Here is a 55,631-nt window from a genome sequence, read left to right as displayed (position 1 = left end):
GCGCTTCAGCATAGTGCTTGAACTCCATCGAGTAAGTCGCGCGCCCCTGCGAGAGCGAACGCAGCGTGGTCGAGTAGCCGAACATTTCCGACAGCGGGACTTCAGCACGCACCAGCTTGCCGCCGCCCACCATGTCTTCCATGCCCTGCACCATCCCGCGCCGTGAGGACAGGTCGCCCATCACGTTGCCCATGAATTCCTCGGGCGTTTCCACCTCGACCTGCATCATCGGCTCCAGCAGCATTGGACCCGCACGCTTCATCGCTTCCTTGAAGGCCATGGAGCCGGCCATGCGGAAGGCGTTCTCGTTGGAGTCCACATCGTGGTACGAACCGAAGGTCAGCGTGGCCTTTACGTCCACCACCGGATAACCCGCCAGCACGCCCGCCTTCAGCGACTCCTGGATGCCCTTGTCGACGGCCGGAATGAATTCGCGCGGGACCACGCCACCCTTGATGGCATCGACGAATTCATAGCCCTTGCCGGCCGGCTGAGGCTCCAGCTTGATGACCACATGGCCATACTGCCCGCGTCCGCCGGACTGCTTGACGAACTTGCCTTCCACATCTTCCACGCCCTTGCGGATCGCTTCGCGGTAAGCCACCTGCGGCTTGCCGACCGTGGCCTCGACGTTGAACTCGCGCTTCATCCGGTCCACCAGGATTTCCAGGTGCAGCTCGCCCATGCCCGACATGATGGTCTGGCCCGATTCCTCATCGGTATGCACGCGGAAGGACGGGTCCTCCTGCGCCAGGCGGTTCAGGGCGATGCCCATCTTTTCCTGGTCGGCCTTGGTCTTCGGTTCCACCGCCTGCGAGATCACCGGCTCAGGGAAGATCATGCGTTCCAGGATGATGGGATGTTCCGGATCCGACAGCGTGTCACCGGTGGTCACATCCTTCAGGCCCACGGCGGCTGCGATGTCGCCCGCAAACACTTCCTTGATTTCCTTGCGCTCGTTGGCGTGCATCTGCAGGATGCGGCCCAGGCGTTCCTTCTTGCCCTTGACCGGGTTGTAGACCGTGTCGCCCGAATTGACGATGCCGGAATACACGCGGAAGAAGGTCAGCTGCCCCACGAAGGGATCGGTCATGATCTTGAAGGCCAGCGCCGAGAACGGTTCCTCGTCCGAAGGATGGCGCTCGATCTCGCTGTCGTCCTCGGCGTGGCCCGCAATGGCGGGCACATCGATGGGCGAGGGCAGGTAATCGATCACCGCATCCAGCATGGCCTGCACGCCCTTGTTCTTGAAGGCGCTGCCGGCCAGCATCGGTACGATCTCGTTGGCCACCGTGCGCAGGCGCAGGCCGCGCTTGATGTCGTCCTCAGTCAGGGGATTGCCGGAGAGATACTTCTCCAGCAGTTCCTCATTGGCCTCGGCCGCCTGCTCGACCATCAGGTCACGCCAGTGGCGTGCGGTGTCCTCCAGCTCCAGCGGGATGTCTTCATACTTGAACAGCACGCCCTGGCTGGCTTCGTCCCAGATGATGGCCTTCATCTTGACCAGGTCGATCACGCCCGAGAAATGGTCTTCCGCGCCCACCGGAATCTGGATGGGAACGGCTTTGCCCTTCAGGCGCTCTTCGATCTGCTTCTGCACGCGGAAGAAATCCGCACCGATGCGATCCATCTTGTTGACGAAGGCAATGCGCGGCACCTTGTACTTGTTGGCCTGGCGCCAGACAGTCTCGGACTGCGGCTGCACGCCGCCCACCGAGTCGTACACCATCACCGCGCCATCGAGCACGCGCATGGAACGCTCCACCTCGATGGTGAAGTCCACGTGGCCCGGGGTATCGATGATGTTGATGCGATGCTCGGGATAATTGCCGGCCATGCCCTTCCAGAAAGCCGTGGTGGCTGCCGAGGTAATGGTGATGCCGCGTTCCTGCTCCTGCTCCATCCAGTCCATGGTGGCCGCACCGTTATGCACTTCACCGATCTTGTGGTTCACACCCGTATAAAAAAGAATGCGCTCGGTGGTCGTGGTCTTGCCCGCGTCGATATGCGCGCTGATACCGATGTTGCGGTAGTTTTCTATTCGGGTCTTGCGGCTCATGGCATGTCCTTTCGATGGGTGCCGTCAAATGCTTGCTTCAGTATGGGTTCAAGCGTTGAATGTAGATGGATCGGATGACAGGTATTGCTCGCTACGCACTTATTTATGTAACGAGCATTAGATAATAGGAATGTCCTGGTCAAACTTCAAGGGCTGGTGAATTATTTTTGTAACCCTGATTAAAATAAACTACACTGCCTGGCAACACCATTACCGCCAGGGGTAATACCCCGCAAAGGATACCGATGATAAAGACCCGAGGCCGCCCGCGCAGCTTCGACCGCGACCAGGCGCTGCAGCAGGCCATGCAGGTGTTCTGGAGCAAGGGCTACGAAGGCACCACCATGGCCGACCTGACCGAGGCCATCGGGGTGAAGGCGCCCAGCCTCTATGCGGCCTTCGGCGACAAGGATGCGCTCTTTCGCCAGGCCGTGGAGGTTTATTCGCGCACCGTCAGTGCCGAGCCGCTGCGCCTGTTGCAGGCCGGCAAGGGCATTCGTGCTGACCTGCAAGCCATGCTGCGCGCCAGCGTGCGCATGTATTCGGGCAAGACGACGGTACCGGGCTTGCCGGCGGGAAAGGGGTGTATGGTCGTGATTTCAGCCATCAACTGTGCGCCCGAGAACAGCCAGCACAGTGATGCGCTCTCGCAACGCCGCCACAAGCGCCGCAACGAAATCCGCGCGCGCCTGCTGCAGGCCCAGCGCGAAGGCGAGATCCGGGCCGATGCCGATGTCACCGCGCTCGGGGATTTCTACACCAGCTTCCTCAATGGCCTGGCCTTGGGTGCGCGCGATGGGGTTTCCACGGCACGGCTGGCGGCCACGCTGGCGCCTGCAATGTTGCCCCTGGAGCAGGTGCTGGTCTCGCGCGGTACGCTGGACTGAGGCACATCAGCACATCAGCACATCAGCGCATCAGCACATCAGCGCGCCAGCGGCAACAGCAGGTCGGCCGAGAAATCGGCGCAGCGCGCCACCAGGGCATGCATCTGCTCGATCAGGGGGCGCGAATCGCCGCGCCGCCAATGGAAGGAATACGTCATCGCGCCCAGCGGGACATCCCCGCGCAGCAGGGCCAGCTTCTTCTGCCGCACCAGCTTCTGCGCCCAGCTCTGCGGCAGCATGCCCACGCCTACTCCCGCCATCAGCAGACCGGTCACCGCACCCCAGTTGTTGCAGCTCAGCCGCTCCACCCCGGCGATATCCTGCGCCAGCAGCCAGTCATCGATGAGCCGCGTGGTGCCGGCCGAGGCCGGCAGGGCGATGATGGGGCAGCCCTGTTGCAGCAAAGTGGCCAAGCCGGTACGCGGCTTGCGCACGGCCGGGGCGCAGGCCCACACGAAGGGCACCTGCGAGACTGCCTGCGCCAGCAGCATCTGGCGCGAGGAGCGTCCCGCCACGATGGCGAAATCCAGTTCGCCGTTTTCCACCTTTTCCTGCAGGACGCTGCCCACATCCACATAGGGTTCCAGGACCAGTTGCGGATGCAGGCGGCGCGCCTGCGCCACGAAACCGGCCAGCCAGGTCAGGGCACTGAGTTCGCCCACGCCGAAGCGGCAATGCCCGGCCAGTCCATGCGGGGCGCTACCGGCTGAAAAGGAACTGCGGATGGCGGCGGCCTCGTCCAGCAGCGCCAGCGCCTGCGGCATGAGCTGGCGTCCTGCATCGGTGAGCAGGGCGCGATGGCCGCTGCGGTCGAACAGCACCACCCCCAGCGACTGTTCCAGTTCGTGCAGGCGCTTGGAGAGCGAAGAGATGGAGACATTGATGCGCTGCGCGGCAATGGCGAAATTGGCGCAGGTCGCGGCCCAGTAGAAGGCTTCCAGTTGTTTCAGGGTCATGGCGGGCAGGCATCCTGTTCGCTTTATGGAAACATCATTCTATCGATAATTTCGCTTTTCATTGAAGAGATCCTCCCCAAGAATCTCGCCACGGCGATTGCTTTTTCGTCCGCATCAGATCAACCGACAACGACAACATGAAGAGACCCCAGCGTTACGCCATCATCGGCGGCGGCATCAATGGCCTGGCCGTCGCACGCCAGCTGCTGCTGGACCGCCCGGATATCCACGTCACCGTCTTCGAGAAGGAGGCGGCCGTTGCCCGGCACCAGTCCAGCCACAATTCCGGCGTGGTGCATGCCGGCCTCTACTACGAACCGGGCGGGCTCAAGGCCACCCTGTGCCGGCGTGGCGTGGCCCTGCTCAAGGACTATTGCCAGCAGAATGCCTTGCCCTATGACGAATGCGGCAAGGTGGTGGTGGCGCTCACCCCGGATGAACTGCCGCGCCTGGACGCCATCCACCGCAAGGCCGTGGCCAATGGGGTACCGGATGTGGAGATGATCGATGCCGGCCGCCTGCGCGAGATCGAGCCCAACTGTGTCGGCCTGCGGGCGCTGTATTCGCCGCGCACGGCCATCGTCAGCTATGGCCAGATTGCAGAGCGCATGGCGCAGGAGATCGAGCAACGCGGCGGCACCATTGTGCTCAATGCCGCGGTGTGCCGCATTGCCGAGCGGGGCGAGCAGGTGCAGGTCGAACTGCAGGACGGGCAGGTGCATCCCGAACTGTTCGATGCGGCCATCGCCTGCAGCGGCCTGCAGTCGGATCGCCTGGCACAGCAGTCGGGCGATGCGGCCACGCCGCGTATCGTGCCTTTCTTCGGGCAGTACTATGTCATCGACGAGCGTTACAAGTCGCACGTCAAGGGCCTGATTTATCCGGTGCCCGATCCGCGCTTTCCCTTTTTGGGGGTGCATTTCACCAAACGCATCGACGGCCAGATGACCATCGGGCCCAATGCTTTCCTCTCGCTGGGCCGCGAGAATTACAGCGGAACTGAGGCCAGCCTGCGCGACATTGCCAATGCACTGGCCTATCCAGGCCTGTGGAAATTTGGTGCCCGCAACATACCGGCCATGCTGCGCGAACTCAAGACCGTGCTGAGCGAAAAGGTCTTCGTGCGCGAAGCCGCCCGCTACGTGCCCTCGCTGGCCGATGTGGCGGTCACGCCGGCGGTGCGCGGTATCCGCGCGCAGGCGATGGAGCGTGATGGCCGCCTGGTCGATGACTTCGTGATCCGCCAGAGCCGCCGCGTCACGCACATCCGCAACGCACCTTCGCCGGGCGCGACGTCGTCGCTGGCTATTGGCGAGCACATCGTTCGCAATCTGATTCATCCGTAATACCCCGGCGCTGGCCTTGCCCCGGCAAGCAGATCCATGGCGGCAAGCCAGGCGCTCCCGCATCCGAAGAAAAAACACAAGGAAGAGACGCAATGAAAGCACCGCAAGCAGAAACACCCCAGCAAGAACGCACCCGGCTGCGCAAGGTCGCCGCCGCGACTATCGTGGGATCGATGCTGGAATGGTATGACTTCTATCTCTACGCGACGATGGCCTCGATCGTCTTCAGCAAGATCTTCTTCGACCACAGCGATCCGGCCACGGCGTCGCTGCAGGCGTTCGCCACCTTTGCCATCGGCTTCGTGGCGCGTCCCATCGGCGGCATCTTCTTCGGCTACCTGGGCGACCGCATCGGCCGCAAGCGCATGCTCTTCATCACCTTCTGCCTGATGGGGCTATGTACTACGGCCATCGGCCTCATTCCCGGTTACGCCACCATTGGCGTGTGGGCAGCGCTGCTGCTGGTGGCCATCCGCATCGTGCAGGGCCTGGGTGCGGGAGCGGAGCTGGCCGGTGCCGCCGTGACCTCCTACGAGCATGCCGCCGCCGACCGCAAGGGCCGCCAGGGCGCCTGGCCGGCACTGGGTTTGAACCTGGGACTGCTGCTGTCGTCGCTGACGGTGTACCTGCTCACGCTGGGCGGCGATGCTTTCCTGTTGGCCGGTGGCTGGCGCATTCCCTTCATCCTCAGTTTCCTGCTGGTACTGGTGGGTCTGTGGGTGCGCCGCAGCCTGCCGGAGACGCCCGAATACAGCCATGCCCAGGACAGCCCGGCGCAGCCGCGCCAGCCCATCCGCGAAGTCTTCACTACCCAGATCAGGGGGCTGGCTGTGGTGTTTTTCCTGGCGGTCGGCTACAACGCGCTGAGCTACATCTTCAAGACGTTCTCGCTGGCCTACCTGACCCAGTTCAAGGGCGTCTCGGCGCATGTCACCTCGCTCTCGGTGACGCTGGCCAGCCTGGTGGCGATCGTGGCCGTGCCGCTGTTCGGCTGGCTGTGCGACCGTTACAGCAGCCAGCGCGTGCTCATGACCGGCGGCCTGCTCTCGGCACTGTTCGCCTACCCCTTCATGGCCTTGCTGGCCACGGGGCAGAGCATGGCCATCTACTGCGCCGTCATCATCGCTACCGGCCTGCTGGCGCCGATGATGTTCGCCCCGCAGGGCTCCTTCCTGAGCCGCCAGTTTCCGGTGCAGAGCCGCTCCACCGGCGTGGGTACCGGCCGCGAGATCGGTACGGCCCTTGCCGGTGGCCTGGCGCCGCTGTGGGCACTGGCGATGGTGGCCCAGTCGGCCACCCATTCCACGCTGGGCGTGACGCTGATCCTGGCCTGCTCGGGCGTGCTGGTGGCGGTGGCGACCCTGTTCGACCAGGGCTATCGCTTCAGTGGTCACAAGAATTGAGGCGGGCATGAAAAAAACGCCGCGACGGTCAGCCCGTCACGGCGTTTTCATTCGTACTGGCGCGGTGCAGGTCGCCGCTCAGGCCGCACGGGCCAGGGTTCCGTCGTTTTCCTTCAGTTGGCCGCCCAGCGCCTCGACCAGGGCGGCCAGCAGCTTGGCCAATTCTCCGGTCATCAGCATGAAGTCGCCATCGAAGCGTTCATCGTCGTTCTTCCCGGCGATCTCGCTGTCTTCCTTGAGCACGTCCAGCGGCGCAATGCGCTTGACCGACAGGTTCTCGGTCAGCACGAAGGACACCTTGTCGGCCCAGGTCAGCGCCAGGCGCGTGCACTGCTTGCCGGCTTCGATGTGGCGACGGATGTCGTCGGCTTCCAGCGTGTGGCGCACGTAGCGCACCGTGGCCTTGCTTTCGGCGGTGGAGCGCAGCTCGGTATCCTGGTCCACGGTGAAACCGTTGGGCGCTTCGTCGCTGGCCAGCCAGTCGGTCATGGCCGCTGCCGGCGACATGACGGTACGCAGCGTTTCCAGCGGGAACTTGGGGATGGCCTTGAACAGCAGCTTCAGGACTTCCTCGGCCTTGGAGGGCGAGCCGGCATCGACCAGCAGCCAGCCATTGACCGGATCGATCCAGACCCAGGTGCTGCGCACCACCGAGAAGGCGCGCGGCAGCAGTTCGTCGGTGACCTGTTCCTTCAATTCCTTGGTCTGCTTGCGGCCCGGCGGGAAACCCTGCTGCTCTTCCAGCTCGGCGGCACGGGCCTTGGTGACCTGGTTGATGACGGTCGAGGGCAGCAGTTTCTTCTCGGTATCGAGTTTCAAGAGCAGCTGGCGGTTGACCACATGCACCAGTTTTTCATTGTTGCGCGGCGGCACCCAGCCCTGGCTCTGCATGTCCAGGCTGGAGCAGGCGGTGAAGGCCTGCGGCGCGAGATGGGATTCGAGTTCGTCGGCATTGATCGCCCACGGTGCGGGCAAACGGTAGATCTGGAGATTCTTGAACCACATAGGTTTCCGGAGCAGGGCAAAGAGGGAAAGGGGGAGATTTTACACGCCCGTCCCGCCGCAAGCGATGTCGGATTGTCCACGCTTGCAGTTAAATTTTCCATGGCCGGGCTTGCCGCAGAGTACGTCAGAAAAACGCACAAATAGTTCGCCGGAAAAGTGATCAGCCGCCGAACGGCAACTCCGCCTGCAGCGCCTGCGCCGCTGAGGCCAGCTCATCCTTGCGCGAGAGCGCACCCACGCGTACACCGAGCAGACGCAGCTTCTTTTCCAGCGGCACGCGCTTCAGACATTCGCCCGCCGCCTGGCGGATGGTAGCGGCGTCCCCGGTAGGTGCGGGCAGCGTGACATCGCGCGTCACCCCCTGGAAATCGGCATATTTCAACTTGATGCCGATGGTGCGGCCGACATAGCCCTTGCGCTCCAGGTCCCCGGCCAGCTTCACGCACAGGGCGGTGAAGATTTCCGAAAGTTGCGCGCGGTCGGCACGCGCATGCAGGTCGCGTTCGAAGGTGGTTTCCCGGCTGATGGATTTGGGTTCGGAATACGTCTGTACCGGGCGATCATCAACGCCCTGCGCCACGCGTCCCAGCCACTCCGAATAACTGCGTCCGAAATGCGCCCGCAGCATTTCAGGCGAGGCGCGTGCCAGGTCGGCCACGGTGTCGATACCCAAGGCTGCCAGCTTCTCGGCGGCCTTCGGCCCGATGCCGTTGATCTTGCGCGCCGGCAGCGGCCAGATGCGGCGCTCGATGTCCTCGGGCGTGAGGATGGTGAGCCCGTCGGGTTTGTCCAGTTCGGAAGAGATCTTGGCCAGCATCTTGTTGGGCGCCACACCGACGGAGCAGGTCAGCGCCGTAGCGGCATGCACCGCATCCTTGATCTGGCGCGCAATCTCATGCGCGGTATCGGGCCACGCAGAAAGATCGATATAGATTTCATCGATGCCGCGATCCTCGACCAGCGGCGCGATGCTGCGCACCGCTTCCTTGAACAGGCGCGAATACTTGCGATAGGCCTCGAAGTCGGTCGGCAGCAGGATGGCCTCCGGTGCCAGCTGCGCTGCCTTCATGATGCCCATGGCCGAGAACACGCCCAGCGCACGTGCCTCGTAGGTGGAGGTGGTGACCACGCCGCGCCCGGCGTAATCGCGCATGCGGAAATACTGGCGCGTGCCGTCGGGCAGTTCCACCGGCCGCGTGGCCGAACCGCCGCCGATGACCACCGCCTGGCCGCGCAGGTCGGGATAGCGCAGCAATTCCACCGAGGCATAGAAAGCATCCATGTCGAGGTGGGCGATGCGGCGTTCGTTGGCCATGGTGGTGCGGGCAGCGAAGAAAAAGCGGAAGCGGAAGTGGAAGCGGCGCGATCAGTAATGCGGCGGCTTCTCGTTGGCGGCGGCGCGGTCCTGGCTGGTGTCGGACAGTTCCTTGAAGCGCTTGGCCAGGGCATGCAGCAGCATGTCCAGTTCCTCGATCTTCTTTTCCTGGCGATAGACGGTCTGGTTCAGTTCGTCCAGCAGGTGTTCCTGATGGGCGAGCTTCATTTCCAGGTCGATGAGGCGGTCGTCTTGGGTCACTTGTGTTGTTCCTTGGAAGAGTTGCCGAGGCTGGTGGCACGGTCATCGCTGATGAGCCAATGCAGGGCGCCAGCCGCAGCGGCGTGGCCGGTGGCAAAGCAGGCGGTGAGCAGATAGCCGCCGGTGGGCGCTTCCCAGTCCAGCATCTCGCCGGCGCAGAACACGCCCGGCAGGGCACGCAGCATCAGCGCATCATCGAGCGCCTCGAAGCTGACGCCACCGGCGCTGCTGATGGCTTCGGCGATGGGGCGCGTGCGCAGCACCGTCAGCGGCAGGGCCTTGATGGCGCGCGCCAGCTTGCCCATGTCGGCGAAGTCGTCCTTGCTCACCAGCTCGCGCAGCAGTCCTGCCTTCACGCCCTTGAGATGCAGGCGGCTTTGCAGGTGGCTGGAGAGCGAACGCGCACCACGCGGATGGGCCAGTTCGGCTTCCACTTTTTCCAGCGGCCAGTCGGGCAGCAGGTCCAGGTAGAGGCGCGCCGAGCCTTCTGCGGCGATGGTGTCGCGCAAGGCCGAGGACATGGCATAGACCAGGCTGCCTTCAATACCCTCGGCGGTGATGATGAATTCGCCCCGGCGATTTTGCACGCCGCCGCTGGGCAGTGCCGTGCTGGCCACCACCGGCTTGACCGGTTCGCCCGCGAAGCGACTGCGGAAATGTTCGCTCCAGTCCAGCTCGAAGCCGCAGTTGGAAGGCAGCAGCGGTGCGACCTCCACCTGGCGGTCTTGCAGCAGCGGCACCCAGCTGCCATCCGAACCCAGGCGCGGCCAGCTGGCCCCGCCCAGGGCCAGCACCACGACATCGGCTTGGACATCGGTGTGGCCGTCAGGATGGGCAAAGCGCAGCGCCCCGTCCTCTTGCCAGCCCAGCCAGCGATGGCGCATGTGGAAGCGCACGCCGGCTTCGCGCAGGCGGTGCAGCCAGGCGCGCAAGAGCGGCGCGGCCTTCATCTCTCGCGGGAAGACGCGGCCCGAGCTGCCCACGAAGGTCTCGATGCCCAGGCCGTGTATCCATGCGCGCAACTGGTCGGCGTCGAAGCGGCGCACGAAGGGCGCGACCTGTTCACGGCGATGGCCATAGCGCGGCAGGAAGTCGGGTTGCGGTTCGGAGTGCGTGATGTTCATGCCGCCGCGTCCGGCCAGCAGGAATTTGCGGCCGGCCGAGGGCATAGCGTCGTAGACGTCCACGGTGGCGCCTTGTGCGGCCAGGACTTCAGCGGCCATCAGGCCGGCCGGACCGGCGCCGATCACGGCCACGCGGCGGCTGCCGGGAGCGAGTTGGGGAAGAGTGTGCATCGATGTCATGCGCGGCATGATACCGCCCGCTTGCGAGCAGCGCACGCGCTTCCCGCTGATCGCTGCGGATCAGCGGGAAAAAAGACGCTCAGCGGCGATGCGGTGCGCTGTACTTGTTTTCCAGACGGGCCACCACCAGCGCCAGGCAGATGGTCATGGAGAAATACAGGATGGAGATGGTGATATACGGCTCCCAATAGCGGGCATAGGTGCCCGCCACGGTACGCGCGGCATAGGCCAGTTCGGCCAGGCCGATGGCCGAGACCAGCGAGGAATCCTTCAACAGCGTGATGGCTTCGTTGCCCAGCGGCGGCAGCATGCGGCGAAACGCCTGCGGCAGCACCACGTAGCGCATCGTGAGCCCGTAGTTCATGCCCAGGCTGGCGGCGGCATAGGATTGGCCGCGTTCGATGGATTGGATGCCGGCGCGGAAGATTTCCGAGATGTAGGCCCCCGCATTGAGCGAGAGCGCGACCGTGCCGGAGAGGAAGGCGCCGTAGTCCTGCTTGATGGTGCGCGCCAGTTCGCCGGTGATGAAGAGGCCATGTTCCTGTTGCACCAGGAGCGGCATCACCGCGAAGTGGATCAGCATGATCTGCACGAACAGCGGCGTGCCACGGAAGAAGGCGACGTAGAAGCTGGCCAGCCAGCGCAGCAGCTTCAGCGGCCACTTCCAGGGGCCGTGCTGGACGTCGGCCAGGCGCAGCAGGCCCACCAGCAAGCCGATGACGGTACCGATCATGATACTGATCAGCGACACCTGCAAGGTCATGAGGACGCCCTTGGCGAACAGCGGCGCGTAGCCTTGGATTATGCTCCAGCGGAAATCCATGTCGGACTCGATTGGTGGTTGAAATCGGGAAAGGAACAAAACGGGGACGGCGGCCCGGGCCGCCGTCTTGTTGCCGGATCAGGCAGTCATGCAGTCATGCAGTCATGCACTTGTGCACTCATGCAGTCCTCTGCTCCTGCAGAGGTCGGCAGGAGCAGCGGGACAGCCTGCGGGCTTACTTGCCGAAGTATTGTGCGCTGATGGCGGCGAAGCTGCCATCGGCCTTCATTTCGGCCAGGCCCTTGTTGATCTTGGCCAGCAGTTCCGGATCATCCTTGCGCACGGCGATGCCGTAGTCTTCCTTGGGGAAGTCCGGATCGGTGACGGTACGCAGCTTGCTGTTGGGGTTGTTGGCGATATAGTTCTTGACCACCGGTTCATCGGCCACGACGGCGTCGACGCCACCGCTTTCCAGTTCCTTCAGGGCCAGCGGGGTGGAGTCGAAGCGCTTGATCTTGGCGCTGTTCTTGCCCAGCACCTGCTGCACCAGTTCGTCGCCGGAGGTGGCGCTCTGGGTACCGACGGTCAGGGGCTTCAAGTCATCCATCTTGCTGACCTTGGTATTGGCGGCTGGCAGGGCGATGGTCTGGGTGGCCACGAAGTAGGGCTCGGAGAAGGCCACCGACTTCTTGCGTTCATCGGTGATGGTGATGGCCGAGATCAGCAGGTCGCGGTCGCCTTGTGCCAGGAAGTTGAAGAAGCCTTCGAAGGGCGTGGGCACGAACTTGACTTCGATGCCGATCTTCTTGGCCAGGGCCTTCATGACGTCGATGTCGAAACCGACCACGTTCTTCTGTTCGTTTTCCGAGGAGAAGGGGGCGTAGGCCGATTCCACGCCGACCACGTAGACGCGCGCGGCTGCGGCTTGCGGCGCGGGGGCGGCGGCGCTCTTGTCTTCTTGCTTGCCGCAGGCGGCCAGGCCCAGCATGCCGACGAAGCCGGCGGTCAGCGCCAGCGTACGGGCGTGGCGGGAGAACATCTTGATCATTGCTTGATTTCCTTGTCTGGAATGGTTTGGGGCAACAGGGGCAGACGAGCGGGTAGCGCGGCGGGCAGTGTTGCCTGGGTGAAACTCGGGGATTTTTTTGCAGGCGGCATTGTAAACCGCGATGCGGCCAGGCGCTCATTTCGAGATCAAATCGCACAATGGATGTGCGTGATATCGACATTTTCGCCACGCTTCAGGCGTGAATGCCTCGTGCGACTCAACTTCCTTCCGGCGTCGCACGCGGCTTCTGCAACAGCGCCTTCAAATTGGCCAGCCGCGCCTGCGGCGTGATCTTCTCGCTCTCCTGCGGCACCGCCTCGCCTTCATCCAGGCGCATCTCCTTGACGAAGCGCGAGATCTGGCATTCGATCACTTCCTTGGCGCGCTTGCGGCGCTTGCACCAGGACAGGTGCAGCGAACGCTGCGCCCGGGTGATGCCCACATACATCAGGCGGCGCTCCTCTTCCACGCGCGCAGCAGCAGCCTCGGGCGGGGTGTCGGGGTCGCCCTTGTGCGGCAGGATGCCTTCCTCCACGCCCACCAGGAACACGTGCGGAAACTCCAGTCCCTTGGACGCATGCAAGGTCGACATGCGCACCGCATCCTGCTCTTCGTCGCGCCCTTCGAGCATGCTCATGAGCGCCACCATTTGCGTGATCTCCAGCAGGTTCTTCTCTTCACCCTCGCCGTCGCGCCCGCCACAGGCACGCTCCTTCAACCAGTTGATGAAGTCCACCACGTTCTGCCAGCGTGCCTGCGCCGCGCGTTCCTCGAAGCTGTCGTAGAGGTAGAACTCGTAGTTGATCGCCTCCATCATGTCGTCCAGCACCTTGCCCGCCTCTTCGCCGCTGCCGGACGGACCCGGCCGCGTGGCGCGCGATTCCAGCGCATTGATGAAGTCGCAGAACTTGCGCAGCGGCAGCAGCTGGCGGTCGGTCAGCTTGTCTTCCAGCCCGCCCTTGTAGACCGCCTCGAACAGCGAACACTGCCACTGCCCGGCCAGCGTGCCCAGCACTTCCAGGGTCGCCTGGCCCACGCCACGGCGCGGCGTGGTAACGGCGCGGATGAAGGCCGGGTCATCGTCCTGGTTGGCGATCAGGCGCAGGTAGGCAATGATGTCCTTGATCTCGGCACGGTCGAAGTAACTCTGCCCGCCCGACATCACGTAGGGGATGCGTTCGCGCCGCAAGGATTTTTCCAGGATGCGCGCCTGGTGGTTGCCCCGATACAGGATGGCGTAATCGGCAAACTTGGCGCGCCGCTCGAAGCGGTGCGCCGAGAGCGTGATGGCGATCTGGTCGGCTTCGGCTTCTTCATCATCCATCGCCATGACCGTGATCGGATCGCCCAGCCCGTGCTCGGACCACAAGGTCTTGTCGAACAGCTTGGGATTGTTGGAAATGACCGCGTTGGCCGCCTGCAGGATGCGCGTGCTGGAACGATAGTTCTGCTCCAGCTTGATGAGGTGCAGGTTGGGAAAATCCACGCCCAGGAGTTTCAGGTTCTCGATGGTCGCGCCGCGCCAGGCATAGATGGCCTGGTCGTCGTCGCCCACGGCGGTAAACATCGGCTTCTTGCCCACGCCGGTCACCAGCAGCTTGACCAGTTCGTACTGGCAGGTGTTGGTGTCCTGGTATTCGTCGATCAACAGGTAGCGCAGCTTGCGCTGCCAGCGGTCGCGCACTTCCTCGTTGCTGCGGAACAGCTCCACCGGCAGGCGGATCAGGTCATCGAAATCGACGGCTTGGTAAGCCTTGAGGGTGGCCACATAGCTGCGGTAGATGCGCGCGGCCTGGGCTTCGTCTTCGGTGCGGGCATTCTTCTCGGCCAGCTCGGGATCGACCAGGCCATTCTTCCACAAGGAAATGCAATTCTGGATGCCGCGGATGATGGCCTTGTCGGTGGTGACCGCCAGTTCTTGCACGAGGGAAAAACAATCGTCGCTGTCCATGATTGAAAAGCGGTCCTTCAACCCCAGATGTTTGGACTCCTGCCGCAGGATCTTCACGCCCAGCGAATGGAAGGTCGAGACCGTGAGGTGCTTGGCCTGCTTGGGGTCCTTGAGCAGCTTGGCGATGCGCTCCTGCATTTCCAGCGCAGCCTTGTTGGTGAAGGTGAGCGCGGCGATGTTGCGCGATTCGTAGCCGCAATTCTCGATCAGGTGCGCGATCTTCTGCGTGATCACGCGGGTCTTGCCCGAACCGGCACCGGCCAGCACCAGGCAGGGCCCGGCCATGTAGTGGACGGCTTCGCTTTGCGGCTTGTTCAGGCCGAAGGAGGGTGCGGACATACGGAGGCGATCGGCGTGGGCAGGAGAAGAAACGAGGCGCCATTGTAGCAGCCCGCCCGACCGGCCCGGCTGCGCCTGTGGGACAATGCCCGCATTGCCGGCGGCAACAACAACACGAGAGCAACCATGAAATTCAACCATCTCATCCAGATCAACGATCCGACGAATCCGCTGATCGATTCCCTGACCCGCGAGCAGCTCTGGCGCGGCCTGGTCCTGCGTGCGGAGTCGCCGCGCCTGTTCATGCCGCACCTGGACGACTGCCGCCTCTCCGACAAGAGCCTCGACAGCGTGCGCCGCGAGTTGCGCTATGGCGAGCTGGTCATCATCGACAAGGTCACTTACCTGCCGCAGATCCAGGTGCTCTATGACGTGCCCGCGCAGGGCGAGATCCCGGCCTCGCGCATGAGCATGACCATCGAGGAGCCGCAGGCCGATGTGCTCTTCGTGCGTTTCGAGTATGACGATGGCAAGCCCGAGGATGTCACCGGCGAAGAAGCCTTCTATGACAACTTCCGCCGCTCGGCCTACCAGGAAGCCGATATCGATACGGTGCGCATCATCCGCGAACTGACCCAGCGCGGGGAGCTGCATTGAGGAAACTGAATCAGCTTGCCCGTTGAGTCAGTTTTCCTGATGTAACAAAAAAGGCGCGCTCCCTGTGGAGCGCGCCTTTTTGCTTGATGAGGTGCAGTCCGACTCAGGCCAGCAAGCGTCCCAATGCACCGTTGACCAGGGCACCGCCAATCACCAGCCACGCAAACAGCACCGCACCGAGGATCATGGGCTTGATGCCCGCACTGCGCAGCGCCGAGAGGTGGGTGGACAAGCCCAGGGCCGCCATGGCCATGGCCAGCATCAGCGTATCGGCCTGCAGCACCAGCTGGTTGATGGCGGCCGGCAGCGGGAAGAAGGAGTTGAACACCACCACACCGATGAAGGCGAAGGCGAACCAGGGAATGGACAGCTTGCGGTGCTGGTGCTGGTGTCCAGTGACGGAGGGCGCCGCCTTCATCGACAGCATCAGCAGGAAGGGCGCCAGCATCATCACGCGGACCATCTTGGTGATCACCGCCACATCGGCCGTGTGCTGGTCGATGGAGCGTGCAGCGGCCAGCACCTGCGCCACTTCATGGACGGTGGAACCGATGTAGACGCCGAAGTCCGGCAGGCGCAGGCCCCATACCGGTTCGGCTTGCAGCGTGTAGAGCAGCGGATAGAGGAAGATCGCCAGCGACCCGAAGATGACCACGGTCGAGACCGCCACGGTGACCTGCTCGCTGCGGGCGCGCAGCACCGGTTCAGTGGCCATCACGGCCGCCGCACCGCAGATCGAACTGCCGGCACCGATCAGGAGCGCGGCGTCGCGATCCAGCTTCAGCAACTTGGTGCCGACCAGCCAGGCCAGGCCGAAGGTGGAGAGCAGCATGGCCGCATCGATCACCACACCGGCCACGCCGACGTGGGCGATGTCCTGGAAGGTCAGGCGGAATCCGTAGAGGATGATGCCGGCACGCAGCAGCGTCTGCTTGGAAAAGCGCACGCCCTCGCCGCAATACGCGCCCAGGCGCGGATAGACGGTATTGCCGATCACGATGCCCAGCACGATGGCGACAGTCAGGGCCGAGAAGCCGTGATTCTGCAGCCAGCCGATATTGCCCAGGCTCATGGCCGCCCAGGCGACGGCGCCGGAAAGCGCCAGTCCGGCGGCGGCCGGCGGCAGGGAGGAGGTCTGGATGGCGGTACGCATGGGGCTCTCCACGAAAGGTGTGCTGTCGATGGAGTGCACTTTACGCGCCGCGCTTATAAAAGAAAAACGCGTTATTTTGCTAATATCTACCTGTTGAACAGGTAGATGGGCGGTGACGTTTTCTGCGCACCCCCATGTCGGAAATGCATAACGGAGGAACGATGAGGATCACGCTGCGGCAATTGCAGATTTTCCTGGCGGTGGCCCAATCGGGTTCGACCACGGCGGCGGCCGGCCTGGTGGCGCTGTCGCAGTCGGCGGCCAGCGCTGCATTGAATGAACTGGAGAGCCTGCTGGGCGTGCAATTGTTCGACCGTGTCGGCAAGCGGCTGGTGTTGAACGACAGCGGCCGCCAGTTGCTGCCGCAGGCGCGCCACATGCTGGATGCGGCCCAGACCATCGAGCGCCAGTTCAGCGATCCGGCTGCCGGCAGCGACCTGCACCTGGGCGCCTCCACCACCATCGGCAGCTATCTGCTGCCGGCCATGATCGCGGCTTATCGGCGCAGCCATGCCGGAGCGCGGGTGCGCGCACTGGTGGCCAATACGGCCGATATCGTGGAGGCGGTGGTCAATTTTGAAGTGGATGCGGGGCTCATCGAAGGGCCCTGCCATGCCGATGATGTGCAGGTGGAGCCGTGGATGACCGATGAACTGATCGTGGTGGCCGCGCCCAAACACCCCATCGTCCGCGCGCGCCGCAAGATCACCCTGAAGATGCTGCGCGAAGCTGACTGGCTGCTGCGCGAGGCCGGGTCCGGCACGCGCGAGGCGGTCGAGCATGCGCTCATTCCCTACCTGCATCATTTGCCGTCCTCCTTCGAGTTCGGCAATTCGGAAGCCATCAAGCGCGCCACCGCCGAAGGCCTGGGCATCAGCTGCCTGTCACGTTCGGTGGTGGAAGATCTGATCGAATCGAAGAAGCTGGTCGAACTGGACACGCCCCTGCCGACCTTGCGCCGGCATTTTTACATGGTGGTCAGCCGCCACCGCGCGCCTTCGCCCAGCCTCGCGGCGCTGCTGTCGTTCTGCCGCGACTGGGCGCAGCGGCAGGCACCGCACTGAAGGACGGGGCCTGCCAGGGGCTGGGGTCAGATCGGTTCGAAGACGCCCGCGCTGCGGTTCTTGGCCACCTTGTTCCAGGCGAAGATGCGGCCGTTCATGGCCACATACACGCCCGGCGGCAGCACCTGGGCCACGCCGCAGGCAAAGCCGAAGTTGAAGAAGGCGTCGGAGTTGGCGATCTCGTAGGGGATCATGGCGCCGGTCAGCACCACGGTCTTGTCGGTGAGCGCCTGGCCGAGCACCTGGGCGGTCTGCTGCATGGTGTCGGTGCCGTGGATGATGACGATGGCCTGCTGCGCCGAGGCCTGGCAAGCTTCCAGCACGCGCTGGCGGTCGCCGTCCTGCATCTCCAGCGAATCGAGCAGGCGCAGGGTTTCGAGGGAAACTTCGGTGGTGATGCGGGCGCGGGCGATGACGTCCGGCAGGTGGCTCTCGCCAAAGCCAAGCTGGCCCGCGATTTCGTCGTAATGCTTGTCGAAGGTGCCACCGGTGGCGATGATGCGCAGGCTCATGGGTTTCCTATCTTCCAACTGGTCAAAATGTTCACATCGCGGGATAAGCAAGATGCGGTCCCGGACGCCGCGTGCCAGCCGCTTCCCCCCGGATAGCCGCCGCTATGGCTGCTGGCAGGCGCTATCTTACACGCAGGAAGCTTCATTTTCGTGGGAAGACGGGTGGGGCCGGAGCGATTTTCCAAGGCCATTTATAATGGACCGCATATGAAACCTCTGGCACCCGGCACCGTCATCTTCCACCGCCATCGCGGCTATGGCGTGATCGTGCTCGTCAACCTGATGACGGGCTGGATTTCTGCGCGCTTCGGCAGCGAGGTGCGCACCCTGGACCTGAACCTGTCGTCGGACGAAGTGCAGCATGCTGATGGCACGCCCATCCTGTTCCGCCGTGCCCCGCCGGACCGCATGCCGCATGCGCGCCTGATGGCCATGGTGCGCGAGCTGCATCGCGCCGGCTACCAGCGGCTCTACCTCTATAGCTGGCCCAAGCCGTCCGGGCTGCACTGGCGCTGGCATCTCTTCAGCGGCCCGCGCAACTGGATCGAGCGGCCCTGGCGCGAGGGCTGGTATGGCTCGGGCGCGGATTACAACTTCAATCCGGTGATGGGCTGGGGCGACGGACCGTCTTCGTCCCCCGAAGAACTGGCGCGCCTGCTGGCCCAGTTCGACCCGCAGGGACTGGCCCAGGCGCTGGGCGAAGACGAAGCCCATGCCAGCTGGTTCGAGCTGGTCTGCGCCACGCTCTTGCCGGATTACGCCTTCAGCCTCGGCTGGCACAGCAACGGCAACATCCCGGAACACCTGCCGGTGATCCCGATCCGGCGCAACGTCCCCGAATACGCCGGCCCGCCGCTACCGTGGCCGCCGGGTTGGCGACACCTGTGGAAGCGCGCCGGGGCCATGCCCCAGCTGACCTATGACCCGCCGGTCAGAACCATTCACCGCATCACCCCAGAGCCTCAGGATTGAGCACGTTCTTGGGCGACCCGGCGGCGTAGTCGACGATGTTCTGGAAGGCCGCGCGGAAGTAAAGTTCATATCCGTCTTTTTCCACATAGCCCAGGTGGGGGGCGGCCACCACGTTGTCCATCTTCAGCAGCGGTGAGTCCACCGGCAGCGGCTCGCGCTCGAAGACGTCCAGCGCGGCCATTCCGGGGCGGCCGGCGTGCAGGGCGGCTTCCAGCGCATCGGCCTCGACCAGTTCGGCGCGGCTGGTGTTGACGAAGCAGGCGCTCGGTTTCATGCGGGCCAGGTCGCTGGCCTTGACGATGCCGCGCGTGGCGTCGTTCAAGCGCAGGTGCAGGGTCAGTACATCGGCCTGGGTGAAGAAATCTTCCTTGCTGGCAGCGGCCTGCAGGCCATCCTTGACGGCTTGCTCGCGGCTGGCCTCGCGTCCCCACACCACCACCTGCATGCCGAAGGCGCGGCCATAACCGGCCACCAGCTTGCCAATCTTGCCGTAGCCCCAGATGCCCAGGGTGCGCCCCTTCAGGGCGGTGCCGATCAGGTTCAGATGCGGCGTGGGCGAGACCTGCTGCCAGGCCCCCGCGCGCAGGGCGCTGCAGTATTGCGGCACGCGGCGCATGGCGGCCATGATGAGGGCCCAGGTCAGCTCGGCCGGTGCGGTCGGGTCGCCCACGCCTTCGACGATGGCAATGCCGCGCGCGGTGGCGGCGGCCACGTCGACATGGCCGCTGACCTTGCCGGTCTGGGAAATCAGTTTCAGCAGGGGGAGTTTTTCCAGCAGGGGCTGGGTGAGGGCGGACCGTTCTCGGATCAGCACCACGGCGTCGAAGGGCGCCAGCCGGGCGGCCAGCTGGCCGACGCCGCGCACGGTGTTGGTGAAGACCTTGACGTCGTGGCCGTCGAGCAGACGAAAGCAGTCGAGGTGGCGCACGGCATCCTGGTAGTCGTCGAGGATGGCGATTTTCATGGGAAGTCTCCTGGCACTCTTGAGGGGCGGTCACCGGCCACCTGCGTGGCCGGCGTGGGCGTCCATCATAAAGCGATTGCCGGGATTCGGCACGGGGGGTGCTGCCCTGGCCGCTTCCCCGCTACTCAAATGCCGATGTCGATGACCAGCTTGCCGCGCGCCTGGCCCTCGGCCACCAGGGCGTGGGCCTGGTTGACCTGCTCCAGGGTGAATCGGCGTTCGTCCATCAATATCCGCAATGTCCCGGCGTCGGCCAGGCCTGCAGCTTCGCGCATGATCTGGCCATGGCGCGCGCGGTCTTCGCCGGTCAGCAGCGGCAGCAGGGTGAACACGCCCGAATAGGTCGCGCCCCGGAAGGACAGCGGCGCCAGCTTGTGCGCGCCCCAGCCGAGGCAGCTGACGACATGCCCGACATAGCGGCGGGCCGCGGCGAAGGAGGCGTCCAGCGTAGCGCCGCCGACGGTGTCGTAGATGACGTCAAAGCCTTTGCCGTCGGTGTATTGCTGCACGTAGTCCTCCACCTGCTGGCTGCGGTAGTCGATGGCGGTGGCGCCCAGGCTCTCGATGGGGCCCTTCTGGTCGGCGCTGCCGGTGGCGTAGACCTCGGCACCCAGTGCAAGGGCGATCTGCACCGCGATGTGTCCGACCCCGCCGGCACCGCCATGCACCAGCACTTTCTGGCCGGGCTGCACGCGGGCGCGCTCGACCAGGCCTTCCCAGGCGGTGATGAAGATCAGGGGCAGGGCGGCGGCCTGGCGCATGTCCAGGCTGCGTGGCTTGTGGGCCAGCAGGTCGGCATCCACGGCGGCAAACTGGGCCAGCGAACCCGGCACGCCGCCGATGCCGCCGGTCATGCCATAGACCTCGTCACCGGCAGCGAAGCGCGTTTCGCCAGGCGTGACCGCCTCGACCACACCGGCCAGGTCGATGCCCAGGATGGCCGGCAGGCGGGCCTGGGCATGGGCGGCGTTGCCGGCCTGGATCTTGGTATCGAGCGGATTGACGCCGCTGGCGGCGATGCGCACCAGCACCTGGCCGGGGCGCAGCGTTGGTGTTTCGATGGGGGCAAGCGACAGCGGGGTGCCGAACTGGGTCAGCAGGGCGGCTTGCATGAGGGAAGGGGCGTTGGACATGATGACTCCTGAATGTGGTATGGGTGAAGGAAGCATCGCCTCACCGCAGGGCGGCTGGTCGATGCACGCAGTCTCCCGGTTTGCCTTGCGCCGAAAAAGCGGGCAACGCCAAAGTCAGAATTGCGCATCGGCGAATAATCGGCCGCGCGCCATGGCCTAGAATCAGGGCACCAACAACGACAGCACAGGGAGAACACCATGGACCGACTGGACATGCTCAAGGTCTTTTGCGCCGTGGTCGAGGCGGGCGCATTCAGCCGGGCGGCTGAAAAGTTGTCCATGTCCACCTCCTCCGTGACCACCCACGTGGCCGCACTGGAGGCGCACTTCAAGGTGCGCCTGCTCAATCGCACCACGCGCAGCATGTCGCTCACCGAAGAGGGACGGCACTGCCACCAGCAGGCGCTGCGGCTGCTGGCCGACATGGGCGAGCTGGAGGCGGGTTTGCGGGCCTCCGATACGCGCCCGGTAGGGCTGCTCCGGGTTGACTTGCCCAGCGTCATCAGCCGGCGTTACGTGGCGCCGGCGCTGCCGGGCTTCCTGCGCCAGTATCCCGAGCTGGAACTGCGCGTGACCGTCAGCGACCGCATGGTCGACATGGTCGAAGAAGGGCTGGACGTGGTGGTACGCATCGGCACCCTGGCCGACTCCGGCATGGTGGCGCGCAAGCTGGCCGGTACCCGCTACCTGTGCTGCGCGGCACCGTCCTACCTGCAGCAGCACGGCTGGCCGCAGACGCCCGAGGCGCTGGACCAGTTCGCCTGCCTGGGTTTCCTGAATCCGCGCACGCGCATGGTCAAGCCCTGGCGTTTCAGCCGTGACGGCGTGGAAAGCTCGCATATTCCCAAGGGCCTGCTGGCCATGGATCATGTGGAATCCATGGTGGCCGCCGCGCAGGCCGGCGGCGGCATCATCCAGCAGATGTCGGTGACCCTCGATCCGCCCTTGCAGGAGGGTAGCCTGGTACCGGTGCTGCCGGAATGGCAGGTGGCCGGTCCGGACATCGTGGCGCTTTACCAACCAACACGCCGGGAGACGGCCAAGGTTAAAGTTTTCGTCGCGTTTCTGCAGGAGATATTCACAGCATGAATGGCATATCGCCCGCAATGCCCCGCAAATCCAGTGTTCATGCGGTTTATCAAGGAATGGCTGTTATATGCCACGGTAATGAAAAAACAGATTTTTTTTGATTTGTAATTACCTACTACGTAAGTCGGGTATTTATCGCTACAAATTTGCGTAAATTCCGTTTTATCGGGGTACAATCGCTGCCACTTTCCTGCACTCTCGACTGTCGAAGAGTGAGCAAAACCCGCCGCCAGCAAGGAGGCGGGCCGGGTGGCCGGGTTCCTAGAGACGGCCGCCCTCGACAAGACCGCCGTACTGCAGACTGGCGTGCGTATCCCGCCAGGCCCGTGCAACGACGATCCTGCCGTGCCAACCGAATTCATCAACTTGTGGCATTGGAGGTAGCATATGAACCAACCCCTCATGGCAGGCATTCCCGCAGTCAATGCGCCCGCCTACGTCAAACACCAGAAACTGATCAACTGGGTCGCCGAAATCGCTGCGCTGACCAAGCCGGCTCGCATTTACTGGTGCGATGGTTCGCAGGAAGAATACGATCGCCTGTGCGCTGAAATGGTCGCCGCCGGCACCATGAAGAAGCTCAACGAAGCCAAGCGTCCCAACAGCTACCTGGCCTGCTCCGATCCGTCGGACGTGGCCCGTGTGGAGGACCGCACCTTCATCTGCTCGCAGAACAAGGAAGACGCCGGCCCGACCAACAACTGGACCGATCCGGCCGAGATGCGCCAGACCCTCAACGGCCTCTTCGACGGCTGCATGGCCGGCCGTACCTTGTACGTGGTGCCGTTCTCGATGGGTCCGCTGGGTTCGCCCATCGCCCACATTGGCGTGGAATTGTCCGACTCTCCCTATGTGGCCGTGAACATGCGCATCATGACGCGCATGGGCCGTGCCGTGTATGACGTGCTGGGCAGCGATGGCGAGTTCGTGCCTTGCGTGCACACCGTGGGCGCACCGCTGGCCGCCGGCCAGAAGGACGTGGCCTGGCCGTGCAATGCCACCAAGTACATCGTCCACTATCCGGAAACCCGCGAGATCTGGTCCTACGGTTCGGGCTATGGCGGCAATGCGCTCCTGGGCAAGAAGTGCTTCGCCCTGCGCATCGCCTCCACCATGGGCCGCGCCCAGGGCTGGCTGGCCGAGCACATGCTGATCCTGGGTGTCGAATCCCCGGAAGGCAAGAAGCACTACGTGGCCGCCGCTTTCCCCTCGGCCTGCGGCAAGACCAACTTCGCCATGCTGATCCCGCCCAAGGCCTTCGGCGGCTGGAAGGTCACCACCATCGGTGACGACATCGCCTGGATCAAGCCGGGTGCCGATGGCCGCCTGTACGCCATCAACCCGGAAGCCGGCTATTTCGGCGTGGCCCCGGGCACCAACGAAAAGAGCAACTACAACTGCATGGCGTCGGTGTCGGCCAACACCATCTTCACCAACGTGGCGCTCACCGATGATGGCGACGTCTGGTGGGAAGGCATGACCAAGGAAGCCCCGGCGCACCTGATCGACTGGCAGGGCAAGGACTGGACCCCGGAAATCGGCAAGGAAACCGGCCGCAAGGCAGCGCACCCGAACGCCCGCTTCACCGTGGCCGCGACCCAGAACCCGGTGATCGATCCGGCCTGGGATGATCCGGCCGGCGTGCCGATCTCGGCCTTCATCTTCGGTGGCCGCCGTTCCACCACCGTGCCGCTGGTGACCGAAGCCCGCAACTGGGTGGAAGGCGTCTACATGGCCGCCACCATGGGTTCGGAAACCACCGCTGCGGCCGTCGGCCAGCAGGGCGTGGTGCGCCGCGATCCGTTCGCCATGCTGCCCTTTGCCGGCTACAACATGAGCGAATACTTCCAGCACTGGCTGGACATCGGCAAGAAGATCGCCGCCTCGCCCGCCGAGCTGCCCAAGATCTACTGCGTGAACTGGTTCCGTACCGATGCCGACGGCAAGTTCGTCTGGCCCGGCTTCGGCGACAACATGCGCGTGCTGAAGTGGATGCTGGACCGCATCGAGGATCCGCAGGGCGTCAAGACCGGCGGCGTCGAGCATCTGTTCGGCGTCACCCCGCGCTTCGATGACCTGCAGTGGGAAGGCCTGGACTTCAGCGCCGAACAATTCGCCACCATCACCTCCATCGACAAGGCCGCCTGGGTCAAGGAACTGGAGCTGCATGCCGAACTGTTCGACAAGCTCAAGCACAAGCTGCCGGCCGAACTGCAAGGTGTGAAGGATAAGCTGGAGAAAAAGCTGGCAGCCTAAGCTGACCGGTTCGGAGAAGACAGGAAGCGCCTGCCGCAGCGATGCGGCGGGCGTTTTCTTTTTGTGTAGCCTATCTAGCGGGAGTGCTTTTCAGCCCGGCATCAGCAAGGTCAGCGGCATCAGCGCCGCCCGCAATGCCTCGGGCAAGGCCACCGGCCTGCGGCTGGCGCGATCCACGTACACATGCACGAAGTGGCCTTGCGCAGCGGCAGTCTCTTCCCCCGCCTTGAAGATGCCCAGCTCGTAACGCACGCTGCTGCGGCCCAGATGCGCCACGCGTACGCCCACTTCGATCAGGTCCGGAAAGGCGACGGACGCAAAATAATTGCACTGCGTTTCGATGACCAGCCCGATCACTTCCCCGCGTTCGATATCCAGCACGCCCCGCTCTACCAGGTAATGATTCACCGCGGTATCGAACCAGCTGTAGTAGACGACATTGTTGACGTGACCATAGACATCGTTGTCCATCCAGCGCGTAGCAATGGGGTGAAAGTGCAGGAAATCGGCGCGGCGGCCGGGTTGGGGACGGTGCTCGCTCATCGGTTCATCGGGGTCAGGATTGGTCAGCTTGTGCGCCTGCACAAGATCGGCGTGCTTGCAGTAACATTGCTCCCACTTCCGCTCGCACCCGCTCTTGGCGCGGCCGGAAGTGTTCCATCTTAAGCGATCACGGCCGGAGATTGGCCAGTGTCGTGCTTGCCTCTGCGCAGGCCGGCGCCATGTACTTCCGGTGACCGCCCCCCGTTTTGCGGCCGCCGGCACTGCCAATAGCCTGATCCTCAAGACTGATAGTTAAATCCAATCAAAAGTATTGATTAAATAAAATTGATCTATTTTGTTTGGCGTTCTACTATTCAACCCATCGCTTCACTCAACCCCCTTTAAAAGGAAATCGACAATGTCCCTGATCAACACCACTATCAAGCCGTTCAAGGCAACCGCTTACCACGATGGCAAGTTCGTCGACATCACCGAAGCCACCCTGAAGGGCAAGTGGTCCGTGTTCGTGTTCTACCCGGCCGACTTCACTTTCGTGTGCCCGACCGAGCTGGAAGATCTGGCCGACAACTACGCTGAATTCAAGAAGCTGGGCGTTGAGATCTACGGTATCTCCACCGACACCCACTTCGCTCACAAGGCATGGCACGACACCTCGGAAGCCATCAAGAAGGTCCAGTACCCGCTGGTGGGCGACCCGACCGCAACCCTGGCACGCAACTTCGAAGTGCTGATCGAAGAAGAAGGCCTGGCACTGCGCGGCACCTTCGTGATCAATCCGGAAGGCGAAATCAAGGTCATGGAAGTGCATGACAACGGCATCGGCCGTGACGCTTCGGAACTGCTGCGCAAGGTCAAGGCAGCCCAGTACGTGGCATCGCACCCGGGTGAAGTCTGCCCCGCCAAGTGGGAAGAAGGCGCTGCCACCCTGAAGCCGTCCCTGGACCTGGTCGGCAAGATCTAAGCAACACCCCGCCGTATCGCGCCAGCCAAGCGCTGTTCTGCGGCTGGCGCTGCACTGAATATCCCGCAGTATCCGTCCTGACCCGCTCCCCCCGGGCAAGCGGCTGACCCCCACAAGGGCGAGGCCGTGGTCAGGACGACCCTTGAATCTCTCAACGAGGAAGTAATCATCATGCTTGATGCCAATCTCAAGACCCAATTGAAGGCCTATCTGGAAAAGGTCAGCCACCCGATCGAGATCGTCGCGTCGCTCGATGATGGCGCCAAGTCCCGTGAGATGCAGGAACTCCTGCAAGACATCGTGCTGCTGTCGGACCGCATCAAGCTGGTCGAGCAACGCGGTGCCGATGCCCAGGGACGTACCCCGTCCTTCAAACTGAACCGCCCCGGGACCGATATCAGCGTCGAATTCGCCGCGATCCCGATGGGCCACGAATTTACCTCGCTGGTGCTGGCGCTGCTGCAAGTGGGCGGCCATCCGATCAAGCTCGATGACAAGGTCATCGAGCAGATCAAGAACCTGGACGGCGATTACAGTTTCGAGACCTATGTCTCGCTGACCTGCCAGAACTGCCCGGAAGTCGTGCAGGCCCTGAACGTGATGTCGATCATCAATCCGCGCATCCAGTCGGTGACCATCGACGGCGGCCTGTTCCAGGGTGAAGTCGAGCAACGCCAGATCATGGCCGTGCCGACCATCTACATGAATGGCGAGGTTTTCGGCCAGGGCCGTACCGGCGTGGAAGAGATCCTCGCCAAGCTCGACACCGGTGCTGCTGCCCGCAAGGGTGAAGAACTGAGCGCCAAGGAGCCGTATGACGTGCTCATCGTCGGCGGCGGCCCCGCCGGTGCAGCCGCTGCCATCTATGCAGCGCGCAAGGGCATCCGTACCGGCGTGGTGGCTGAACGTTTCGGCGGCCAGGTGCTCGATACCCTGGCCATCGAGAACTTCATCTCGGTGAAGGAAACCGAAGGCCCGCAATTCGCCACCGCGCTGGAACAGCACGTGAAGGCCTATGACGTCGACATCATGAACGTGCAGCGCGCTGAAGCGCTGGTGCCGGGCGACAAGCTGATCGAAGTGAAGCTGGCCAATGGCGGCGTATTGAAGGGCAAGACCGTGATCCTGTCCACCGGTGCCCGCTGGCGCAACGTCAACGTGCCGGGCGAGCAGGAATACAAGAACAAGGGCGTGGCTTATTGCCCGCACTGCGATGGTCCGCTGTTCAAGGGCAAGCGCGTGTCGGTGATCGGCGGCGGCAACTCGGGCGTGGAAGCGGCCATCGACCTGGCCGGTATTGTCGCCCACGTGACCCTGATCGAATTCGCAGCCGAGCTGAAGGCCGATGCAGTGCTGGTGCGCAAGCTCAAGAGCCTGTCCAATGTCACCATCGTGACCTCGGCGCAGACGACCGAGATCACCGGCGACGGCCAGCGCGTCAACGGCATCAGCTACAAGGAACGTGACACCGGCGAGGTCAAGCACGTGGAACTGGAAGGCGTGTTCGTCCAGATCGGCCTGGTGCCCAACACCGAATGGCTCAAGGGAACCCTGGCCTTGTCCAAGCACGGCGAGATCGAGATCGACGCCAAGGGCCAGACCTCGATTCCGGGCGTCTTCGCGGCCGGTGACGTCACCACGGTGCCGTACAAGCAGATCGTCATCGCCGTGGGTGCAGGTGCTACGGCAGGCCTGTCGGCCTTCGATCACCTGATCCGTTCGTCGGCGGATGAGGTGGCACCGGCGGTCGCCAAGGAAGCGGTTGCGGCCTGATTGAATCCAGCCAGCCAGTAAAGCATTGCAAGAAAACGCCACCGGTTCGCCGGTGGCGTTTTTGTTTCCGGCTTGCAGCATGCGGTCCGGTGCATCCAAGGGTTTGCGCAGACGTATCCCTACGCAATGCATGGCCTTTGCAGCGCCCACAAAAAAAACGCCATCGGTCACCCGATGGCGTTTTGACTGGCGCATCTGCAGCCTTGGCTGCAGCATTACCTGAGGATTACTTGAACATCAAGCGCAGCGAGTCCCAGGCGCGGCCGATGAAGCCAGCCGGGCCCACCGATTCCAGTGCGATCACCGGCAGTTCGGCCACGGTCTTGTCATCGATGGTCACCTTCAGGGTGCCGACCTTGGCGTTTTCCGAGATCGGGGCGATCAGCGGATCATTGCGTTCCAGCTTGGTCTTGACCTTGTCAGCCGTGCCCTTGGGGATGGTGATGTAGACGTCGTTCTTGAAGCCGACCTTGATCTTGCTCTGCGAACCCTTCCACACGTCCGGCGTATCCACCGCCTGGCCCTTGGCATACAGCTTCACGGCGTCGAAGTTCTGGAAGCCCCAGTTCAGCAGCTTCTGGCTTTCCTGGGTGCGGACCTGGTCGGAAACGGTACCGATCACCACCGAGATCAGGCGACGCTCGCCATTGGGCACCGGGCGATGGGCCGAGGTGATCAGCGAATAGCCGGCGCTGGAGGTGTGGCCGGTCTTCATGCCATCGACCGTCGGATCCAGCCACAGCAGGCGATTGCGGTTGGGTTGGGTGATGTTGTTGTAGGTGAACTTCTTGACCGAGTAATAGCGCTTGTAATAGTCGGGGAAGTCGTTGATCAGGTTGCGGCACAGGATCGCCAGGTCGCGTGCGGTGGTGTACGTGTCGGCGCTGGGCAGACCGTGCGGGTTGCTGAAGTGGCTGTTGGTCAGGCCCTGGCGCTGGGCTTCACGGTTCATCAGCTGCACGAAGGCGTCTTCCGTGCCGGAGACCGCTTCGGCCACGGCCACGGCGGCGTCATTGCCCGACACCGAGATCAGGCCATACAGCAGGTTGTCGATCGAGACCGGCTTGTTGGGCTCGATGAACATCTTGGAGCTGCTCGGATCGACCTTCCAGGCGTTGACAGAAACGTTCACTTCCTGTTCCAGGCTCAGGCGCTTGTCGCGCAGGGCGGCGAAGGCCAGGTAGGCGGTCATGAGCTTGGTCAGCGAGGCCGGCTCGACGCGGGTATCGGGATCGCTGGAGGCGATGACCTGGTTGGCCGAGGCATCGAGCAGCAGCCAGCTCTTGGCTGCCACGGTCGGCGGCGGCAGGCTTTGGGCGGAGGCGGTCAGGGCGGAAAGGGAAAGGACGGTTGCGGCGAATGCCGCGAGAAGCTTTTTCATCGGTGCCTAAGAAAAATTGCCTGCACGGGGGAACATCGTAGCTGTTGGTTTGAAAAGAGGGTGAGGCAGGACGGATCAGTCTGGTTCAATCGATGCGAACAACCGCAATGGCGCGCGTTGCGCCGGTCTGGCTGGTCGCACTGAATTATAAAACGTCATGTGGCATCGTTCCCAATTGAATGGATCTTCATCCCCGAAAATCCCCTCACGATACCGGCATGCACCCTGGCCCTGGCCTCGCACAGCGCCGCCATGCTTGCGGATGAACGCCGGTCGTGCCGGAAACCTTCAGGCCGGAAGCTGCGCCGGGCGGCGATGCCAGCTTTCGACCACGACGTTCTTGATATGTTGCAGCTTGCGGTGAAAAAAGTGATCCGAGCCCGGAATCACCACCACCGGCAGCTCCTGCGGGCGCGCCCAGTCCAGGACGGCGGACAGGGGAATGGTCTCGTCCTGCTCGCCGTGGATCAGGATGGTATTGGCCGGAGCCGGCGGCATGGGCCACTTGCCGGCGGCCGTGCCGACCAGCACCAGGCGCTCGGCGGCGCTGGCCGCATCCTGTTGCAGCAGGCGCTGCTGCAATTGCGCCTGGACGAAGGTACCGAAGGAGAAACCGCCCAAGGCCAGCGGCAGGTCCGGATACTGCGCGCGCATGTGCTGCAGCAGCAGGGCCATGTCGTCGGTCTCGCCGGCACCGTGGTCGTGTACGCCTTCGGACTTGCCCACGCCCCGGAAATTCATGCGCACCGCCACGTAGCCCAGCGCCAGGAAGGTGCGGGCCAGGGTTTGTGCGACCTTGTTGTCCATCGTGCCGCCATACAGCGGATGCGGATGGGCCACCAGGGCCAGGCCGAGGGGAGCGGCGAATTGCTCGGGATCCGGCAGGTCGAGCGCGCATTCAAGTTGGCCGACGGCACCGGCGATCTGGAAGTGTTGGGTGTGTACGTTCATGGCGTGCGGGGAAACGGATGAGGGGAGGCTTGCTGCGCCCGGCATTGCGGGCGGCTGCTTGATCAAACTTTCATATCTTCAGATTTTGAGGCGATCCACGACCTTGCCGCCGACGATATGGCTGTCGATGATCTCGTCGATGTCTTCATTGTCGACGTAGGTGTACCAGGTGCCCTGCGGGTAGATCACCACCACCGGGCCTTCTTCGCAGCGCTCCAGGCAACCGGCCTTGTTGATGCGGACCTTGCCGGGCGCGGACAGGCCCAGTTGCTTGATGCGCTTCTTGGCGTGCTCCTGCGCGGCTTGCGCGCCCTTGTCGGCACAGCAGGTACGCTCGCCCGGCTTGCGCTGGTTCAGGCAGAAGAAGACGTGATGTTCGTAATAGGGTTGCTCTTGCGGTTGCTCTTGATCGCTCATGGAATGCCCTGTGGAGAGTGACGGCAGTGCCGGCGCGGGCCGGCAAAGCGTCAATGATACACCCCGCTCAGCCCGGCCTGCGGTGCACCGGGTGCAACAGGAACCAGATCGCCAGGAAGGGCCACAGCACCGACAGGAACTGCGCGGCCCCGTCGAAGTTGAGGAATTTGCCCTGGACCCAGGTCTCCAGCGTGGAGAGGTAGTAGGGGTTGGCCGGCACGGCGTTGGTCACCACCAGGCTCAGGATCAGGGCCAGTGCCGCCACCCGCCGCTGTGCCGTGGGCGGGGCCCAGGCCAGGCCGACAATCATCAGCGTCCCCAGCATGATCCCGCCCACGGCGCTGGGCGAGATCCAGACAAAGGCATTTTGCGGCGCGAAGAACAGCGCGCAGGCCAGCGACTTGGCCGCGATGCAGGCCAGCAGGTAGAGCGTCACCAGCCGACGGCGCGGGGCTTGGCGGCGCATCAGCAGCAGCACCAGCAGGGCCGCCCCGGTCAGGCCGCAAGCGGTGACGATCACGTCGGCCAGCCAGTATTGCTCGGCGCTCGGTTGCGCGCTGTTGAGCCAGGTGGTGGCCAGGTCGATCGGGGTATCGAACAGGTCGGAGAAGAACGCCGACAGCGGCGGCACCAGATGGCCCAGGCCGAACAGGTGGTTCTGTGGATAGATCAGCGCTAGTGGCCACAGCCACGCCACCACCAGCCCGCGGCTGGCCGAGCCCGAGAACCAGCGCCGGCGCAATATCAGGAAACGGCTCTCGTGCAGGAAGTACCGACTGCAGGCTGCGCCCAGCACGGCCCCCAGCGCCACGCCCAGCGAATTGGTCAGCAGGTCGAGATTGGAAGGCACGCGCGTGGGCAGGTAGGTCTGCACCGCCTCCATGCAGCCCGACAGCAGCACGCCGGCCAGTGTGGCCGGCCCTATTGCCCACCAGGGACGCAGGTGCGGATGCAGGGCCAGCACCAGCAGCAGGCCCAGCGGCACGTAACCGGCGACGTTGGTCCAGACGTCGAACACGGTCCAATAGTAGGGCAGGCGCGTGCCCAGGTAATCGAAGGGTTTGATCCCCATGTCGCGCCAGCCGGAGAACGGATACCAACTGGCATAGACGATCAGCAGGGTATAGACCAGCAGGCTCACGCGCGCAAACGACGAGGCTGCCGGTGCACTGGCCGGGGTAGCGGGAGGCTCGGGGCGGGAATCGGGTGGAACGGGCATGGGCCAGAGGGTAACCGATTTCGGGCCAGGCGGTGCCGGCCGGCTGCCGTCTTTACCATGGCCGCGCGCCCGGCTCCCCGCGCAGGCGCGCTCTGCCGTTACAATGCGCGCATGACACTGACTTTTCCCATGCCCGCCGAGTCTGAATCGGCGCCGCTGGTGCGTCCCGAGCGCATCGGCATGCTCCTGGCCGGATCCGATCCCACTGGCCAGCAACGCATCGATGTCCAAGCCGTGGCCGAGACCGGCTCCACCAATGTCGACCTGATGCAGCGCCTGTCGTCCCTGCAGCGGCCGCTGCTGCTGGTGGCCGACCGCCAGACCGCCGGCCGTGGCCGCGCCGGCCGTCCCTGGCGCGCCGCCCCGGAAGATTCCCTGACCTTTTCGCTGGCCTGGCGCCTGCAGCGTCCCATGCATGCGCTGCTGGGCTTGCCGCTGGCCGTGGGCGTGGCGCTGGCCGAGGCGCTGGAAGTGTTCGGCATCCGGCCGCAACTGAAGTGGCCCAATGACGTCTTGCGCGACGGCGCCAAGCTGGCCGGTATCCTGATCGAGACCGCCGCCGATGGCCGCCAGGGCGATGCCACCTGGGCCGTGATCGGCATCGGCCTGAACCTGGCGGTACCGCCAGGCCTGGAAGAGGAACTGCAACGCGCCGTCGGCGCAGCGCCGGAACTGCAGAAGCCGCCGCGCGAAACCGTGCTGGCCATCATCGCCAGCGCGCTGGCGGGTGTATTGGAGGAATTCGAGGCGCGCGGCTTCGGGGCCTTCGTCAAGCGCTGGGAAGCCTTCCACGCCTATGCCGGGCAGGCCGTCAAGATCGTCGAGAATGGCCGCGTGCTGCAGGAAGGCACGGCCTTGGGCGTGGACATGATGGGCCGCTTCCTCATGGACACCGAGGCCGGACAGGTCGAGATCCTGGCCGGCGACGTCTCATTGCGGTTGCAAGACGCATGAGGCTGCTGGTCGACGCCGGTAACACCCGCATCAAGTGGGCGGTCGTGGCCGATGCGGATCAGAGCACGTCCCCACGCTGGCAACAGCAAGGCGCGGTGGAACGGGCCCAAGCGGAAACGCTGGCACAGGACTGGGCTGCACTGGCCAGCCAAGCCGCTCCTGATGAGCTATTGCAGATCTGTGTGTCCAACGTCGCTGGCCCGGCCCTGCGCGAGAGCCTGCAAGCCATCCTGCACGGTGCCTTCGGAGCGCGCATGATCGTCGAATGGTTCGCTTCCACAGCCGAGCGGGCCGGCGTGCGCAATGGCTATCGCCATCCCGGCCAACTGGGCTGCGACCGCTTTGCGGCGGCCATTGGCGCGCGGGCGCTGTTTCCGGACCAGGAGTTGCTGGTGGCGACCTGCGGCACGGCCACCACCATCGACGTGGTCAGCGCCGATGGATGCTTCGAGGGCGGCATGATCCTGCCGGGCTTCGGCACCATGGCTACCTCGCTGGCCTTGAATACTGCCCAGCTGCCCCGCATCGATGGCGCCGCGCCGCCGGAGCGCCTGTTTGCGGACAATACCGTCGACGCCATCGTCGCGGGCTGCATCGCGGCCCAGGTCGGGGCCATCGAACATGCGCTGGCCGAACGGCGGCGCCTGCGTCCGGAGGTTCCGCTGCGCTGCCTGCTGGCCGGGGGCGCCGGCGCCTTGTTGGCGCCGTATCTCGCATCGGGCGATACGCCACTGGAAAAAGTGGATAATCTGGTGCTCATAGGCCTTCATATGGCCACCATGCGGGTATGAACCATGGACGCTGGGCGCTTGTCCATGCAGACAGGCAAATCAATCAGGGCAAGGAAGACTGGGCGCGGATGAAGCTGAAACTGCTTTTTTGGCTGTTGCTGGTAGGTAACGTGGTCCTGTTCGGGATGTCGCGCGGCTATTTCGGTGCCACCGCGTCCGAACGGCGCGAGCCGCAGCGCCTGGCTGAGCAATTGCGCCCGGAGCTGCTCAGCGTGTTGCCCGCCAATAGCGACAAACTCGCGTCGCAACTGCGCGCGCAGCCGGCGACCACGCAGTCGGCCGCTGCCGACGCTGGTACGGCGGCCGCAGCGCCTGCCGCCGAGGCTCCTGCGGCAACCCCTGCCACGGCAGCCCCGGCCCAGCCAACGGTCCCGCAGGTCGCCACGGTCACGCCTTCCTGTACCGAAGTCGGCAACTTTACCGCAGCCGACGCCCGCCGCTTCTCGGACCAGCTGGCCAGTCTCAAGCTGGGCGACAAGGTGGTCCAGAAGCTGACCCAGGACGTGACCAGCCACATGGTCTACATCCCGCCCCAGGATGGCCGCGAAGGGGCCGATCGTCGCATCGCCGAGCTGCGACGGCTGGGTATCGGCGATTTCTACGTCATTCCTGACAGCTTCCCCAATCCGGCGCTGCGTTCGGGCGTCTCGCTGGGCATTTTCCGTACCGAGGAGGCGGCCAAGGCCTATGTGGGCCAGCTGATCTCGCGCGGGGTGCGCAGCGCCCGCATCATTGCGCGCCGCTCGGGGGCCGGCAAGCAGGTGTTCCAGCTGCGCGACCTGAGCCCGGAATCCCGCACCGCACTGGAGAACATCAAGAGCGCCTTCCCGGATCAGGAAATCCGCGCCTGCAGCGCCTGAGGGCGGCGACGTTGTCTGGATCGGACACGCCGCATGTTGCAGTGCGAAGGCAGGCGGCTTTCCATGTAAAATCGCGTCCCTAACCGCATCACCCCATCACTTTTTCCTCATCGCATCGACAGGACATTGCCATGACCACCGACCTCACCCACGTAGCCCCCCAGATCAAAGCCGAAATCCTGGCCGAGGCGCTGCCGTATATCCGCAAATTCCACGGCAAGACCATCGTGGTCAAGTACGGCGGCAATGCGATGACCGAAGAGAGCTTGAAGCACGGCTTCGCCCGCGACGTGATCCTGTTGAAGCTGGTCGGCATGAACCCGGTGGTGGTTCACGGCGGCGGCCCGCAGATCGATGCGGCGCTCAAGAAGATCGGCAAGCAGGGGACCTTCGTGCAGGGCATGCGCATTACCGATGAAGAAACCATGGAAGTGGTGGAATGGGTGCTGGGCGGTGAAGTGCAGCAGGACATCGTGATGCTGATCAATCACTACGGTGGCCAAGCGGTGGGCCTGACCGGCAAGGACGGCGGCCTGATCCGCGCGCGCAAGATGCAGATGCCGGACAAGGAGCATCCGGGTGAATTCCTCGACATCGGCTACGTGGGCGAGATTGACGCGATCAACCCGGCAGTGGTCAAGGCGCTGCAGGACGATGCCTTCATCCCCATCATCTCGCCGATCGGTTTCGGTGACGATGGCCAGGCCTACAACATCAATGCCGACGTGGTGGCCGGCAAGATCGCCGAGATCCTGCACGCCGAAAAGCTGATCATGATGACCAACATCGCAGGGGTCCAGGACAAGGCCGGCAACCTGCTGACCGACCTGTCGGCTCGCGAGATCGACGAGATGTTCGCCGACGGCACCATCTCCGGCGGCATGCTGCCCAAGATTTCCTCGGCGCTGGATGCGGCCAAGTCGGGCGTGAACACGGTGCACATCATCGATGGCCGCATTGAACACTCGCTGCTGCTGGAAGTGCTGACCGAGCAAGCCTTCGGGACCATGATCCGTTCGCACTGATCGCTGCGCGGTTCGGTTGTAAAAAAGGGATGAGCTTGCTCATCCCTTTTTTGTTCACAGCGTTTTGCAGCGCTGTAGCGGCCGCGGTCAGTAAAGTTGCCTGACCTGCAAGCCCTGCTTTTCCAGCAGCACCGGCACGCTGTCCGGCCCGACCAGATGCAGGATGCCGATAGCCGCCACGGCCTTGTCCTGTTGGCGCAGCAGGCCGGCAATACCCGCCGCCAGGCCAGGATTGCGCTCCCGCAGCAGGGTTTGCACCGCAAAGCGGCTGGCAAAGCTGTCATCCTGCTGCATCTCCTGCAAGGCGGCACCGAAGTCGGCACTGTCGGCGTGGCGCCAGGCGGCGACCAGGCGGTCCAGCTTGCGGGTGAGGTCGGCATCGTCCAGCTCCTGCAGGGTGTCGGACAGGAATTGCGCCTGCTGCGCCGGCGTGAGCTTGCTGAACAGGCCCATCTGGCGGTCAGCGCTTTCCAGTTCGATCACCTTGCCGCCATGTGCGCGCACCGTCGCAGCCAGATGGCTGTCCACGGCCAGGTCGGTGCGATAGCCGTGGCGCACGTATTCCTGCACGGTCAGGGCCATGGCCAGCATCCAGGGGCGAAGTTGCTGCACGTTGTCCGGCGTCATGCCGAAACGTTGCAGCGTGGTCCGGGTCCGTTCGCGCAGTGCCGGGTCGAGTTGGTCCAGCAGCTGTTGCCCGGCGGGATAGACCGCGTAGCGCTGCACGGCGCTCTGCATGGCGGCGGCGTTCTGCGGGTCCAGTTCCAGCGCCAGCGTGGGCGCTGCGGCCAGCGCTTGCTGCAGCTTGGGTTCCAGCGGATAGAAATCGGGTGCGCCGACGTGGATGGTGCCAAACAGCAGCAATGTATGCCGGCCATCGGAGACCTGGTAGAGCGCCCCGCGCGGCGCAGCGGGCGGGACTGCATCCGTCGGCGTGGCGGCGCGGGCCGGGGAAAGCAAGTTCAGGCAGGACAGCCAGGTCAAAGTCACTATAATCAAGCGTTGCATCAATCCGGTCACTGCTGGCCTTTCTTTCCTAGCTTGCTGAAGGTGCGCCTCGCTGACGGCGGCGCGCCGGTCTTTTTATGGCGTCCAATACTACACCGCTCTGGCTGTTCGATCTCGACAATACCCTGCACAACGCCTCGCACGCGATCTTCCCGGCCATCAATACCAACATGAACCGCATCATCAAGCGCGTGCTGGACAACGATGGCCAGCCCAGCGACGAAGCGGCGGTCAATTACCTGCGGCGGCATTACTGGAAGCTCTACGGCGCCACCCTGCTGGGGCTGGTGCGGCATCATGGGCTGGGGGTGGATGAATTCCTGCATGAAGCGCATCTGTTCGACGACCTTCCAGGCATGGTGCGCGCTGAGCGCGGCATCGGCCGCTGGCTCTCGCAGTTGCCGGGGCAGAAGATCCTGCTCACCAATGCGCCGCGCCGCTATTCGCGCGAGCTGGTGCGGCACTTGGGGCTGCACCGCCATTTCTCGCATCACATTTCCATCGAGTCCATGCACGTGCATCGCCAGCTGCGCCCCAAGCCTTCGCGCATCATGCTGCGCAAGCTGCTGGCGCGTCACAAGGTGGCGCCAAGGCGCTGCATCCTGGTCGAGGATACGGTGGATAACCTCAAGAGCGCCCGCGAGCTGGGCGTGCGCACGGCCTGGGTGACACAATACCTGCGCGGCAGCCAGGCGCTCTTGGGGCACATGGGCGGGCAACGCGCACTGAGCCGCTTGCCGGGTTTTGTCGATGTGAAAGTTCGTTCAGTACGGCAGTTGCCGCGGCGGCTTGCGGCGCTCGGGGCCACGCGCTGAGCTGAAGGGACCTGCCAAAAATCAGTCGGCGCAGTCGGCGCACCAGCCCTTGATGGTCAGTTCCACTTCGTGACTCTGGAAGCCTTTGCCCAGGGTCTTGCGCAAGGCCGATTGCAATTGCGCAGCGGTGGAGCGGTGGCGGTCGGCATCGGGCAGGACGGTGGCCAGGAAGTCGGTGCCATCGCTGGCATCCAGGCAGAACACGCGGTTGCAGCGAGTGCACTTGAAGTGGCCGTGCTGGTGTTGCTTGCCCTGGGCATGGTCGTGCAGCCCGTGTTCGGCGTGATCGGCACCGGCGCTGTAGCGGAAGATGCGGTCGTCGCTGGAGATCTTGTGCGCCAGGCCGGCTTCGGTCAGGCAATCCAGGGCACGGTAGAGCGTGACCCGGTCCATGTCGGCAAAGCGATCCTGGATATCCTGGTGGGACGCCGCGCTGCGCGTTTCCAGCAGCGCGCCCAGGACGTTGACCCGGGCTTGCGTCACGCGTACGCCGGCTTCGCGCAGTTGCGCCTCGGCCAGCGCGCTCACCGTCGCAGCCTGGGCGGCGGTGCTGGCGGGAGAGGATTCGGCGGCTTTGGCTTTCATGGTCGGCATGGGCGAGGGTGCTGGGCCAGCGGGACTGGCCAAAGAATTCGGTAGCACATGGCGTGCGGAAGCCTCCATTTTATCCGATCACGGCCCGGCGCTCGCGAAGGCGCGGCTGGCGGCCGGCCGGCGCTTATTTGCCGCCGCCCTTGCGGGCCCGGGGATGGGCCTGGTCATAGACCTGGGCCAGGCGCTGGAAGTCCAGCGCGGTGTAGACCTGGGTAGCGGTGATGGAGGCGTGGCCCAGCATTTCCTGCACTGCCCGCAGGTCGCCGGAACTCTGCAGCACGTGTGAGGCGAAAGAGTGGCGCAGCATGTGGGGATGCACGTCAGCCGGCATTTCCACCCCCTTGCCATGGGCCTTGAGCCGCAGCTGCGTCACCCGGGGCGACATGCGCGCCCCGCGTTCATTGAGAAACAGCGCATGCGCATCCGTCCCCCGGTCGGCCTTGACCAGCCCGGCGCGCAGGGGCAGCCAGTCGCGGATGGCCTGCAAGGCCGCCTGGCCCACCGGGACCTTGCGCTTCTTGCCGCCTTTGCCGGTGACGGTGACCTCGGTCTCGTCCAGATCGATCCAGCCGGCCGATTCGTAGTGGCCTTCCCGTACGTCTGTCACATCGATGCCCACCAGTTCCGAAACCCGCAGTCCGCTCGAATACAGCAGCTCGAACATGGCCCGGTTGCAGGCCGCCAGCGTGGAATCGGGGTCGCGCGCCGGGTCAAGCTGGGAGACCAGGCGGATGGCCTCATCGGCCGGCAAGGCCTTGGGCAGGGGTTTGCTTTTCTTGGGCGGCTTGACGCCATCGACCGGATTGGCCGGCATCGCCTGTTCGACGGCCAGCCAGGCAAACAGGCCGCGCCAGGCTGACAGCTTGCGCGAGATGGAGCGCGCATTGAGCCCGCGCGCATGCAGGCGGGCAGCACATTTGCGGATCTGGGCCTGGGTCACGTGCTGCAGCGCGGGTTCGCTGGCCTCACCCCCATGGGCGGACGGTGCCAGCAGGGCGCGCAGCTCTTGCAGGTCGCGCGCATAGCTGTCCAGCGTATGCGGCGAGAGCTTGCGCTGGCTGCGCAGGAAGGAAAGATATTGTCCGATCAGGGACGAAGCCGGCGCTGCGATGTCATCCATGCGCTGACTCCTCGGCGTCGGCCGCCGCGCTCAGCGCAGCAGGCAGGCCAGGGCGGCGCTGCCGGTTTCGCCGATGCGGGTCAGGAAGTCGGTGGCCATGTCGGCCGTGAAGCGGCTGGGATCGGGCGACCCCAGCACCAGCAGGCCGAAGGCTTCAGGCGCAGCACCCACGCGCAGCGGCAGCATGGCCACTGACTTCACGGAGGCGGCATCGTCGAGCCAGCCGGCAGCTTCGAATTCCTTGTTGGGGCCGCAGAAGGGCGCTGACAAGCCATTGGCGAAGATGCGTGCATCGTCCGAGACTTCCTGCGTGGCCCAATTGCCGGCGTGCGCGGGACCCAGGTTCCACAGGCGCACCGTCACTTGGGGTACGTGGAAGATTTCCTGCAAGCGGTCCACCAGCACGCGCGGCAGGTCCTCGGCATCGCGGGTCAGGAGCAGGGCGCGGCTCCATGCCTGGAATTTGCTGGTGATCTCGTCGTTTTCCTGGGCGATGCGCATGAGGTCGGCCATGCGCAGTTCCTGCACGCGGATCTTCTCGCGCAGGATTTCCATCTGGCGTTCCTGCAGCGAGACGGCGCGGCCCATCACGGGGCTGGTGAGCTTGACCGTCGAAAGCAGTTCGGCGTGCTCCTCGAAGAAATGAGGGTGGTCGAGCAGGTAGTCGGCAATCAGGCTGGAATCCAGTTCGGTGGTCATCGTCGCGGGGTCTGTGTTGGAGTGCCGGTGGCGCGCGGGGAGGAGCGCACCGGAAATATCGCGAGATTATCCTCGCTATCGGACACACTGACAATCATCGGCGCCGCCGGGACGGGCTTGTCCGGGCCAGCAGAGCGGGTGAGGGCAAAAAGAAAGAGGCCTGCATGATTGCTCATGCAGGCCTCTTTCGGTACGGCTCAGGTTCAGCTCAGGTTGAAACCGGTGCATTCGCATCGGTTTCAGATCCATGAATTAGAACTTGTGACGAACGCCAACGACAACAGCGGTTTGGCTGGAATCGTTGCCGGTGGTGTCGGAGAACACGCCCGGGTTCTTCATGTCCTTGGCACGCAGGTTGGACACGAAGGCGTACAGGTCGGTACGCTTGGACAGCCAGTAGTCAGCACCCAGGCTGTACTGGGTCAGCTTGCCCTTGCCGCTCAGACCGTCGAAGTCTGCACGGGTGTAGTCAACTGCAGCCAGCAGCTTCAGCGACGGGGACAGCGAGTAGGCGGTACCGATTTCGTACATGTCAGCCTTCTTCGACAGACCCAGGGTACCGGTGGTCACGCGGTTGGCGGCGGTCAGGCCGGTCACAGTACCGGTGTTCAGGTCTTGCTTGACGCGCGAGTAGTTGGCGTACACGCGAGCCGGGCCGAACTGGTAGGAAGCCACAACGTTCAGGGACTTCAGTGCGCTTTGACCAGCGTTGGCAGCGCCAGTGGCGGTGCTCAGAGCAGCAGCGGTCGAGATCAGCGAAGTGTCAGCAGGAGTCGGGCCTTGCTTGGACTGGTAGTAGTTGATACCCAGACCCAGAGGACCATTGTCGTACTTGCCGCCGATGCCGAAAGCTTGACCAGCGGAGGTCTTGCCAGCGGTTTCGCCGAAGCCGTACATCAGGTTACCAGTGAAGCCGCTCAGGCTGTTGGTGGTGTAGTTGACCGAGTTGTTGGTACGGGTACCTTGCAGACGGTTCAGGCTCGAACCCGAGTTCGAGGTCACGCCGCCGAAGTCGTTCACGGCGGTGTAAGCCGAGATGGTGTCAGCGAAGTCAGTTTGACGGCCGACCAGCACGGTGCCGAAGCCACCAGCCAGACCAACGACCGACTTGCGACGGAACAGGTTGGTGGTACCAGCGGTGCCATCTTGACCGTTCAGAGCGCCGTTGTCGTTGTTGAAGCCGGTTTCCAGTTGGAACACAGCCGACAGGCCGCCGCCCAGATCTTCAACGCCCTTGAAGCCGATACGCGAACCTTGGATCACGCCCGAGTTCACGGCGAACTTGCTGCCGGTGTTGATGCCGGTTTGGCCAGGAACGTTGGTGGTTTGTGCCTTGGAGGTGTAAGCGATACCGGTATCAACGATACCGTAGATAGTAACGGAGCTTTGTGCTTGAGCAGCACCTGCGAACGCGCCGAGGACGGCCAGTGCCAGCAGAGATTTTTTCATTTGACATCCTTCTATAAAAATAGTCTTGAGGATCCGTACTTCTGGTCGGATGGTGAGACATTAAGGGTTCTCATTTGGCGTGGCCGCAGATTGGTCACGTGGAAGGCGGAATTTTGGTTGAAAGCGTCAAACCACCGGCGTAGTGTTGTTTTTTTCAAACGCTTTCCTGCCCGTCAATGCCTGACAGACAAATTTTGGCTTGCAGCCTGTCACTCATTAACGGCACGGCACCCCAAAACTTGATCCGCCCCGTCTCGCCGAGAGCTTTGTTGTTAAAAAGATGCGTTTCGATTGTTTTCGATGGTTTTTTAAAAAAATGTCGATTGTGGGGCATAATTTTGGCTTTCTGACCTGATGTGGAGGCTGGATGGCCAATCGCGAGGATCTTGCAATCATCCGCGCAGCACGTGCCGGAGATGCCCAGGCGCAACTGAACCTGGGCCAGCGCTACCTGTTTGGGGGCAATGGACTGCCGCAAAGTCCGGGCACTGCATTCCACTGGCTGGAGCGGGCGGCGCGCCAAGGGCAGGCCGATGCTTGGAAGCTCATGGCGCAGCATATTCCGTATGAAGTCGTGAGCCAGCTGGCCCGGCCACATGAGGCGGCCCAGTGGTATGAGCGGGCATTTGAGGATGGCGCCATTGGTGCAGGCCTCACGTTGGCCCGCCTGGTACTGGAGCATCCGGCAGGCGCGGCGGCGGCCAGTGCTGACCAGAAGAGCCGCGCCCTGCGCGCGCTGGAGGCCGTGGCGGCCGAGGGCGATGCGGATGCGCAGTGGCTGCTGGCACGCCAGGGCGAGCGCATGATCGCGCCGGCAGCCGGAGCGCCGCGGGCCGACGCTGAGCCGCAGGCGGCAGCGCCGGTCAAGCCCGAGCAATTGCAGCACTGGACCCGCAAAGCCGCCGATGCCGGCATCGAGCAGGCCCAGCATGCGCTGGCCGACAGCGCCTGGCGCCAGTCGGACTTCGCGGCGTTCCGCCAGCGCGCCCAGCCCCTGGCCGACGCCATGCTGCGCCAGCATGAACAGCTCCTGGCGCAGCTCAATGCGCCCTCTGAGGCCTTGGCCTCTGCCCTGGGAGCGCAGAACATCCAATTGCTGCGCCGCTTGGGCGAGGTGCATCTGGCCGACAAGCGTCCTGACCTGCTGCAGGCCCAGCAATTGCTGGAATTGGCCGCGCTGGCCTGCGACCGTGATGCGCAACTGGCCCTGGGCCTGTTGTACGGGCGGGTCGATGCCTCGGGTGAGCGGTGTTTTGCCGGGCAAGGTTCGGCCAATTACAAGAAGGCCATCCGTTGGCTGACCCTGGCGGGAGAGCAGGGGATGGCTGCGGCCTGGTATGTCCTCTCGCGTATCTATCTGAAGCCAGAGTTTTCACAGCGCAATCTTGCCGATGTGCAGCATTATCTCGAGCGTGCCGCCGAGATGGGGCATGTGGAAGCGCAGGTCGAATGCGGTGTAGGCGCATGGCGCAACCGGCGCGACGACCCCGCCAACGACGTACGCGCGCTGTACTGGCTGCAAAAGGCCGCGACCCAAGGTGCGCAGCAGGCCCAAGCCTTGCTCGACAAGGTGGCCGACCGCCCGCAAGCTGCGGCCTGGGCCGTGCAGGCGCGCGCGCAGATGAGCCGTGAGCAGGTCAATGCCCATCCTTTCCTGGCTGCTCGCATCGAATTGGCCATGCTGTTTGGCCTGACCCGGCCGGAAGCCCTGTTGATCGACCTGAAACAGGCCGATTGCGGGCATTGTCTGATGGTAGATATCCGCAGCCAGTACGCGCGCAGCAAGCGGCGGCTCATCATGGTGGAGACCGGGGAGCAGCGTGGTGCGCTCAATCGTATCGGACGGCTCTTCGAAGACATGGACTGCGGACCCAGCGGCCCGGAAGGCAACTACCGCCAGCGCCTGTACCGGTTGAAGACCGTCCTGCCGCAGTCGCAGGATGACGAGGAAGCCGAAGCGCAAGACCTGGCGGCCTGAACCGGCAATCCTGCGCGAGGCGGTGCCAATGAGAAGCGGCTTGCTGATGATGCATCAGCAAGCCGCTTTTTCGTTGCCGGTAGGTAATGAGGTCAAAGCGCGTCAGGCACGTCAATCTCACCTTCAAAGACGGTCACGGCGGGCCCGGTCATCATCACGGCTTCGCCCGGACCGGCCCAGGCGATGTTGAGCACGCCGCCGTGGGTCTGGACCGCTACCGGCGAATCCAGCAGGCCGCGACGGATGCCAGCGACCACGGCCGCACAGGCACCGGTGCCGCAGGCCAGGGTTTCGCCGGCGCCGCGTTCATAGACGCGCAGATTGATGTGATGACGGTCCACCACCTGCATGAAACCGGCATTGACGCGCTTGGGGAAGCGTTCATGGCGCTCGATGAGCGGCCCGTCCACCAGCACCGGAGCAGCTTCACTGTCCTCCACCACCTGTACTGCATGCGGATTGCCCATCGATACCACCGAGATCCAGCTGGTCTTGCCGGCCACCTCCAATGGCCAGAGCGTGTCTTCAGCCTGGCTGCGATGCTGCAGGTTGCGGCTGTCGAAGGGAACGTCGGCGGGCGTGAGAATGGGCGCGCCCATGTCCACGGTGATCTGGCCATCGTCTTCCAGGCGCGGCTCGATCACGCCGGACATGGTTTCCACGCGGATCGCGCGCTTCTCAGTGAGGCCCTTTTCGGTCACGAAGCGCACGAAGGCGCGGGCGCCATTGCCGCATTGTTCGACCTCGCCGCCATCGGCGTTGTAGATGCGATAACGGAAATCGACCCCGGCGCCTTGCGCCTTCTCCACCACCAGCATCTGGTCGGCGCCGATGCCGAAGCGGCGATCCGCGATGAACTTCCACTGGCCAGGCGTGAGCGAAATGGCTTGATTGACGGCATCAAGTACGACGAAGTCGTTGCCGGCGCCGTGCATCTTGGTAAATTTGATTTTCATCACATCATTATAAGTACGGTGCGCCCGATTCAAAGAGGGGCGGGGTGGTGGTTGCCGCCAGCTTCAGTGCTGGCCCTTGCGATAGAAGTCCGCTTCGCCGGGGGGGCGGTTCTTGAAACGCTTGTGCGCCCAGAAATATTCGGCCGGGGCTTCCAGTACGCGCTCTTCGATGAAGGCATTCATGCGGCGGGTAGCGGCCACGATATCGTCGCCCGGATAATTTTCCCAGGCCGGATAGAAGGTGGTCTTCCAGCCGCGATAACCGGGCAGGAAGGTGGTGATCACCGGCACTACCGACGCCCCGGTGGCGGCCGCGATGCGGGCCGTGGCAGTCAGCGTGGCGGCAGGGACGCCGAAGAAGGGGACGAATTCCGCATCGCGGGTGCCGAAATCCATATCGGGCAGCATGATGAAAGGCAATCCTTCGCGCATGGCGCGAATGATGGGCTTGACGCCTTTCTCGCGCGCCAGCAGCGTCACCGGGCGGAAGCGCGAGCGTCCTTTGAGCAAAGCCTGGTCCACCACTTCGTTTTGCTGGCGGGCGTAAATGGTGCAGACCGAATAATCCGAATTGAGCACCAGCGCGATGCCGGGGATTTCCAGGCAGACGAAATGCGGGCACAGCAGGATGGTCGGACCACGGTCGAGCGTCTCGAAGGGAATGCCGGGTTCGACCTGGATCAGGCGCTTCAGGCGCGACTCCGGTGCCCACCACAGAATGCCGCGTTCCAGGGCGCTGCGGGCATAGGCCTGGAAATGGCGCCGGGCCAGCAGGCGGCGTTCCTTTTCCGTCTTTTCAGGAAAGCACAGGCGCAGGTTGATCAGGGTGATGCGTCGGCGCGGACGCATATAAATATAGAGCAGCCAGCCCAGCGCCTCGCCCAGCCGTCCCAGGATAGGCAGCGGCAGCCAGTGCAGCAGCCACATCAGCCCGATCAGGGCTCTCATTGCGCCGCTCCCGGTGGGGTCACGCCAGGTGGCGTTTTATAGCGGTTGTAACTCCAGATGTATTGCGCCGGGCAGCGGGCGATCAGCTTTTCCATGGCGGCGTTGATGGCGCGAGCCTGTTGCTCGGGCGTCTGCCCCAGTTCACCCTCGAAGGGTACGAAATGGATGGCGTAACCCCGGCCCCAGGACAGGCGCTCGGCGTAGGTCAGGATGATGGGCGCGCCGCTCATCTGTTGCAGTTTGCCCGGCAGGGTCATGGTATAGGCCGGCTTGCCGAAGAAATGCGCCCACACGCCTTCGCCGTTTTGCGGTACCTGGTCTGGCAGCAGGCCGATGGCCTGCCCGTTCTTCAAGGCCTTGAGCAGGATGCGCACGCCCGACAGGTTGGCTGGCGCCAGGTGCAGGTTGGCGCGGGCGCGAGCGCCTTCGATCAAGGGCTTGAGCGCGGCCTTGCGCGGCGGGCGATACAGCACGCTCAGGCTGGCATGGCGCGCGATCGACTGCGCCGAAATCTCGAAACAGCCCAGGTGCGGGGTCAGGAAGACGACGCCGGCCTTGGCCTCCAGCGCCTGCTGCACCAGGTCCCAGTTGACGATGCGCGCCGTGCGCAGCACCCGTTGCGGGCTTGCGCACCAGATGAAGGGCAGCTCGAACATGCCCTTGCCGGCCTCGCCGACCGACTTCCAGAGGCTGCCGCGATGGCCGGCCAGCGTGATGTTGTCGGTCAGGCGGCGGCGATAGGAAGGCGAGAGCAGGAAAACCAGCCAGCCCACCCCTGCGCCCAAGGCATGCAAGGCCGGCAATGGCAGGAAAGAGAGCAGGCGGAATAAAGAAACGAGCATACTTGCCGATAACAAAAAAGCGGAGTTGCTCCGCCGTCAAATTGCAGAAAATCGCAAGAGGCGTAAAATAGCACATGCCGTCGAGTTAATGACAACTTGCGAGACGGGGTACAAATATCGCTAAAGCGTCGCAGGCACGACTAACGATGGGCCGCGACATTTGCTAAATCGTTTTCAGTCTGAGGCTTGCATGTCAAACGAATATCTCTTCACTTCCGAATCCGTCTCTGAAGGCCATCCCGACAAGGTCGCCGACCAAATCTCGGATGCCATCCTGGATGCCATCTTCGCCCAGGATCCTTATTCCCGCGTCGCCGCTGAAACCCTGTGCAACACGGGCTTGGTCGTGCTGGCTGGTGAGATCACCACCCGCGCCAACGTTGACTACATCGATGTGGCCCGCGAAACCATCAAGCGCATCGGCTACGACAATGCCGACTTCGGCATCGACTACAAGAGCTGCGCCGTGCTGGTGGCCTACGACAAGCAATCCCCCGACATCGCCCAGGGCGTGGACGAAGGCCGCGGCGTTGACCTGGAGCAAGGTGCCGGCGACCAGGGCCTGATGTTTGGCTACGCCTGCAACGAAACCCCGGAACTGATGCCGGCCGCCATCTATTACGCGCACCGCATCGTCGAGCGTCAGTCGCAACTGCGCAAGGATGGCCGCCTGCCCTGGCTGCGTCCGGATGCCAAGTCGCAAGTCACCCTGAAGTATGTGGATGGCAAGCCGGTCGCCATCGATACCGTGGTGCTGTCGACCCAGCACGCGCCCGAGATGGAACAGAAGGACATCCACGAAGCCGCCATCGAGGAAATCATCAAGCCGGTGCTGCCGGCCGAGTGGCTCAAGAACACCCGCTACCTGATCAACCCGACCGGCCGCTTCGTCATCGGCGGCCCGCAAGGCGACTGCGGCCTGACCGGCCGCAAGATCATCGTCGATACCTATGGTGGCGCAGCGCCCCACGGTGGCGGTGCTTTCTCCGGCAAGGATCCCTCCAAGGTCGACCGTTCGGCTGCCTACGCCGGCCGCTACGTGGCCAAGAACATCGTCGCCGCCGGCCTGGCCGAGCGTTGCCAGATCCAGGTGTCCTACGCCATCGGTATCGCCAAGCCGACCTCGGTCATGGTGACCACCTTCGGCACCGGCAAGATCAGCGATGAAAAGCTGGCCCAACTGGTGCAAGAGCACTTCGACCTGCGTCCCAAGGGCATCGTCCAGATGCTGGACCTGCTGCGTCCGATCTACGCCAAGACCGCCGCTTACGGCCACTTCGGCCGCGAAGAGCCGGAATTCACCTGGGAGCGCACCGACAAGGTCGCCGCCCTGCGTGCCTCGGCCGGTCTGTAAGCCAGCCCATCGGGCACGAGCCGGCTTGCAGCATGCACAATGAAGCGCCATTGCATCTGCAAACCTGCTGGAAAGGCGTGTGAAGAGTGATTCACACGCCTGTTCCGAGGATTGACTAACGCCTGACCCGCGCTACAATGCTGTTCCCGCGAATGAAGATTCGCGCACTGTTCCGATGTTGGCATTGCGTCCGGAACGCCAACCTCACAATGCCTCACCGCTGCAAGGAGCGTTGCGACAGGGACATCCCCTGCCAGGCTTGAAGCGGTGAACAGGCACTAGTCGCCTGGCAACCGCGCTCACGTTACTTTTTTTCTGGCTTTTTCATGAAAGGAGGGCGTGAACAGCGCCATTGCCATGACCACCAATCCGACCCAAGACTACATCGTCGCAGACATCAAGCTGGCCGACTGGGGCCACAAGGAAATCAAGATCGCCGAAACCGAAATGCCGGGCCTGATGGCGATCCGCGAGGAATTTGCTGCTTCCCAGCCCCTGAAGGGCGCGCGCATCACCGGTTCGCTGCACATGACCATCCAGACCGCCGTGCTGATCCAGACCCTGGAAGCACTGGGCGCCAAGGTGCGTTGGGCTTCCTGCAACATCTACTCGACCCAGGATCACGCTGCGGCGGCCATCGCGGCCAACGGTACCCCGGTGTTCGCCGTCAAGGGCGAAAACCTGGATGAATACTGGGAATACACCCACCGCATCTTCGAATGGACCGACGGTGGCTATTCCAACATGATCCTGGACGATGGCGGCGACGCCACCGTGCTGCTGCACCTGGGCACTCGTGCCGAGGCTGACATTTCGGTGCTGGACAAGCCCGATTCGGAAGAAGCCGTGTGCCTCTTCAACGCCATCAAGCGTTACCTGGCCAAGGATCCGCAGTGGTATTCCAAGCGCATCAAGGAAATCAAGGGCGTCACCGAAGAGACCACCACCGGCGTGCACCGCCTGTACCAGATGTTCAAGGAAGGCAAGCTGGCTTTCCCGGCCATCAACGTCAACGACTCGGTCACCAAGTCCAAGTTCGACAACCTGTACGGCTGCCGCGAATCGCTGGTGGACGGCATCAAGCGCGCCACCGACGTGATGATCGCCGGCAAGGTCGCCATCGTGGCCGGCTACGGTGACGTCGGCAAGGGTTCGGCCCAGGCCCTGCGTGCCCTGTCGGCCCAAGTATGGGTCACCGAGATCGATCCGATCTGTGCCCTGCAGGCCGCCATGGAAGGCTACCGCGTGGTGACCATGGACTACGCCGCCGAACACGGCGACATCTTCGTCACCGCCACCGGCAACTACCATGTGATCACCCATGAGCACATGAAGAAGATGAAGGACCAGGCCATCGTCTGCAACATCGGCCACTTCGACAATGAAATCGAAGTTGCCGCCCTGAAGCAGTACACCTGGGAAAACATCAAGCCGCAAGTCGACCACGTGATCTTCCCGGACGGCAAGCGCATCATCTTGCTGGCCGAAGGCCGCCTGGTGAACCTGGGTTGCGCCACCGGCCACCCGTCCTACGTGATGAGCTCGTCCTTCGCCAACCAGACCATTGCGCAGATCGAACTCTTCGTCAACACCAAGGACTATCCGGTCGGCGTCTACACGCTGCCCAAGCACCTGGACGAAAAAGTCGCCCGCCTGCAATTGAAGAAACTCAATGCGCAGTTGAGCGAACTGACCGACGAACAGGCCGCCTACATCGGCGTGAAGGTCGACGGCCCCTACAAGCCTGAGCACTACCGCTACTGATCCCTGCCTGGTGCCGGCCCTCTCTTGACCTGAGAGGGCCGGCCCGGCAGTCTCGGCATCGTCTCCCGCCTGCGGACCTTGCATCCCCTCCTTAGGTGATGCAAGCTTCACGGTATCTTCTTCATTCCCCGACGGGGTCGAAAGGTTTTTTCATGCGCCTGCTGCTGACCTGGCTCATCAATGCATTGGCCTTGCTGGCCGTTCCTTACCTGATGCACTCGGTGCAGGTCGACAGCTTCGGTTCGGCTCTGCTGGCCGCGCTGATCCTGGGGTTCGTCAATACGATCGTGCGCCCGGTGCTGGTGGTGCTGACCCTGCCGGTGACCATGCTCACCCTGGGCCTGTTCATCCTGGTCATCAATGGCCTGATGTTCTGGGTCGTGGCGCAACTGGTCGGCGGCTTCCATGTGGCCGGCTTCTGGTCTGCGGTCGGCGGCGCACTGCTCTACAGCATCGTGTCCTGGGCACTGTCCACACTGTTGCTGAAATCGGGTTCGAATCAATGAGTACACATAATTTCAGTATCGAATTTTTCCCGCCCAAGACCGCTGAAGGCGCGGAAAAGCTGCGCGCTACCCGCGCCCGGCTGGCGGCGCTGGCCCCGAAGTATTTCTCGGTGACCTTCGGTGCCGGCGGTTCCACGCAACAAGGCACGCGCGACACCGTGCTGGAAATCATCGGCGAAGGCCATGACGCCGCGCCGCACCTGTCCTGCATCGGCAGCTCCCGCGCCAGCCTGCGCGCCATCCTGGAAGACTATCGTGCCCAAGGCATCAAGCGCCTGGTGGCCCTGCGCGGCGACCTGCCCAGCGGCTATGGGGCCATGGATCAGGCTTCGAGCGAATTCCGCCATGCCAACGAACTGGTCGAGTTCGTGCGCGCCGAAACCGGCGACTGGTTCCACATTGAAGTGGCCGCCTATCCCGAGATGCACCCGCAAGCGCGCTCGCCCCAGGACGACGTGCAGAACTTCGCACGCAAAGTGAAGGCCGGTGCCAATTCGGCCATCACCCAGTATTTCTACAATGCCGACGCCTACTTCCGCTTCGTGGACGACGCCGCCAAACTGGGTGCCACCGTGCCGGTGATCGCGGGCATCATGCCCATCACCAACTACACCCAGCTGATGCGCTTCTCGGACATGTGCGGCACCGAGATCCCGCGCTGGATCCGTCTCAAGCTGGCCAGCTACGGTGACGATACCGAATCGATCCGCGCCTTCGGCCAGGACGTGGTGACCCAGCTGTGCCAGCGCCTGCTGGCAGGCGGTGCGCCCGGTTTGCATTTTTATTCACTGAACCAGGCCGCTCCGACCGAGGCGATCTGGCAACAACTGGTGAAGTAGGCTGCAACTGCTTCTGCAAGCCGGACTTGGGTCCGGCTTTTTTTTCATACGTCGTCGAAAATGAGGCTATCCAGGGGGATATCGTGCGCCTGCGCCTCGAACTGGACCCGTCCGAAGCCGTGGCAGACCCCCACGGCCAGCGGCCGCGGGCTGGCCGCCAGCGTGCGGTCATAGAAGCCGCCGCCATAGCCCAGACGGCATCCTGCCGCATTGACCCCCAGGCAAGGAATCAGCAGCGCCTGGGGCCGCACCACGGCCGCACCGGACGGCGGTATGAGGGTGCCCATCCCATCCTTTTCCAGAGCGTCGCCGGGCTGCCAGGCGCGAAATTCCAGAGCCGAATTTTTATCGACCACCACCGGCAGGCTCAGGTGCACCCCGCGCGCGGCCAGCGCGTTATAGGCCGCAGACAGATCCGGTTCGCGCCGGATCGGCTGGTACACCGCCAGGCTGTGGATGGCGTGCGTGGCGCACCAGTCCAGTACCCGCTGGCCGATGAGGGCATCGGCGGCGACCTTGTCCTGCTCGCCCAAGGCCTTGCGGCGCGCCAGCAATTCGGTGCGCAAGCGCTGTTTGTGAAGGGCGGCCGCCTCCTCTCGCGTCGGTGACGGGGGCGTGTCGCGTGCTATGCTTGGGTTCATTTTCTGTTTCACCAATCTGCATGAAGAAGCTTGCATGAGTATGCGTCCGAAGAATCATCCGTTCAACCAGCGCCTGCGCGCGCTGGCCGCCTCATTGGCGCTCCCCCTGGCGCTGGCGACCGGCGCCATGCTCACCGCTGCGCCGGCGGCCCACGCCCAGAAGCGCGTGGCGCCCGACGCCGCGCCTGACGATATCTTCCTGGCCCTGCGCCAGGCTGCCGCCAGCGACAACGCCGCCCTGGCGCAAGACCTGGCCTCACGCCTGTCTGGCTATGAGCTGGCCTCCTATGTCGACTACTACCGCCTCAAGCCGCGTGTGCGCGATTACAGCGCCAGCGAGCAGGAAATCCGCGATTTCCTGGCGCGCTGGGACGGCCAGGCCATCGTCGACCGGCTGCGCAACGACTGGCTGCTGGCCCTGGGCAAGACCGGCAACTGGGCGGTCTTCGATGAGCAGTATCCCAAGTTCGTGCTCGATGACGATACCCAGGTCAAATGCTTCGCCCTCAATTCGCGCGCCCTCAAGGGCGCCAATGTCGCCGAGGAAGCGCGCACCCTGCTGAGCAATCCCAAGGATTACGGCCAGGGCTGCAGCGACCTGATCGCCACTCTCGCCCAGAATGGCCAGTTCAGCGATGCCGATGTCTGGTTCCAGATCCGTCAGGCCGCCGAGAACGGCAATGCCACCGTGGCCCGCCGTGCGGCCGTGCTGGTCGACAGCGGCGACGTCAGCGTGACCCAGGTGATGGATCGCCCCGCGCTGATGCTGGCCAAGGGCCCGGGCCGTGGTCCGGTGAACCACCAGCTCTACATCATCGCGCTGGGCCGCATCGCCAAGACCAATCCGTCCCAGGCCGCGACCTATCTCAACGATGCCGGCCGCAACCTGAGCGCGCAGGAAGTCGCGCAGGCCTGGGCACAGATCGCCCTGGCCGCCTCCTACAAGCTGGCGCCGGAAGCCTCGGACTACTGGCGCAAAGCCAAGGACGCGCCGCTGACTCAGGATGCGATGCAATGGAAGGTGCGCATGGCCCTGCGCGACGGTGACTGGAAGACAGTACGCAAGACCATCGAAGCCATGCCCGCCCCGTTGCGCAGCGACACCGCCTGGGTCTACTGGCTGGGCCGTGCCCTGAAGGCCGAAGGCCAGAACGAGGCGGCCCGCCGCCTGTTCGAATCGATCGCGCCCAACTTCAGCTTCTATGGCCAGCTGGCGCTGGAAGAGCTGGGCCAGCAGATCACCATCCCCCCCGGCCCGACCCCGCCGGGCGCCGGTGAAGTGGCGCTATATTCGCAGAATGCCGGCTTCAAGCGTTCGCTCAAGTTCTATCAACTGAACCTGCGCTTTGAAGCCATCCGCGAATGGAACTGGGAACTGCGCAACATGACCGACCGCCAGTTGCTGGCCGCCGCTGAATACGCGCGCCAGAATGATGTGCTGGACCGCATGGTCAACACCTCCGACCGCACCGAGACCGAGTTCGATTTCACCCAGCGCTTCCCGGCACCGCACCTGCCGGAGATGAATGCGGCTACGCGTCCGCTGGGCATGGAGAATGCCTGGGTCTATGGCCTGATTCGCCAGGAGTCGCGTTTCATCAAGTCGGCCCGTTCGCACGTGGGCGCTTCCGGCCTGATGCAGCTCATGCCGGCCACGGCCAAGTTCGTTGCCAAGAAGATCGGGATGACCGAATTCACGGCCGACCAGGTCAATGACATCAACACCAACCTGCTGCTGGGCACCAGCTACCTGGACATGGTGTTGAACAACCTGGAAGGCTCGGAAACCCTGGCCACGGCTGGCTACAATGCCGGCCCCGGCCGTCCGCGCACCTGGCGCGCGACCTTGCCGCGTCCGGTCGAAGGGGCGATCTTCGCCGAGATCATCCCTTTCAATGAAACCCGGGGCTATGTCAAGAACGTGATGTCCAATGCGACCTACTATGCGGCCATGTTCGAGAACCGCCCGCAATCCCTGAAGCAGCGCATGGGCACGGTGGCCCCCAATGCCAACGTCGCCACCGACCTGCCCTGATCCCGTCGCCGCGGCCGCCGTCCCTCACTGACGCGGCGGCCAGCGGTTTTCCCTGGAAATCGGAGAGAGACAAATGGCAGTCAAGAAGATCCTCGTCATCGGCGGTTCCGGCTTCATCGGCACCCGCCTGATCGAACTGCTGGGCAGCACCACCGGCTACCGCATCATGGTGCCCACGCGACGCTACGAGCGCGCCAAGCATCTGCTGGTCTCGCCCGTGGTCAGCGTGGTCCAGGCCAACATCCATGACGATGCCGTGCTGGCCCGCCTGGTGGCCGAGGCTGACGTGGTCGTCAACCTGGTCGGCATCCTGCAATCGCGCCCGGCGCGCGGTGCTGCTCCTTATGGTCCGGATTTCGAGCGCCAGCATGTGCTGCTGCCGCGCCGCATCGTGGCGGCCTGCGTGCAGCAGGGTGTGCCGCGTTACCTGCACATGAGCGCGCTTTGCGCCGATGCCCAGGGGCCATCGATGTACCTGCGTTCCAAAGCCGCCGGCGAACAGGAAGCGCTGGCCTCGCCGGCGCTGGATGTGGCCATCTTCCGTCCCTCGGTCGTGTTCGGCGAGGGCGACAATTTCATCAACATGTTCGCCGGCCTGAACCGCCTGTTCCCGGTGATCCCGCTGGGCAGCCCCGATGCGCGTTTCCAGCCGGTCTACGTGGGCGATGTGGCACAGGCCTTCGTCAATGCGCTGGCCTTGCCGCGCCTGGGCGGCAAGGTGTTCGAGCTGGGCGGGCCCAAGCAATATTCTCTGCGCGAACTGGTGCGCCTGTCGGGCTGGTACAGCGGCCATCCGCGACCAGTGATCGGCTTGCCCGATGCGGCCGGCTGGCTGCAGGCCTTCGCGCTGGAACACCTGCCGGGCAAGCTGATGAGCCGCGACAATGTCGCCTCCATGAAGGTGGACAATGTCCTGCACGGACCCATCGCCCCCGAGCTGCAGCTCACGCCGCGCGCACTGGAAGACGTCGTTCCCGGCTATCTCCTGCCGCGCAGCCCGCAACAGCAATTCGACTTTTTCCGTAGCACCGCGCGACGCTGAATGGTTCAGTCGCCGCGACATTGATCTTCGAGAAACGAGCTCCCATGCAAGATACAGAACTGGATCCGGTCTTGTCCGAAACCCTGCAAAAGGCCGGACGCCACATGCCCACCCTGGTCATCGCCAACAAGAATTATTCCTCGTGGTCGATGCGCCCGTGGGTCACCGCCGTGGCCTTCGATATCCCTTTCAAGGAAGTGCGCGTGCTGCTGGACCAGCCAGAGACCGCCGGCGAGATCGCCCGCTACACCGGCTCGGGCCGCGTGCCGGTGCTGCTCGACGGTGACATCGCGATCTGGGATTCGCTGTCCATCTGCGAATACCTGGCCGAGCAATTCCCTGACCGCCACCTGTGGCCGGCCCGCACCGATGCCCGCGCCATCGCGCGCAGCATCTGTGCCGAGATGCACTCCGGTTTCACCGGCCTGCGCACGGCCATGAGCATGGACATCCGTGGCCGCTACCCCGGCCGGGGACGTACCGCCGAAGCACAAGCCGATATCGCGCGCGTGTGCGAGATCTGGGAAGAGTGCCTCTCGCAATTCGGCCATCATGAATTCCTCTTCGGCGATTTCTCCATTGCCGACGCCTTCTATGCACCGGTGGTGATGCGCTTCGTCAGCTACCAGGTGCCGCTGGCCCCGGCCCTGCAAGCCTATGCCGACCGCGTGCGCGAGCACCCGGCGGTGGCGCGCTGGATCGCCGAGGCGCTGGCCGAGAAGGAAATCCTTCCGGACCACCAGTGAGACGCAGCCGATGAAGACCTACACCGTCGGCGGCGCAGTGCGCGACGGCTTGCTCGGCCTGCCGGTGAAGGACCGCGACCACGTGGTGGTGGGGGCCACGCCGCAGCAGTTGCTGGAACTGGGTTTCCGCCCGGTCGGCAAGGACTTCCCGGTGTTCCTCCATCCCGAGACCCACGAGGAATATGCCCTGGCCCGCACCGAGCGCAAGACCGCGCCCGGCTACAAGGGCTTCGCCTTCCATGCCGCACCCGATGTGACGCTGGAAGACGATCTGGCGCGCCGCGACCTCACCATCAATGCGATTGCGCAGGATGAGGATGGCACCCTGGTCGATCCGTATCACGGCCGTGCCGATCTTGAGGCGCGCGTGTTTCGCCATGTCTCCGAGGCCTTTGTCGAAGATCCGGTACGCATCCTGCGCGTAGCACGTTTTGCTGCGCGCTTCGCCGATTTCACGGTGGCGCCGGAAACCAATGCGCTCATGCAGCGCATGGTGCAAGAGGGCGAGGTGGATGCGCTGGTGCCTGAACGCGTCTGGCAGGAACTGGCGCGCGGCCTGATGGAGCACAAGCCATCACGCATGTTCGAGGTCTTGCGCGCCTGCGGTGCCTTGCAGCGTATCCTGCCTGAACTCGATGCGCTGTGGGGCGTACCGCAGCCGGAGAAATGGCATCCCGAAATCGATACCGGCGTTCATGTGATGCTGGTGGTCGATTGGGCTGCTGCGCAGGATTTTTCATTGCCGATCCGGTTTGCCGCGCTGTTGCACGACCTCGGCAAAGGCACCACGCCACCCGAGATCTGGCCGCGCCATCATGGCCATGAAGCGCGCAGCGAACGCCTGGCAGAAGACGTCTGCACGCGCCTGAAGGTCCCCGGCGAATGCCGTGACCTGGCGCTGATGACGGCCCGCGAACATGGCAATGTGGGGCGCTCCTTCGAGATGCGTCCCGATACCCTGGTCAAGTTCTTCGCGCGTTGCGATGCCTTCCGCAAACCGCAGCGCTTCGTCGACATGTTGCGCGCCTCGGAATGCGACCATCGCGGCCGCACCGGACTGGAGCTGCAGCCCTTCCCGCAGG

51 protein-coding genes and 1 riboswitch (2 of these 52 only partly in view) are annotated in these 55,631 nt (G+C 63.8%); of the genes, 24 read left to right on the top strand and 27 right to left on the bottom strand.

Annotated features, from left to right (window positions below; genetic code table 11):
• Positions 1 to 2,059: the 5' portion of an elongation factor G gene (fusA, locus tag ACLRDN_RS22400; protein WP_413458065.1), read on the bottom strand. 47 nt of this gene lie to the left of the window's left edge; 2,059 of the gene's 2,106 nt are visible here — the first part of the coding sequence; the start codon lies at positions 2,057 to 2,059; the stop codon falls past the left edge of the window.
• Between the two features lie 245 nt (positions 2,060 to 2,304).
• On the opposite strand from fusA, the gene ACLRDN_RS22395 reads away from it, so the two are divergent.
• Positions 2,305 to 2,946 (top strand): TetR/AcrR family transcriptional regulator, encoded by a 642-nt coding sequence (locus ACLRDN_RS22395; RefSeq protein ID WP_413458064.1) that lies wholly within the window; start codon positions 2,305 to 2,307, stop codon positions 2,944 to 2,946.
• Between the two features lie 38 nt (positions 2,947 to 2,984).
• On the opposite strand, the gene ACLRDN_RS22390 is transcribed toward ACLRDN_RS22395, so the two are convergent.
• Positions 2,985 to 3,902, bottom strand: coding sequence for a LysR family transcriptional regulator (locus ACLRDN_RS22390; RefSeq protein ID WP_413458063.1), 918 nt, complete (start codon positions 3,900 to 3,902; stop codon positions 2,985 to 2,987).
• Between the two features lie 137 nt (positions 3,903 to 4,039).
• On the opposite strand from ACLRDN_RS22390, the gene lhgO reads away from it, so the two are divergent.
• Together lhgO and ACLRDN_RS22380 are read left to right on the top strand one after the other, a co-directional pair.
• Entirely contained in the window at positions 4,040 to 5,248 is a 1,209-nt protein-coding gene (gene lhgO, locus ACLRDN_RS22385) for an L-2-hydroxyglutarate oxidase (RefSeq protein WP_413458062.1), read from the top strand.
• A 92-nt stretch (positions 5,249 to 5,340) separates the two neighbouring features.
• On the top strand, positions 5,341 to 6,651 hold the full coding sequence (locus ACLRDN_RS22380) for an MFS transporter (RefSeq protein WP_413458061.1): 1,311 nt from the start codon (positions 5,341 to 5,343) through the stop codon (positions 6,649 to 6,651).
• 78 nt (positions 6,652 to 6,729) lie between these two features.
• On the opposite strand, the gene ACLRDN_RS22375 is transcribed toward ACLRDN_RS22380, so the two are convergent.
• The 7 genes from ACLRDN_RS22375 to ACLRDN_RS22345 all read right to left on the bottom strand — a co-directional run bounded on the left by ACLRDN_RS22375 (position 6,730) and on the right by ACLRDN_RS22345 (position 14,637).
• Positions 6,730 to 7,656, bottom strand: coding sequence for a recombination-associated protein RdgC (locus ACLRDN_RS22375; RefSeq protein ID WP_413458060.1), 927 nt, complete (start codon positions 7,654 to 7,656; stop codon positions 6,730 to 6,732).
• A gap of 160 nt (positions 7,657 to 7,816) precedes the next feature.
• A complete protein-coding gene (gene dinB / locus ACLRDN_RS22370) occupies positions 7,817 to 8,971 on the bottom strand; it encodes a DNA polymerase IV (RefSeq protein ID WP_413458059.1) in 1,155 nt (384 codons plus the stop codon).
• A 51-nt stretch (positions 8,972 to 9,022) separates the two neighbouring features.
• Positions 9,023 to 9,232, bottom strand: a complete 210-nt coding sequence (locus ACLRDN_RS22365; RefSeq protein ID WP_083859453.1) for a SlyX family protein — start codon at positions 9,230 to 9,232, stop codon at positions 9,023 to 9,025.
• Complete coding sequence (locus ACLRDN_RS22360; RefSeq protein ID WP_413458058.1) at positions 9,229 to 10,527, bottom strand: TIGR03862 family flavoprotein; 1,299 nt, start codon at positions 10,525 to 10,527, stop codon at positions 9,229 to 9,231. Before ACLRDN_RS22360 ends, ACLRDN_RS22365 begins: the two co-directional genes overlap by 4 nt.
• A gap of 88 nt (positions 10,528 to 10,615) precedes the next feature.
• On the bottom strand, positions 10,616 to 11,359 hold the full coding sequence (locus ACLRDN_RS22355) for an amino acid ABC transporter permease (protein WP_413458057.1): 744 nt from the start codon (positions 11,357 to 11,359) through the stop codon (positions 10,616 to 10,618).
• 175 nt (positions 11,360 to 11,534) lie between these two features.
• Positions 11,535 to 12,347 carry a basic amino acid ABC transporter substrate-binding protein gene (locus tag ACLRDN_RS22350; RefSeq protein ID WP_413458056.1) on the bottom strand — a complete coding sequence of 271 codons (813 nt, stop codon included), beginning with the start codon at positions 12,345 to 12,347 and terminating at the stop codon, positions 11,535 to 11,537.
• A gap of 217 nt (positions 12,348 to 12,564) precedes the next feature.
• Positions 12,565 to 14,637 carry a UvrD-helicase domain-containing protein gene (locus ACLRDN_RS22345; protein ID WP_413458055.1) on the bottom strand — a complete coding sequence of 691 codons (2,073 nt, stop codon included), beginning with the start codon at positions 14,635 to 14,637 and terminating at the stop codon, positions 12,565 to 12,567.
• Between the two features lie 126 nt (positions 14,638 to 14,763).
• On the opposite strand from ACLRDN_RS22345, the gene ACLRDN_RS22340 reads away from it, so the two are divergent.
• The gene (locus ACLRDN_RS22340) at positions 14,764 to 15,234 is read left to right on the top strand and encodes an SRPBCC family protein (protein ID WP_088755096.1); all 471 of its coding nucleotides are present in this window, start codon (positions 14,764 to 14,766) and stop codon (positions 15,232 to 15,234) included.
• Between the two features lie 103 nt (positions 15,235 to 15,337).
• Here the strand turns inward: ACLRDN_RS22340 and ACLRDN_RS22335 are convergent, their stop codons facing one another.
• Positions 15,338 to 16,387 carry a YeiH family protein gene (locus ACLRDN_RS22335; protein ID WP_413458054.1) on the bottom strand — a complete coding sequence of 350 codons (1,050 nt, stop codon included), beginning with the start codon at positions 16,385 to 16,387 and terminating at the stop codon, positions 15,338 to 15,340.
• Positions 16,388 to 16,548: 161 nt separating this feature from the next.
• Here ACLRDN_RS22335 and ACLRDN_RS22330 point away from each other — a divergent pair, with 161 nt between their 5' ends.
• Positions 16,549 to 17,451, top strand: coding sequence for a LysR family transcriptional regulator (locus ACLRDN_RS22330; RefSeq protein WP_413458053.1), 903 nt, complete (start codon positions 16,549 to 16,551; stop codon positions 17,449 to 17,451).
• 26 nt (positions 17,452 to 17,477) lie between these two features.
• Here the strand turns inward: ACLRDN_RS22330 and ACLRDN_RS22325 are convergent, their stop codons facing one another.
• Positions 17,478 to 17,963: an asparaginase domain-containing protein gene (locus tag ACLRDN_RS22325; protein WP_034330389.1), complete on the bottom strand. Its 486-nt coding sequence runs from the start codon at positions 17,961 to 17,963 to the stop codon at positions 17,478 to 17,480.
• 207 nt (positions 17,964 to 18,170) lie between these two features.
• Here ACLRDN_RS22325 and ACLRDN_RS22320 point away from each other — a divergent pair, with 207 nt between their 5' ends.
• Positions 18,171 to 18,935 (top strand): L-asparaginase, encoded by a 765-nt coding sequence (locus ACLRDN_RS22320; RefSeq protein WP_413458052.1) that lies wholly within the window; start codon positions 18,171 to 18,173, stop codon positions 18,933 to 18,935.
• Here the strand turns inward: ACLRDN_RS22320 and ACLRDN_RS22315 are convergent.
• Complete coding sequence (locus tag ACLRDN_RS22315; RefSeq protein WP_413458051.1) at positions 18,913 to 19,899, bottom strand: D-2-hydroxyacid dehydrogenase family protein; 987 nt, start codon at positions 19,897 to 19,899, stop codon at positions 18,913 to 18,915. The two genes, ACLRDN_RS22320 and ACLRDN_RS22315, sit on opposite strands and share 23 nt — an antisense overlap.
• 125 nt (positions 19,900 to 20,024) lie before the next feature.
• On the bottom strand, positions 20,025 to 21,032 hold the full coding sequence (locus tag ACLRDN_RS22310; RefSeq protein WP_413458050.1) for a zinc-dependent alcohol dehydrogenase family protein: 1,008 nt from the start codon (positions 21,030 to 21,032) through the stop codon (positions 20,025 to 20,027).
• Positions 21,033 to 21,230: 198 nt separating this feature from the next.
• Between ACLRDN_RS22310 and ACLRDN_RS22305 the strand changes: the two genes are divergently transcribed.
• Positions 21,231 to 22,121, top strand: coding sequence for a LysR family transcriptional regulator (locus tag ACLRDN_RS22305; protein WP_413458049.1), 891 nt, complete (start codon positions 21,231 to 21,233; stop codon positions 22,119 to 22,121).
• Positions 22,122 to 22,508: 387 nt separating this feature from the next.
• Positions 22,509 to 24,377: a phosphoenolpyruvate carboxykinase (GTP) gene (locus ACLRDN_RS22300; protein WP_413458048.1), complete on the top strand. Its 1,869-nt coding sequence runs from the start codon at positions 22,509 to 22,511 to the stop codon at positions 24,375 to 24,377.
• 90 nt (positions 24,378 to 24,467) lie between these two features.
• Here the strand turns inward: ACLRDN_RS22300 and ACLRDN_RS22295 are convergent, their stop codons facing one another.
• A complete protein-coding gene (locus ACLRDN_RS22295) occupies positions 24,468 to 24,920 on the bottom strand; it encodes an acyl-CoA thioesterase (protein WP_413460436.1) in 453 nt (150 codons plus the stop codon).
• 358 nt (positions 24,921 to 25,278) lie between these two features.
• On the opposite strand from ACLRDN_RS22295, the gene ahpC reads away from it, so the two are divergent.
• Together ahpC and ahpF are read left to right on the top strand one after the other, a co-directional pair.
• On the top strand, positions 25,279 to 25,842 hold the full coding sequence (gene ahpC / locus ACLRDN_RS22290; RefSeq protein WP_413458047.1) for an alkyl hydroperoxide reductase subunit C: 564 nt from the start codon (positions 25,279 to 25,281) through the stop codon (positions 25,840 to 25,842).
• Between the two features lie 171 nt (positions 25,843 to 26,013).
• Complete coding sequence (gene ahpF / locus ACLRDN_RS22285) at positions 26,014 to 27,615, top strand: alkyl hydroperoxide reductase subunit F (protein ID WP_413458046.1); 1,602 nt, start codon at positions 26,014 to 26,016, stop codon at positions 27,613 to 27,615.
• Positions 27,616 to 27,841: 226 nt separating this feature from the next.
• On the opposite strand, the gene ACLRDN_RS22280 is transcribed toward ahpF, so the two are convergent.
• From ACLRDN_RS22280 to ACLRDN_RS22265, 4 genes are all read right to left on the bottom strand, one after another.
• Positions 27,842 to 28,996 (bottom strand): D-alanyl-D-alanine carboxypeptidase family protein, encoded by a 1,155-nt coding sequence (locus ACLRDN_RS22280; protein WP_413458045.1) that lies wholly within the window; start codon positions 28,994 to 28,996, stop codon positions 27,842 to 27,844.
• Positions 28,997 to 29,284: 288 nt separating this feature from the next.
• Positions 29,285 to 29,947, bottom strand: coding sequence for an alpha/beta hydrolase (locus ACLRDN_RS22275; RefSeq protein WP_413458044.1), 663 nt, complete (start codon positions 29,945 to 29,947; stop codon positions 29,285 to 29,287).
• A 78-nt stretch (positions 29,948 to 30,025) separates the two neighbouring features.
• Positions 30,026 to 30,364, bottom strand: coding sequence for a (2Fe-2S) ferredoxin domain-containing protein (locus ACLRDN_RS22270; protein ID WP_310838767.1), 339 nt, complete (start codon positions 30,362 to 30,364; stop codon positions 30,026 to 30,028).
• Positions 30,365 to 30,431: 67 nt separating this feature from the next.
• The gene (locus ACLRDN_RS22265; protein ID WP_413458043.1) at positions 30,432 to 31,583 is read right to left on the bottom strand and encodes a VanZ family protein; all 1,152 of its coding nucleotides are present in this window, start codon (positions 31,581 to 31,583) and stop codon (positions 30,432 to 30,434) included.
• 111 nt (positions 31,584 to 31,694) lie between these two features.
• On the opposite strand from ACLRDN_RS22265, the gene ACLRDN_RS22260 reads away from it, so the two are divergent.
• From ACLRDN_RS22260 to argB, 4 genes are all read left to right on the top strand, one after another.
• Positions 31,695 to 32,537, top strand: a complete 843-nt coding sequence (locus ACLRDN_RS22260; RefSeq protein ID WP_413458042.1) for a biotin--[acetyl-CoA-carboxylase] ligase — start codon at positions 31,695 to 31,697, stop codon at positions 32,535 to 32,537.
• On the top strand, positions 32,534 to 33,328 hold the full coding sequence (locus ACLRDN_RS22255) for a type III pantothenate kinase (protein WP_413458041.1): 795 nt from the start codon (positions 32,534 to 32,536) through the stop codon (positions 33,326 to 33,328). Before ACLRDN_RS22260 ends, ACLRDN_RS22255 begins: the two co-directional genes overlap by 4 nt.
• A gap of 68 nt (positions 33,329 to 33,396) precedes the next feature.
• Positions 33,397 to 34,188 (top strand): hypothetical protein, encoded by a 792-nt coding sequence (locus ACLRDN_RS22250; protein WP_413458040.1) that lies wholly within the window; start codon positions 33,397 to 33,399, stop codon positions 34,186 to 34,188.
• Positions 34,189 to 34,319: 131 nt separating this feature from the next.
• Positions 34,320 to 35,213 carry an acetylglutamate kinase gene (gene argB, locus ACLRDN_RS22245; RefSeq protein WP_034331770.1) on the top strand — a complete coding sequence of 298 codons (894 nt, stop codon included), beginning with the start codon at positions 34,320 to 34,322 and terminating at the stop codon, positions 35,211 to 35,213.
• 87 nt (positions 35,214 to 35,300) lie between these two features.
• Here the strand turns inward: argB and ACLRDN_RS22240 are convergent, their stop codons facing one another.
• Positions 35,301 to 36,203, bottom strand: coding sequence for a TraB/GumN family protein (locus ACLRDN_RS22240; protein WP_413458039.1), 903 nt, complete (start codon positions 36,201 to 36,203; stop codon positions 35,301 to 35,303).
• A gap of 95 nt (positions 36,204 to 36,298) precedes the next feature.
• Here ACLRDN_RS22240 and ACLRDN_RS22235 point away from each other — a divergent pair, with 95 nt between their 5' ends.
• A complete protein-coding gene (locus ACLRDN_RS22235) occupies positions 36,299 to 37,036 on the top strand; it encodes an HAD-IA family hydrolase (RefSeq protein ID WP_413458038.1) in 738 nt (245 codons plus the stop codon).
• Positions 37,037 to 37,057: 21 nt separating this feature from the next.
• On the opposite strand, the gene ACLRDN_RS22230 is transcribed toward ACLRDN_RS22235, so the two are convergent.
• From ACLRDN_RS22230 to ACLRDN_RS22215, 4 genes are all read right to left on the bottom strand, one after another.
• Positions 37,058 to 37,630 (bottom strand): Fur family transcriptional regulator, encoded by a 573-nt coding sequence (locus tag ACLRDN_RS22230; protein WP_145604987.1) that lies wholly within the window; start codon positions 37,628 to 37,630, stop codon positions 37,058 to 37,060.
• Between the two features lie 124 nt (positions 37,631 to 37,754).
• Positions 37,755 to 38,750, bottom strand: a complete 996-nt coding sequence (xerC, locus tag ACLRDN_RS22225; RefSeq protein ID WP_413458037.1) for a tyrosine recombinase XerC — start codon at positions 38,748 to 38,750, stop codon at positions 37,755 to 37,757.
• Positions 38,751 to 38,780: 30 nt separating this feature from the next.
• Entirely contained in the window at positions 38,781 to 39,449 is a 669-nt protein-coding gene (locus ACLRDN_RS22220; protein WP_413458036.1) for a DUF484 family protein, read from the bottom strand.
• Positions 39,450 to 39,701: 252 nt separating this feature from the next.
• Positions 39,702 to 40,898 (bottom strand): porin, encoded by a 1,197-nt coding sequence (locus ACLRDN_RS22215; protein ID WP_413458035.1) that lies wholly within the window; start codon positions 40,896 to 40,898, stop codon positions 39,702 to 39,704.
• A gap of 367 nt (positions 40,899 to 41,265) precedes the next feature.
• On the opposite strand from ACLRDN_RS22215, the gene ACLRDN_RS22210 reads away from it, so the two are divergent.
• Positions 41,266 to 42,876, top strand: a complete 1,611-nt coding sequence (locus ACLRDN_RS22210; RefSeq protein WP_413458034.1) for a hypothetical protein — start codon at positions 41,266 to 41,268, stop codon at positions 42,874 to 42,876.
• Positions 42,877 to 42,968: 92 nt separating this feature from the next.
• On the opposite strand, the gene dapF is transcribed toward ACLRDN_RS22210, so the two are convergent.
• The 3 genes from dapF to ACLRDN_RS22195 all read right to left on the bottom strand — a co-directional run bounded on the left by dapF (position 42,969) and on the right by ACLRDN_RS22195 (position 45,622).
• On the bottom strand, positions 42,969 to 43,832 hold the full coding sequence (dapF, locus tag ACLRDN_RS22205; protein ID WP_413458033.1) for a diaminopimelate epimerase: 864 nt from the start codon (positions 43,830 to 43,832) through the stop codon (positions 42,969 to 42,971).
• Between the two features lie 63 nt (positions 43,833 to 43,895).
• Positions 43,896 to 44,780, bottom strand: a complete 885-nt coding sequence (locus tag ACLRDN_RS22200) for a lipid A biosynthesis acyltransferase (RefSeq protein WP_413458032.1) — start codon at positions 44,778 to 44,780, stop codon at positions 43,896 to 43,898.
• A complete protein-coding gene (locus ACLRDN_RS22195; protein WP_413458031.1) occupies positions 44,777 to 45,622 on the bottom strand; it encodes a lysophospholipid acyltransferase family protein in 846 nt (281 codons plus the stop codon). The genes ACLRDN_RS22200 and ACLRDN_RS22195 overlap by 4 nt, the downstream gene beginning before the upstream one ends.
• Positions 45,623 to 45,812: 190 nt before the next feature.
• Here ACLRDN_RS22195 and metK point away from each other — a divergent pair, with 190 nt between their 5' ends.
• From metK to metF, 4 genes are all read left to right on the top strand, one after another.
• Positions 45,813 to 46,976 (top strand): methionine adenosyltransferase, encoded by a 1,164-nt coding sequence (gene metK, locus ACLRDN_RS22190; protein WP_413458030.1) that lies wholly within the window; start codon positions 45,813 to 45,815, stop codon positions 46,974 to 46,976.
• 218 nt (positions 46,977 to 47,194) lie between these two features.
• A riboswitch (S-adenosyl-L-homocysteine riboswitch) is annotated at positions 47,195 to 47,284 on the top strand.
• A 49-nt stretch (positions 47,285 to 47,333) separates the two neighbouring features.
• On the top strand, positions 47,334 to 48,740 hold the full coding sequence (gene ahcY / locus ACLRDN_RS22185) for an adenosylhomocysteinase (protein WP_413460435.1): 1,407 nt from the start codon (positions 47,334 to 47,336) through the stop codon (positions 48,738 to 48,740).
• A gap of 152 nt (positions 48,741 to 48,892) precedes the next feature.
• Positions 48,893 to 49,246 carry a phage holin family protein gene (locus ACLRDN_RS22180; protein WP_008332818.1) on the top strand — a complete coding sequence of 118 codons (354 nt, stop codon included), beginning with the start codon at positions 48,893 to 48,895 and terminating at the stop codon, positions 49,244 to 49,246.
• Positions 49,243 to 50,085: a methylenetetrahydrofolate reductase [NAD(P)H] gene (gene metF, locus ACLRDN_RS22175; RefSeq protein ID WP_413458029.1), complete on the top strand. Its 843-nt coding sequence runs from the start codon at positions 49,243 to 49,245 to the stop codon at positions 50,083 to 50,085. Before ACLRDN_RS22180 ends, metF begins: the two co-directional genes overlap by 4 nt.
• A gap of 44 nt (positions 50,086 to 50,129) precedes the next feature.
• On the opposite strand, the gene ACLRDN_RS22170 is transcribed toward metF, so the two are convergent.
• Complete coding sequence (locus ACLRDN_RS22170; RefSeq protein WP_413458028.1) at positions 50,130 to 50,726, bottom strand: 5-formyltetrahydrofolate cyclo-ligase; 597 nt, start codon at positions 50,724 to 50,726, stop codon at positions 50,130 to 50,132.
• A 34-nt stretch (positions 50,727 to 50,760) separates the two neighbouring features.
• Between ACLRDN_RS22170 and ACLRDN_RS22165 the strand changes: the two genes are divergently transcribed.
• The 4 genes from ACLRDN_RS22165 to ACLRDN_RS22150 all read left to right on the top strand — a co-directional run.
• Entirely contained in the window at positions 50,761 to 52,761 is a 2,001-nt protein-coding gene (locus ACLRDN_RS22165) for a transglycosylase SLT domain-containing protein (protein ID WP_413458027.1), read from the top strand.
• 73 nt (positions 52,762 to 52,834) lie between these two features.
• The gene (locus ACLRDN_RS22160; protein WP_413458026.1) at positions 52,835 to 53,803 is read left to right on the top strand and encodes a complex I NDUFA9 subunit family protein; all 969 of its coding nucleotides are present in this window, start codon (positions 52,835 to 52,837) and stop codon (positions 53,801 to 53,803) included.
• Between the two features lie 44 nt (positions 53,804 to 53,847).
• Positions 53,848 to 54,549, top strand: coding sequence for a glutathione S-transferase family protein (locus ACLRDN_RS22155; RefSeq protein WP_413458025.1), 702 nt, complete (start codon positions 53,848 to 53,850; stop codon positions 54,547 to 54,549).
• Between the two features lie 10 nt (positions 54,550 to 54,559).
• A protein-coding gene (locus ACLRDN_RS22150) for a multifunctional CCA addition/repair protein (RefSeq protein WP_413458024.1) crosses the window boundary here: on the top strand, positions 54,560 to 55,631 show its 5' portion. 161 nt of this gene lie beyond the right edge of the window; the window shows 1,072 of its 1,233 coding nt (coding positions 1–1,072); its start codon is at positions 54,560 to 54,562; the stop codon falls past the right edge of the window.

This window comes from Herbaspirillum huttiense (assembly GCF_047300815.1).
GTDB lineage: Bacteria > Pseudomonadota > Gammaproteobacteria > Burkholderiales > Burkholderiaceae_D > Herbaspirillum > Herbaspirillum huttiense_A.
Note: the sequence above shows the minus strand (reverse complement) of the source record. Positions and strands in the feature narration are given on the sequence as shown.

Excerpts from the sequence above, each read along its gene's own strand:
- ACLRDN_RS22395 (WP_413458064.1), top strand. The coding sequence starts at position 2,305 with ATGATAAAGACCCGAGGCCGCCCGCGCAGCTTCGACCGCGACCAGGCG.
- ACLRDN_RS22390 (WP_413458063.1), bottom strand. The coding sequence starts at position 3,902 with ATGACCCTGAAACAACTGGAAGCCTTCTACTGGGCCGCGACCTGCGCC.
- lhgO (WP_413458062.1), top strand. The coding sequence starts at position 4,040 with ATGAAGAGACCCCAGCGTTACGCCATCATCGGCGGCGGCATCAATGGC.
- ACLRDN_RS22380 (WP_413458061.1), top strand. The coding sequence starts at position 5,341 with ATGAAAGCACCGCAAGCAGAAACACCCCAGCAAGAACGCACCCGGCTG.
- ACLRDN_RS22375 (WP_413458060.1), bottom strand. The coding sequence starts at position 7,656 with ATGTGGTTCAAGAATCTCCAGATCTACCGTTTGCCCGCACCGTGGGCG.
- dinB (WP_413458059.1), bottom strand. The coding sequence starts at position 8,971 with ATGGCCAACGAACGCCGCATCGCCCACCTCGACATGGATGCTTTCTAT.
- ACLRDN_RS22360 (WP_413458058.1), bottom strand. The coding sequence starts at position 10,527 with ATGCACACTCTTCCCCAACTCGCTCCCGGCAGCCGCCGCGTGGCCGTG.
- ACLRDN_RS22355 (WP_413458057.1), bottom strand. The coding sequence starts at position 11,359 with ATGGATTTCCGCTGGAGCATAATCCAAGGCTACGCGCCGCTGTTCGCC.
- ACLRDN_RS22350 (WP_413458056.1), bottom strand. The coding sequence starts at position 12,347 with ATGATCAAGATGTTCTCCCGCCACGCCCGTACGCTGGCGCTGACCGCC.
- ACLRDN_RS22345 (WP_413458055.1), bottom strand. The coding sequence starts at position 14,637 with ATGTCCGCACCCTCCTTCGGCCTGAACAAGCCGCAAAGCGAAGCCGTC.
- ACLRDN_RS22340 (WP_088755096.1), top strand. The coding sequence starts at position 14,764 with ATGAAATTCAACCATCTCATCCAGATCAACGATCCGACGAATCCGCTG.
- ACLRDN_RS22335 (WP_413458054.1), bottom strand. The coding sequence starts at position 16,387 with ATGCGTACCGCCATCCAGACCTCCTCCCTGCCGCCGGCCGCCGCCGGA.
- ACLRDN_RS22330 (WP_413458053.1), top strand. The coding sequence starts at position 16,549 with ATGAGGATCACGCTGCGGCAATTGCAGATTTTCCTGGCGGTGGCCCAA.
- ACLRDN_RS22325 (WP_034330389.1), bottom strand. The coding sequence starts at position 17,963 with ATGAGCCTGCGCATCATCGCCACCGGTGGCACCTTCGACAAGCATTAC.
- ACLRDN_RS22320 (WP_413458052.1), top strand. The coding sequence starts at position 18,171 with ATGAAACCTCTGGCACCCGGCACCGTCATCTTCCACCGCCATCGCGGC.
- ACLRDN_RS22315 (WP_413458051.1), bottom strand. The coding sequence starts at position 19,899 with ATGAAAATCGCCATCCTCGACGACTACCAGGATGCCGTGCGCCACCTC.
- ACLRDN_RS22310 (WP_413458050.1), bottom strand. The coding sequence starts at position 21,032 with ATGTCCAACGCCCCTTCCCTCATGCAAGCCGCCCTGCTGACCCAGTTC.
- ACLRDN_RS22305 (WP_413458049.1), top strand. The coding sequence starts at position 21,231 with ATGGACCGACTGGACATGCTCAAGGTCTTTTGCGCCGTGGTCGAGGCG.
- ACLRDN_RS22300 (WP_413458048.1), top strand. The coding sequence starts at position 22,509 with ATGAACCAACCCCTCATGGCAGGCATTCCCGCAGTCAATGCGCCCGCC.
- ACLRDN_RS22295 (WP_413460436.1), bottom strand. The coding sequence starts at position 24,920 with ATGAGCGAGCACCGTCCCCAACCCGGCCGCCGCGCCGATTTCCTGCAC.
- ahpC (WP_413458047.1), top strand. The coding sequence starts at position 25,279 with ATGTCCCTGATCAACACCACTATCAAGCCGTTCAAGGCAACCGCTTAC.
- ahpF (WP_413458046.1), top strand. The coding sequence starts at position 26,014 with ATGCTTGATGCCAATCTCAAGACCCAATTGAAGGCCTATCTGGAAAAG.
- ACLRDN_RS22280 (WP_413458045.1), bottom strand. The coding sequence starts at position 28,996 with ATGAAAAAGCTTCTCGCGGCATTCGCCGCAACCGTCCTTTCCCTTTCC.
- ACLRDN_RS22275 (WP_413458044.1), bottom strand. The coding sequence starts at position 29,947 with ATGAACGTACACACCCAACACTTCCAGATCGCCGGTGCCGTCGGCCAA.
- ACLRDN_RS22270 (WP_310838767.1), bottom strand. The coding sequence starts at position 30,364 with ATGAGCGATCAAGAGCAACCGCAAGAGCAACCCTATTACGAACATCAC.
- ACLRDN_RS22265 (WP_413458043.1), bottom strand. The coding sequence starts at position 31,583 with ATGCCCGTTCCACCCGATTCCCGCCCCGAGCCTCCCGCTACCCCGGCC.
- ACLRDN_RS22260 (WP_413458042.1), top strand. The coding sequence starts at position 31,695 with ATGACACTGACTTTTCCCATGCCCGCCGAGTCTGAATCGGCGCCGCTG.
- ACLRDN_RS22255 (WP_413458041.1), top strand. The coding sequence starts at position 32,534 with ATGAGGCTGCTGGTCGACGCCGGTAACACCCGCATCAAGTGGGCGGTC.
- ACLRDN_RS22250 (WP_413458040.1), top strand. The coding sequence starts at position 33,397 with ATGAAGCTGAAACTGCTTTTTTGGCTGTTGCTGGTAGGTAACGTGGTC.
- argB (WP_034331770.1), top strand. The coding sequence starts at position 34,320 with ATGACCACCGACCTCACCCACGTAGCCCCCCAGATCAAAGCCGAAATC.
- ACLRDN_RS22235 (WP_413458038.1), top strand. The coding sequence starts at position 36,299 with ATGGCGTCCAATACTACACCGCTCTGGCTGTTCGATCTCGACAATACC.
- ACLRDN_RS22230 (WP_145604987.1), bottom strand. The coding sequence starts at position 37,630 with ATGCCGACCATGAAAGCCAAAGCCGCCGAATCCTCTCCCGCCAGCACC.
- xerC (WP_413458037.1), bottom strand. The coding sequence starts at position 38,750 with ATGGATGACATCGCAGCGCCGGCTTCGTCCCTGATCGGACAATATCTT.
- ACLRDN_RS22220 (WP_413458036.1), bottom strand. The coding sequence starts at position 39,449 with ATGACCACCGAACTGGATTCCAGCCTGATTGCCGACTACCTGCTCGAC.
- ACLRDN_RS22215 (WP_413458035.1), bottom strand. The coding sequence starts at position 40,898 with ATGAAAAAATCTCTGCTGGCACTGGCCGTCCTCGGCGCGTTCGCAGGT.
- ACLRDN_RS22210 (WP_413458034.1), top strand. The coding sequence starts at position 41,266 with ATGGCCAATCGCGAGGATCTTGCAATCATCCGCGCAGCACGTGCCGGA.
- dapF (WP_413458033.1), bottom strand. The coding sequence starts at position 43,832 with ATGAAAATCAAATTTACCAAGATGCACGGCGCCGGCAACGACTTCGTC.
- ACLRDN_RS22200 (WP_413458032.1), bottom strand. The coding sequence starts at position 44,780 with ATGAGAGCCCTGATCGGGCTGATGTGGCTGCTGCACTGGCTGCCGCTG.
- ACLRDN_RS22195 (WP_413458031.1), bottom strand. The coding sequence starts at position 45,622 with ATGCTCGTTTCTTTATTCCGCCTGCTCTCTTTCCTGCCATTGCCGGCC.
- metK (WP_413458030.1), top strand. The coding sequence starts at position 45,813 with ATGTCAAACGAATATCTCTTCACTTCCGAATCCGTCTCTGAAGGCCAT.
- ahcY (WP_413460435.1), top strand. The coding sequence starts at position 47,334 with ATGACCACCAATCCGACCCAAGACTACATCGTCGCAGACATCAAGCTG.
- ACLRDN_RS22180 (WP_008332818.1), top strand. The coding sequence starts at position 48,893 with ATGCGCCTGCTGCTGACCTGGCTCATCAATGCATTGGCCTTGCTGGCC.
- metF (WP_413458029.1), top strand. The coding sequence starts at position 49,243 with ATGAGTACACATAATTTCAGTATCGAATTTTTCCCGCCCAAGACCGCT.
- ACLRDN_RS22170 (WP_413458028.1), bottom strand. The coding sequence starts at position 50,726 with ATGAACCCAAGCATAGCACGCGACACGCCCCCGTCACCGACGCGAGAG.
- ACLRDN_RS22165 (WP_413458027.1), top strand. The coding sequence starts at position 50,761 with ATGAGTATGCGTCCGAAGAATCATCCGTTCAACCAGCGCCTGCGCGCG.
- ACLRDN_RS22160 (WP_413458026.1), top strand. The coding sequence starts at position 52,835 with ATGGCAGTCAAGAAGATCCTCGTCATCGGCGGTTCCGGCTTCATCGGC.
- ACLRDN_RS22155 (WP_413458025.1), top strand. The coding sequence starts at position 53,848 with ATGCAAGATACAGAACTGGATCCGGTCTTGTCCGAAACCCTGCAAAAG.